Origin of the sequence: Acidithiobacillus sp., from assembly GCF_023229925.1 — a bacterium.
GTDB lineage: Bacteria > Pseudomonadota > Gammaproteobacteria > Acidithiobacillales > Acidithiobacillaceae > Acidithiobacillus.
On the sequence record NZ_JALNYM010000002.1, the window covers coordinates 113,426 to 170,609 of the forward strand.

Below are 57,184 nucleotides of genomic sequence, written 5' to 3' on the forward strand. Positions count from 1 at the left end.
CCGGTTGCCCTGCACGCAAATGCAGTAATTATGCGCAGTTTCGGCGCCGATCTCCAGCAGTGTTTCTACAGGCGAGATATCGGGGTTATTCAAGCTGGGCAGGCGCCAGTGCTTTGGGGTTGTCGTTGGGCTAAACTGGACGCATGAACGCCGCGAATAAGATCATCAACCTAAGGCAATGAACAAAGGGCACAATGATACAAACGGTCTTGCCACTAGAGATCCAGCAACTAGCTTGGCTGCAAGCTGGCCATCATTGATATGACCGATATAAGCGAGATTCTAGCATGTGATTGGGGAATAAATATATTTGGCGTGGCCAGCTTACTTGGAGCATGAAATATGTTGATAGCAATTTTTGCCATACTAGGCGGATGTGTAGGGTATCTTCTCCGTCCAGCAATCCCATTCATAGGGCAACTACCTTTCTATGATGTTATAACTGACGGACAAAATCTTCACGGTATTGAGCGTCTCGCACAATCTTATGCACAGCAATCATTAGAGTATTTGATCGCTGGCGTTGTCATTGGCGGTATGATCGGACTCATTGCTTCATACCTCTATTCTCTGACCAAAGACCATAAGTATGATGATGACAAGCCTCATCGCACTCCACCAAGGCCATGATGCATTGTATACGATAAAGAAGGTATCGTGACACATGGACTGATAGGCTTCCCACTGTTCTTCTCGCTCCACAAACTGGCGGATCGCTTCTTTCATCATCCAGTGCATGGAACGGTGGCGCGCGTTTCGCAGATGCTTGATTCGCCCTTGCATCTCCGGATCCATAGAGCCAAGGCGTCATCAAGCTTCTTCGCCGACCAACGCGGCATGCCGAATACGCAACTGCAATGTAGTCGTATCCCGGAACGTATTCACATCCAGCTCATAAGCCATGCGTACCGTTTGTCCGACCGCGATCGGGCAGATGCCATTTTCCACGGCGCCGAACCAGATGGCGTCGTAATCCGTCGAGTCCATTTTCACGACCAGTTTCAGATGCCTGCCGTCACCCACCGGGCGGAGCTGTTCAATCCGGCCGTGGCTTCTGAAAACCGGGTGCTCCCATTGGCGACCAAAGGGTTCTAAAGCAGCCAGTTCTTCAACAACGGCGAAGCTGGGTGGTGCCGCAAGTTCGCCATCGGTGACGACCTCCGGACCGAGACTATGATCATCCAACGCGCGCGCTGCAATACTGGCCCACGCTTCTGCAAAGCGCTGCAGCCCATCGCGCTTCAAGGTCACCCCGCCAGCACCCGCATGGCCACCCCAAGCGGTAAAATCATCGGGATAACGGTCGGCTATCTCCGCCAGGGCATTCCGCACATGAAAACCGTGCACGGTCCTGAGCGATGCCGTGAGATGTTCCGCGTCATTTTTGGGCGAGAAATAAGCGACCGGCCTGCCGAAAGATTCCGCCAGTCTTGCGGCGCAAATACCGTGGACACCCGCATGGCCTTCCGGGTCGAATATCGTAATGGCCGCGGCGCCATCCCGAACCTGTTGTGCGGCCTGTGCGGTGCTTCTGTGCAACATGTACGACTGGACCGCTTTCCGTTCGGTGTTATGTTCCACGAAATGCTGCGCCAGTTCTTCCGCCACTGGGACGCTATCACTCATGAGCAAATCCACACTGCCCAGAGCGGAATCCAGACGCCCGCGGGCGTTGACAACCGGCGCAAAATGAAAAGCCAGGGTGGTAGCGGTAATGGGGCCTCGGCAGTTCGTGGCTATGTACAATGCCTGCCAGGCGGGCCGTCGCACTGGCGAGTTCATGATCGCCAGGCCGCGGGCGATAATCGCCTTGTTATTGGTCGATCGCGCCAGATCGACACAATCGGCCATGGTGCCCAGGGCGACGAGATCCAAAAGACCACCGAGCTTTGGCGCGCTGGCGGGAAGGTCGCCGACCTGAATCAGTCGCTGACGAACCGCACAGCACAGCAGCCACGCCACATGCACGCCAGCGATGTATGGATCGGGAAACGCGGAATCTTCGCGCACCGGATTGACACAAGCCACGGCGGCGGGGGGCGGCCCGGATGCAGGCACGCCGTGATGGTCCGTGACGACGACGATAAAGCCGCGATCCCGCAGCCGGGCGATCCGCGCATGGTCGGTGCTCCCCTGATCCGCAGTAATGATCAGGGCGGGACATGGCGCTTCCGCAATAATACGGTCCGTCAGCGTTTCGGTGACGCCGTAACCGTCCCGCAGACGATGGCCGATATAGCTGTGAATCCGCTGTTCCGGAACGCCGAAATAATCCCGGAACGCAAACTTCAGCACCGCATGGGCCGAGGCGCCATCCGCGTCGAAGTCGGAAATCAGGAGGATGGGCAACCCTTGTTTTATGGCGGAGACGACGCATTCAGAAGCGATGCCGATATCGGGGAGCAAATCGGGCGGGGTGAGGCCACCCAACTGCAGGCTCAACAATGCCGGCAGCTTCGCCAGATCGGCCTCACTCAATCGGCCAGCAATGATCCGGGCCTGGAGGGGGGTGTATCCGAGGCTCAAAGCCGCGCGCGATATCGCCGCTGCCACAGGACGGTCGACAATACGAACGGCTTTGGACACCTACCAGACGCCCGGCAGTGCATGGCCCGGCCGGGCCGGTCTGCGCCAGAAGCGCCAGCGATTTGCACGGCGAAGCGTAAGGCGCTCTATACCACCGCTGGCGAGCACACCCGTCAAACACTCCAGCCGCCCGCCGCTCCGCCACAAGGCCTGAAGGGCTGGGTCCAGCGCCGCAAAAGACCTTGCCGTATCCGGGTAGAGCCAAGCGCCGGACCAGACCCAGAGCAGGTTATCGGGCAGATCCGTCGCCGCCTGCAGCGCTTTGCGAGAGGACAGAGTCAGGCCGAGCCAGCGGGCCGCGGCCTGCAGATAGTCCGCCTCCGCCGCCACGGTCTGCCACTTCGGAATGGGCTGCATAGAGGGCAATCGCCCTTCCCCCCAGGCCCAGAACAGACACCAGGGCTCCTGACCGCTCGCATCGACATCCTGATTGACGGGATGCGCGGCGAGGAGCATCTGCAACTCATTGAGGAAGGCATTCCAGCGCCGGACATCGGCACCGCTGGCTTGCAGCGCCAGCGGTTCGCGGCCCCAGACTTGTTCGGGATCGGGACAGTGCAGGTCGGGCGTGTCGGTGGCGAGCACATACCAGCGCCGGGCGCCGCGCCGCAGCACCCAGGGCGTATCCGCCATATGCGCCACCGCCGCCGCATAGAGCGCCGCTGCCGAGTCCTCATCCAGACCCGGCAGGGGCTGTAACACCGCCCGCCCCGCCTGTCCGCGAAACGCCACCGGCTCCAGGGCAATGACCCAGTGCCCTTCGGTCACTATACCCTCAGACTCCGCCAGCAATGCCGCGGCGGGCAACAACCCCTCGAAACCCAGCAAACGCCCTGCCACTTCCAGCGAGGAATCCACCGATAGACACTCACTGCGCCCACGACCCCAGTAACGCGGCAACACCGCTCCCAGGTCCTCCTCCGGCACGCCGCGCAACCCCGACAACCAGAGGCAGAGATCGGCCATCAGCGGTCCAGGATGGCGCGCTGCACGGCCTCCAGATTGGCATCCACCGTCAGCACTTCGCCACCCTGTGCGATGGCGGTATCGGGATCTTTGAGGCCATGTCCGGTGAGGGTACAGACCACCGTCGCGCCCGCTTCAATTTTTCCGGCGCGAGCCGCAGCCACCACCCCCGCCACCGAAGTCGCCGAGGCCGGTTCGCAGAAAACACCCTCGTGTTGCGCCAGCCAGCGCTGCGCCTCCAGAATCTCGGCATCGCTATGACCGCCAAACCAGCCGCCGCTTTCCGTCTGCACCTTGTGCGCCTGATCCCAGGACATGGGATGACCGATACGGATGGCCGTGGCGATGGTCTCGGGGTCTTTCACATAGTGGCCAACGATGAAGGGGGCACTGCCTGCCGCCTGAAAACCCAGCATCTTCGGTCGTTTGCCCGCCTTACCGTGACCATAGGTGCAGGTGCCATCGCAGAATTTGCAGGAAGCGGTCAGCGATTGGGATTTGTCGGTCCGCCCATCAGTGGCTTCACAATAGCCCATCCAGTGGGCGGTGATATTGCCGGCATTACCCACGGGCAGGGCGTGATAATCGGGCGCCTCACCCAGTGCTTCGATAATCTCGAAGGCCGCCGTCTTCTGGCCCTGCAAGCGATAGGGATTAACCGAGTTCACCAAAGTGATGGGCGCATTGGCGGCGACATCCTGGACGATCTGCATGCCCGCATCGAAGTTGCCGCGAATCTGCAACACCATGGCACCATGCATCATCGCCTGAGAGAGTTTGCCGAGAGCAATCTTGCCTTCCGGGATTACCACGAAAGCGCGCATCCCCGCCCGCGCCGCGTAGGCCGCCGCTGCCGCGGAAGTGTTGCCGGTGGAGGCGCAGATCACCATCTCGCTGCCTTCTTCCTTGGCCTTGGTCACCGCCATGGTCATACCACGGTCCTTGAAAGAACCGGTGGGATTCAGGCCTTCAAATTTGAGGAAAAGGCGGATATCGAGGCCGAGCTGGCGGGGTAGATTGACGCATTCGATCAGCGGCGTATTGCCCTCACCCAGGCTCACCGCCGGAGTCTCGGGAGCCAAAGGCAGGAAGGCGCGGTAATGGTCGATAATGCCGGTATAACGAGTCATGAAGTTATCCTGATTTAAGATGAAATGCCAAAATTCAGTGTGGCTGCCGGATCACCCTGCCGCCAAACTCTCGACACGCAGACGCAATACGGGCTGAACGACCACTGGCAGGGCTTCAATGCGGGCGATGGCTTGCTCCAGGTCACCTTCCCGGCAGCGATGCAGCAGCAGGACGATGGGCACGCTGTCTGCCTCCGGCGTCTCTTTCTGCACCAGCGCTTCGATCGAAATCGCATATTCCGCCAGCGTCGTCGCCACCTGTGCCAGCACACCGGGGCGGTTGTGGGCGTGGATGCGCAGATAGTAAGCACTCTCCACCTCGGCCATGGGCAGCAGCGGCAAGGCGCTCATGGCATCGGGCTGGAAGGCGAGATGGGGCACCCGGTTGCTGGGATCGGCAGTCATGGTCCGCGCCACGTCCACCAAATCGGCCACCACGGCGCTGGCCGTGGGATCGCCGCCCGCGCCGCGCCCATAATACAGGCTCTGGCCCGCCGCATCGCTCTCCACCAGAATCGCGTTGAAGGGTCCCTCCACATTGGCCAGCAGATGGCTATGGGGAATCAGGGTCGGATGGACCCGCAACTCGACGCCATCCGCGCGACGCCGCGCAATCCCCAGCAACTTGATGCGATAACCCAGCTCCGCGGCATAGACCACATCGGTCTGTTCCAGCGCACGGATGCCTTCCACATGACAATGGGCGAAATCCACCGGAATGCCGAAAGCAATAGACGCCATCAGGGTAATCTTGTGCGCGGCATCGCCGCCATCCACATCCAGCCCCGGATCGGCCTCGGCATAACCCAGGCGCTGCGCCTCAGCCAGGGCCTGCTGAAAATCCCAACCCGCGCGGAACATCTGGGAGAGAATATAGTTGCTGGTGCCGTTGATGATACCCGCCAGCCACTGAATCCGGTTGCCCGCCAGCCCCTCGCGGATCGCCTTGATGATGGGAATGGCACCCGCCACCGCCGCCTCGAAGGCGACCATCACCCCCTGGGCCTGCGCCGCCGCGAAAATTTCGTTGCCATGCTCGGCCAGCAGCGCCTTGTTAGCGGTCACCACATGTTTACCCGCCGCGATTGCCGCCATCAGCAAGTCCAGGGCGGGTTCCTGGCCACCCATCACCTCGACGACCACGTCCACCTCGGGATCGCACACCACTGCCCAGGGATCGCTGCTGATCCGCGCATTCAGCCCCAGTCCTTCCAGACGCGCCGGATTACGCACCGCCGCATGGACCACCCGTAGCTCCCGCCCGACCCGACGGGTGATCTCTTCCGCATTGCGCTCCAGCACCCGCACCGTCCCCTGACCGACGGTACCCATGCCAATCATACCGATCCGTACCGGCGCCATATCGTCCGCCATTACAGATCCTCACGAAACATATGTTTTATGCCGCGGATAGCCTGACGGGTGCGGTGCTCATTCTCCACCAGCCCGAAACGCACATATTCGTCGCCCAACTCGCCAAAGCCGATGCCTGGGCTCACCGCCACCTTGGCGCGGTCCAGTACCAGTTTGGAGAACTCCAGCGAGCCCATCTTGCGCAAGGCTTCGGGAATCTTTGCCCAGACAAACATGGTCGCCTTGGGCTTGTCGACCACCCAGCCCGCCGCGTCCAGCCCCTCGCAGAGCACGTCGCGGCGCTGCTCATACATCAGCCGGATATCTTCCACGCAATCCTGCGGCCCTTCCAGCGCGGTGATGGCCGCCACCTGAATGGGGGTAAAGGTGCCGTAATCCAGATAGCTCTTCATTCGCGCCAGGGCGCCCACCAGCTTCGGGTTCCCCACCGCAAAGCCCACCCGCCAGCCGGGCATGTTGTAGCTTTTGGAAAGGGTGAAAAATTCGACGCCCACATCCTTGGCGCCCGGCACCTGCAAAAAGCTCGGCGCTTTATAGCCATCGAAGACGATATCTGCATAGGCCAGATCATGCACCACCCAAATATGGTGCTCCTTGGCAAACGCGACAATCCGCTCGAAAAAGTCCAGCTCCACGACCGCCGCCGTCGGGTTGTGGGGGAAGTTGATCACCAGCATCTTCGGCTTCGGCCAAGCGGCCTTGACGGCCTTTTCCAGTTCCTCGAAAAAATCCACCCCCGGCAGCATCGGTACGTGACGGACGTCGGCGCCTGAGATGACAAAGCCGTAGGGATGGATGGGATAAGTCGGGCTCGGCACCAACACCGTATCGCCGGGACCCATGGTCGCCAGCGCCAGATGGGCAATGCCCTCTTTCGAGCCGATGGTGACAATGGCTTCAGACTCAGGATCGAGCGGCACGCCGTAGCGGCGCTCATACCAGGTCGTGATGGCGCGACGCAGGCGGGGGATGCCGCGCGACACGCTGTAGCGATGGGTATCGCCGCGCTGGGCCGTTTCACAGAGTTTGTCAACAATATACTGGGGCGTGGGCTGATCAGGATTACCCATGCCAAAGTCGATGATATCCTCACCCCGCTTACGGGCCTGATTCTTCAGGTCCGTAACGATGTTAAAGACATAAGGAGGGAGACGACGGATACGTTCAAAGTCGCTGTTCATGTGGCGCGGGCCTTCAGGGTTGTAGCGAATGCCGAAATCGAAGAACAATAGAGAGGCAAAGCGGGCCTGTCAATCCGCATGAGGGACATTCAACATGAAATTACACCTGCAACACGGCGGTCACCGCAATGTCGTCCACGCCTACGGGCCGCAGGGCATCATCATTCACGGCAAGAGCCACACGCAGGGCCTGCTGGTCGGTGCCGACTGGCTGCACAGCCCCTGGGGGCCGGAGCACGCCAACGCGCTCCAGCTCTCGCACTTTGCCGAGGTGTTGGCGCGCAAACCCGATATCGTGCTGCTGGGCACCGGCAAGCGTCAGCATTTCCCTCTCGAACTCATGCGAGCCCTGGGCGCCGCTGAACTCGCGGTAGAGGTGATGGACACCAGCGCTGCCTGCCGCACCTACAACATTCTGCTGGCCGAAGATCGCGTGGTCGTCGCCGCCCTGCTGCCACCCGAGGCCTGACCTACCGGCACCCGCCGTCAGCCGAAGAGGCTCTCTGGCGTCAGCCCTTCCCTTTCAAGGCGACGGCGCAACACCAGCAATGCCTCTACCTGAATCTGCCGCACCCGCTCGCGGGTAACTCCAAGGCGGGAGCCGACTTCTTCCAGCGTCGCCCCATCGGTACCATCCAGACCGAAACGCCAGAGTAGTACCAGCCGGTGTTTCTCGGTCATCGTCGCAATCCATTGCTGCATCTGCTGGGAAAGATTCCGGTCGGCCAAGCCGTCTTCCAAGCTCACCGCATCAGCATCGGCAACAATATCCGCAAGAGGGCGATCCGACTCCCGGCCATGGGGCACATCCAGGCTCGTCACCCGGCCATCCATTTCCAGACAATCGCGCACTCCTTCTACCGGGCGGTCCAAAGCTTCTGCCACCTCTTCCGGCGTCGGCTCCCGCTGCAGGGTTTGCCCGAGACAGCGAACCGCGCGCAGCACGGTACTGAGTTCCTTCATCACGTGAATAGGCAAGCGGATGGTGCGGGTCTGATTCATCAGCGCCCGCTCGATATTCTGGCGAATCCACCAAGTCGCATAGGTAGAGAAGCGAAAGCCGCGCTCCGGATCAAATTTCTCCACCGCTCGGATCAGCCCGAGATTGCCTTCTTCGATCAGGTCCAGGAGCGGCAACCCCCGGTTGATATAGCGCCGCGCCACCTTTACGACCAGGCGCAGATTACTCTCTATCATGGTGCAGCGTGCCGCCTGGTCTCCGGCCTGAACCTGGCGCCCCAGAATGACCTCCTGTTCTGCCGTCAATAGCGGACTATGACCGATCTCTCGAAGATAACAGCGGGTGGCGTCCCAGTCGTGCGTCTCACCAAAATCTTCTGCCCCATCGGCTTTTTCCGGGACATCATCCTCTTCCTTTTCTGAGGCCCCAGCCTGAACGTCCTCTTCCTCGTCTCTGCTCGCGCTTTTCATTCGACACACTCTCCAGAGGTCACCGAAACCGTTCCCGTCAGCAAGGGGACAAAATGGCAGGTGCCCAGCGGAATCACCTGGGCCGCGCTGCCATCCCAATGACTGACTTGCAAATGCTGCCTGCCACCTTCTTCCACCGGCATCACCAGACGTCCCCCGGCCCGCAACTGGCGATAAAGAGGGGCCAAGGCGCAAGGTACGGCAGCCGTAATGACAATTGCATCAAAGGGCGCTTTTTCCGGCCACCCGCCACTACCATCGCCGTGATACAGGTGCACCTGTCGATAACCCAGCCGCTCCAGCAACGCCTCCGCCATCTCTTGCAGCGGACCGATACGCTCAATGCTGAAGACCTCCGCCCCCAACTCTGCCCACACTGCCGTTTGGTAGGCAGAACCGGTACCAATCTCCAACACCCGCTGCGGCATTCCCCTGTCCTCCAGGATTGCCTCCGTCATCCGCGCCACGGTCCAGGGCTGGGAGATGGTCTGTCCATAACCGATAGGCAGAGACACCGGCTCATAGGCCCGTCCAGCCAGCGCCTGCGCGACAAAGCGATGACGCGGAACCCGGTTCATCGCGTCCAGCACCCGCTCGTCACAGATACCTTCCGCGCGCAGACGGAGCACCATCCGCCCCCTGGTGCGCGGGGAAATCATGCCAACTTCAGGACTCAAGGCTAGCAACGAAGCAGCCATTGACTCAAACCATCCAGAAAATTGTAGCGGGTCATATCCAGATCGAGCGGCGTAATGGAGACGTAACCGCGGCGCACCGCGTCAAAGTCGGTACCGGGGCCAGCATCTGCTTCCCGCCCGGAAGGGCCAATCCAGTACACGGGATCGCCGCGAGGATCAGCGGCCGGTATCACCATGTCGCTCTTGTGGCGACGCCCCAGACGCGTCACTTCAAATCCGCGGATTTCCTCGTAGGGCAAATCCGGTACGTTCACGTTGAGAATGGTATCGGCAGGCAGCGCATGACTCAGCACACCGGTCACCAACTTGGCTGCCACCCGCGCCGCGGTCGAAAAGTGGGTGGAATCGCGTCCTGCCAGGGAAACCGCGATGGCGGGCAAGCCGAGAAAGCGCCCCTCGGTAGCGGCGGCCACAGTGCCCGAGTAGAGCACATCGTCCCCCATGTTGGCCCCCCGATTGATACCGGAAACCACCATATCCGGCGTTTCCGCGAAGATGCCGGTGACGGCGAGGTGGACACAGTCCGTTGGCGTGCCGCCGACCAGATAGTGAAATCCATTGAGTCCGGTACGCATCCGCAACGGCCGGTCCAGGGTGAGAGAGTTGCTGGCGCCGCTACGATCCTGCTCTGGCGCCAGCACTTCCAAATCGCCTAAAGGTCTTATCGCTTCCGCAAGTGCCGCCAGCCCCGGTGCCAGATAACCATCATCGTTACTGAGCAAAAAACGCGGCATGAAATCTCCCAGAGGCGTGCAGTGGCTATCTTACGGTCTATGGTAAGCGACGAAGCGCCCCCGGGTCCATCCTCGGACCAGCGCCGCTCCCGGCAAACTAATGCGCCGCGCGCCCCGGAGTGGGACCCTCATTCTGCACCTGTTGGATCTGTCGCTGGAGCAAGAGCACGCGCAATTGTGCTGCATCCATCGCCTGTTTCAAGCCGTTTACGCGATCCAGATAGCGGGCATAATTGCGCTCGTTGCCAGTGCGTATAGCCTTGCCCTGCTCATAATTTCTGGTCGCCTGAATCAGCGCCAGACGTGCCGCGAGCAGTTCTGCCTGCATGCGCTTCAATGCCGGGTTAGCGGCAGGCTGGGTGGGCGCTGACGCCGGCTGCTCTGACGGCGGGGTGACACTGTCACTGGGCGCAGACACGGGCGTACTGATCGAGCCCTGCGGCGCCCCGGAGATCTGCTCGACATCCTTGGCGCCCGCGGGCGGGGTTTCTCCATAACTGACTACTCCACTGCTACCCACCCAGCGATAAATGGTTGATGCATCCACGGAAGCACTGATCAGAAAAACCGACAGAAAAATACATGCTCCTGCCGTTACTACATGCTTTGATTCACCTTCACTAAACATAAGAAGGAATTTCCTATACTTCATCAGCCTGTTCTCCTGACCAGCGCGGCATTTCTCTATATGGCCGCCAAGTCCTGTATTGTCAAGGCGGCGGCCACAAAAAAGCCCCGCGTAAAACGCGGGGCTGATGACGCGGGAAAAGCCCGCGACAGGCTTGTACCCAGTCTCAGAGGCTATAGTACATCTGGAACTCCACCGGATGGGTGGTCATGCGCAGGGTCTGCACCTCGGCCCACTTCACATCCAGGTAACCTTCGAGCCAGCTTTCGGAAAACACGCCCCCCTTCATGAGGAAGTCATGATCGGCTTCCAGGGCGCGCAGGGCCTCTTCCAGCGACGCCGCCACACCAGGGATATTGGCCTGCTCTTCCGCGGGCAGATCATAGAGATTCTTGTCCATGGCGTCGCCGGGATGGATTTTGTTCTGGATGCCGTCCAGGCCCGCCATCAGCATGGCGGAGAACGCCAGATAGGGGTTGGCAGTAGAGTCCGGGAAACGTATTTCGATGCGCCGGGCCTTGGGGCTGTTGACGAAGGGAATACGGATAGACGCCGAACGGTTCTTGGCGGAGTAAGCCAGCAGCACCGGTGCCTCATAATGCGGCACCAGACGCTTGTAGCTGTTGGTGCTGGGGTTGGTCAGCGCGTTGATCGCCTTGGCATGCTTGATAATGCCGCCAATGTAGTACAGCGCGACTTCCGACAGCCCACCATACAGATCACCCGCAAAGATGTTCTTGCCATCCTTGCCGAGGGACTGGTGGACGTGCATACCGCTGCCGTTGTCACCGACGATGGGCTTGGGCATGAAAGTGGCCGTCTGACCATAAGCCGCCGCTACGTTGTGGACGACATATTTGAGGATCTGCACCTCGTCCGCCTTGCGGGTCAGCGTATTAAAACCGACGCCGATTTCGTGCTGCCCAGCCGTGGCCACCTCATGGTGATGCACTTCCACCTTCAAACCCATCTCTTCCATGGCTAGGCACATGGCGGAGCGCAGGTCCTGAGCGGAGTCCACCGGCGGGACCGGAAAATAACCACCCTTCACACCAGGGCGATGGCCCATATTGCCGGATTCATATTCCTTGCCGGAATTCCAGGCGGCCTCTTCGGCATCCACCTTGTAAGCGCAGCCGCTCATGTCGATGTTCCAAGTCACGGAATCGAAAACGAAGAATTCATTTTCGGGACCAAAGTAGGACGTGTCGGCGATACCCGTGCTCTTCAGGTATATCTCGGCACGCTTGGCGACGGAGCGGGGATCGCGCTCATAACCCTGACCAGTGGCGGGCTCAATGACGTCGCAGCGGATAATGAGGGTGGTTTCATCCGTAAAAGGGTCGAGAACGGCAGAGTCGGCCTCGGGTAGGAGAATCATGTCGGATTCGTTGATGCCCTTCCAGCCGGTGATAGAGGAACCATCAAAAGCCTTGCCATCGACGAAGGTGTCTTTTTCGATGGTGTGGCCGGGGACCGAGACATGCTGTTCCTTACCCTTGGTATCGGTAAAGCGGAAATCGATAAACTTGATGTCTTTTTCTTTAATCAACTTGACCACATCACTGGGGCTATAACCCATTTGCTTCTCCTCCAATCAAGAAATATTCACGATCTTAAACGAGCGATGCCTACAAAATTCATACCAGGCCGAAACCACCCTACTGATGATAATCCAGACCCTAAGCGCACCAATATGGTGCCCATTTTTGGGGCACCCCAATAATATGCACCACTATAGGGCAGGCGGTATTTTTGGCAATCGCTCGGTCAATTGCCAAACCACATCCACCTGCTGTAGGCCCGGCACCCATCCCTGCAAGGCATCCTGAAGCTGTGCTTCCATATCCCGCAGGCTAGCGAATGTTTCCGCTGGCGGCAAGTGATAACGCATGCAGATCACGACGCCATCCTTGAGGTAATGCAGGGTTATCTGCTCCGCTAAAGGCAAGTTCCGCGCCAGCAGACGTTCGCACACCACCTTTTCAATCTCGCTGCGCGGCGGCAGGACCACGCCCCCATCCTCATCATTTTCGCTGTCGATGTGGATGGTGGCATCGGCCAGATCATCCACTTGCCGCAACAAGGTTATCCGCACCCGTTCGGCAATCTGGTGCCCCTCGGAGACACTCAGGGTCGACGCCACCTGCAGATGCACCTCGGCCAGAGCCTGGTGGCCGATCTTACGGGTCTTGAGAAGATGCAAATCGCGCACCCCTTCACAGCCGAGAATCACTTCGCGGATACCGGCCAACGCTTCATCACTGAGGCCACGATCCGCCAGCTCCTGCACCGCTTCCCAGCCCGTGACCAAGCCGATCCGCAGCACCATCAGGGCGATGATGAGCGCGACGACCGAATCCAGATAAGGCGCACCCAGCAAACTGCCGCCAATACCGATAAACACGATGACACTGGAAATGGCATCGGTGCGGTGGTCCCAGGCATTAACGCGCAACGCTGCGGAGCGGGTTCGCCGCGCTACGCGGATGGTGATCTGGTAAAGAGTTTCTTTGGCGACAATCGCGAAGGCGGCAATATAAAGGGTCCAGAAATCTGGCATGCCGTAATGGCCGATAATGAGCCGCTGGATCGCTTCATAGCCGATGCCGGCACCGTTGACAGCCAGCAGCGTACCCGTGGCCAGCGCCGCCAGCGTCTCAAAACGCTCATGACCGTAGGGGTGCTCCTGATCCGGCGGCTGGCTGCTGAAGCGCATGGCGAACACCAGCCCGAGATCAGACAGCAGGTCAGAAAGGGAATGGATGGCGTCCGCCACCAGCGCACTAGAGTGCCCGAAAACACCCCCCGCCAGCTTGACGAAAAACAGCACCACGTTGGTGCCCGCCCCCATCAGGGTCACCCGCATGTTCTGCTTGCCGCGCTCCGTGCGACTGATGCTTTCTGCCACTACTCAGGGCCTCTCAAGGTCTTGCGGTCATCCGTAAAGTCGGCAACCAGTGCGGGTTTAAACGAATCAGGGCGATCAGACAGACCCGGTGCAAACCGGGTCAGCAGAGCGCGCACTGCCGCCAGTGCAAATTTAGCTTTTATTACCCACCTGCAAACCGCCAAGAGCTGATAAGGCGCCGACTCATGACCGTGCTTCGGGTTATCTGTCTGAATAATTGGTCGGACAATCGTCAATTCGCCAGCGATTGTCAAGACAATGTCCACGGATAAAACTCACCGATCTGCGCAATTTCATCACCTACCACCACCCCGAGAACCGCCATGCTCGACAGGAAAGCGGGCGCTTCAAGTGCCATCGTTACGAAGACTTTGTCGCCCGCGACAAGACCAGTCTGGATATTTTTGGGCGGCGGGCTTACCGTAAAGCGGGGATATGCACAGTATATACACAGATGCCGTTTGATCCGCCAGGCATCCACACCGATTTACAGGACGAGGTGAACACTATGAATACCGAAGCGATTTTGCAGAAGGCGCAGGAACGGGCCAAGGCTGCCGGAAAACGCCATGCCGGGGACCTCACGCCGGAAGAAGCCCATGCCGTGTTACGCGAGCATCCTAAAGCGATTCTGGTGGATGTGCGCTCCCAGCCGGAGCTGGATTTCTCGGGTTTCGTGGAGGGCTGCTGCCATGTGCCGTGGCAACTGTATCCGGGTATGACCCCCAACGCCGACTTTGACGCAGAGCTGCGGAAAAAGGCCCAACCCGACGATTTACTGCTGCTGCTGTGCCGGACGGGTGGCCGCTCTCTGGCGGCCGCTGAGCATCTGGCCGACCTGGGTTATGGTCATTGCTACAACATCCTCGGTGGCCTTGAGGGCAAACCCGACACCCACGGTCAACGCGGCAAGGTAGAAGGCTGGAAAGCCAGCGGTTTACCCTGGAGGCATAAGTAGATTGCGGGCTTGATTAAGACTGGCAGGCCGGGCAGAGCAGCGCGCTTTTACCCCCCACCGAAAGGGTCTCCAGCGCGCCGCCGCAGCTCGGACAGTGCCCGTCCTCCCGATGGCGGGTGAGGAAGGTCTTGGGCAGCAGGTTGGTCTTTGCCTGACAGCGTACGGCACGATCCAGCACCTTGGGGATCTGCTCCAGGAAACGCTCGCGCTCTTCTTCGCTGAGGCTGGTCGCGGTGCGGTCCGGCCGCAGACGGGCCTGAAAAAGGATTTCGTCCGCCCAAATACCGCCGATGCCCGGCGCGAAGCTATCATCCAGCAGGATGTTACGCAGGGCGCTGCGGCGACGGCTCAGGGCTTCACGCAATACACCAAGCCCTTCCCCATGCACCATCAGTGGATCAGGGCCGAGCTTGGTCAGGAAGTCCACGTCGCTGTTTTCATCCAGCATGCGCAGGCGGTTACCCAACTGGGTCCCCTGAAAACGCAGGCGCTGCTGGCCATTGATCTGAATCTCCAGTGCCGCACGAGGCTCGTCCCCGCCTTCCGCATGAGCAGGGCCGCGTTCGAGTTCGCCGCTCAGCTCACCACCCAACTGCAGGGCGAGGATATTTTTGCGATCCAGTTCCAGGAAAAGGTATTGACCGTAGCGATGCAGGTCAGTGATGGCTTTGCCTTGGAGTGCGGCGTCTTCCATCCCGGCGCCATCTGTCAGCGGCTCGCCTTTGGCATTCTGCATCTGCATGATACCGACCCGCTTGTGCAGGATATTGCGCCTCAGCTTTTGTCTGAGCAGTTCTATTTCTGGCAACTCGGCCATGTTTTTCTCCGGAACAATGGGTTTAAGACCCGTGATAAGCACCCTAGTCTAACCTGTGGGCGCTGGCGCGCCAATGGCGGCAGAGGCTGGGAGGCAAACCCGTTTGATTATAAATCAGGCTTCTGGTACGGTATTTAGCCATTAAGCCAATGAATCAGGTGCCATCCTCCGATGTGAGTTTCAACCCCATCCTTTATTGTGGTCACTGTTGACCGCACTCTGGCGAGCTCTCGCCCTTCTCATTTTCGAACTCTACTGCTGCTTCCTGCTGCACTGCGGGCCTAAGCGCCCAACCCGGCAGGAGACGCATTTGCCTCAAGTGGAGCAGTCCGATGCAAAGCCTGTCCCGATTTGAAGAAAACAAGATCAATATCCTCAGCGGCATTACCGTGGCGCTGGCTCTGGTGCCGGAAGCCATCGCCTTCGCCTTTGTCGCCCATGTCTCGCCGTTAACCGGCTTGTACGCGGCGGTTATCCTGGTCTTTATCACCTCGCTCTGGGGTGGGCGACCAGGTATGGTATCCGGCGCCAGCGGTGCTACGGCAGTGGTGATGGTGGCGTTGGTGGTTTCCCACGGGACAGAATACCTGTTTGCTGCCGTCATCCTGATGGGCCTGCTGCAACTCTTCTTCGCGGCGGCGCGGCTGAGTAAATTCGTGCGACTGATTCCACACCCGGTCATGCTCGGTTTCATCAACGGCCTCGCTATCGTGATCTTCATGGCGCAACTGGAGCATTTCAAGGTCAAGGATGCCCAAGGCGCCATGGTCTGGATGCATGGTACGCCACTCTATATCATGATCGGGCTGGTCGCCCTGACCATGGTGGCTATTTATCTGACGCCGCGCGTCACCAAGGCGATCCCGGCAACGCTCGCGGGTGCGCTGCTGACCACCCTCCTCGTCGTCGTCTTCAAGATTCCTACGGTGACCGTCGGCGACGTGGCATCGCTGGCCGGAGGCCTGCCCATCTTTCATCTGCCGGAAGTGCCACTGACCTGGCACACGCTGGTCGTCATCTTCCCTTACGCCCTGGTTATGGCGGCCAACGGTTTGGTGGAAACCCTGCTGACCCTGAACCTGATCGACGAGATGACCGACACCCGCGGCAAGCCGAATCAGGAGTCCATGGCGCAGGGTCTTGCCAATGTGGTCAGCGGCTTTTTTGGCGCCATGGGCGGCTGCGCCATGCTGGGGGAGAGCATCATCAACGTCGGTAACGGCGCCATCAAGCGCCTTTCGGGCATTACCACGGCACTCTTTTTGCTGTCCTTTATTGTGCTGGCCTCACACTGGATTCAGCAGGTGCCCATTGCCGCACTGGTCGGCGTGATGTTCGTGGTGGTAGAAAAGACCTTTGAATGGAGCAGTCTGCGCTTTTTCGGCAGGGTGCCGCGCACCGACATAGTCATCGGCATTCTGGTCGCCGCCATTACGGTGCTGGTCAATATTACCCTGGCGGTAGTGGCGGGAGTCATCATCGCGGCGCTGGCCTTTGCCTGGCAGCACGCTAAGCAGATTGAAGTCAAAACCAGCCTCAATACGGAGGGGCATAAGATTTACACCCTGCAAGGAACGCTGTTTTTTGCCTCGGTGAGCGCCTTCCGTAATCTCTTTACCCCGGCGGAAGACCCGGACGTGGTCATCATCGACTTTGCCGGGGCACGGATTATCGATCATTCCGCCATCGAGGCCATTGATACGCTGGCCGAGCGCTACGAGAAGCGGTGCAAGAAGTTGTATTTGCGCCATTTGAGCGGTGACTGCCGGGATTTGCTGGAGAAGGCAAAGGATCTGGTCGTCTTTAACGTGGCAGAAGACCCGCGTTATCATGTGGCGGATGATTAAGATTAGCAAGATTAGCTGAGGACTCGTCCATACAGCGCATGCTCTGCGCCCACCGCGTGCGCCCACATCTGATCTCCGATGGAGAAGTGCCACCATTCTCCAACATGCTGCGCAAACCCCGCCTGGGTCATGACCAAGACCAGTAGCTCACGATTCTGATGATGGAGATACTCCGGCGTTCCCGGCAAGGCAGACGCGAAAAAATCCGGGATGGCACGGTCGGTAAAATCATCGACGGGACCGCCCATGGGTACATCCCGACCTGCTCCATCCACCAGTTTACAGTCTATGGCGGCACCCGTGCTGTGCGGTGGTGGACGGCACGGGTCCGGGTCGGGCATCCCCCAAAAGCGGTACACTTTGGGGGCGAGCAGGGCATAGATTTCGGGATCCAGGCGCTCCAGCGCATCCGGCCCGGCGCAGGACGCGAGCCGGGTGAGACAGCCCATCGCCTGCGCCTCGCGCCGGAAGGCATTCCAGACCATGAAGTACTGAACCGCCAGGGGGCGATAGGCGTCGAACAGCGCGATGCGCCATCCCGGACGTCGGCCCGACAACAAGGATTGCGCCCGATATAAGGCAGAAAGCGCCCCGGAGCGCAGCCGCCAGGGCGACCCGGTATAAGGCGCCCCCACTGCGCGGTAAGGATGCGGGGTCACCCGTGAGAAGGCGCTTTCAGGAATCTCTTGCAGCGGCTCACCGCAGTCCCGGATGGGTATGTTTAGATAATCCGTGCGCATCGCCTTGTCCCGGTCGCGTTGAAAAAATAGATAATCATTTGCCTAGGTGCAAGTCAAATGGGGGCGTTACGAATAGGGTCTGTCCGCATGAGGCGGTTAGTAGTAGCCATATATGCTCCCTCATGTTAGCCTACATTTATCCATGTTACACAGCACTATGGTTACGTTGGCTGCAAAAGATGAAGATGAGCATCGAATATAAAATCAACGCTCCAGTATCAACGGATCAATTCATTGAGTTACTGCGGGAATCGACACTTGGCGAACGCAGGCCCATTGAAGATCGTGAATGCATGGAAGGTATGGTCAAAAATAGCAATCTGATGGTTACTGCCTGGCATGGTGAAGAACTGGTAGGCATCGCACGTTCAATGACAGATTTTCATTATGCCTGCTACCTTTCTGATCTAGCAGTTCATAGGGAATATCAAAAAACTGGTGTTGGGAAAAAACTGCAAGTCATCACTCAAGGGAAATTGGGGCCGAAATGCAAATTAATTCTGGTTGCAGCTCCCACCGCCAACTCGTATTACGAGCATATTGGATTTACAAACAATCAAAGGTGCTGGGTACTTAATCGTGAGCAAAGTATCAGCGACTAACTCGGCATTCGTTCGAAACTGGCCTCAATAGTTTCGTTTTGACGCCACGATCAATGCCCAATCGCTCACCCTCGGTCGAGGTTGCATTAAGGCGCTGACGCTCGGCGCCAAGCCACGCTACGACACAATGCTCAAGCTACTTCATGCTCTCGGTGTAAGGCTCTCCGCGTCTCCCGTTCACTCATGAGCAACTTGCGGTTCCTCATCGCAAGGCCCAACTTGAACGTTGCGGGGCGCACTGCATCTTCATACGACTTTTTCACAACAAGCCTGACAGATGCGCCCGGTGTAGCCCTCGCATAGCCACTTGACAAACGTACGCGAACACGTACCATAAAGGCTTCTTTGAAGGAGCACGAAATGAACACGCTTACCGCCAGCGAAGCTCGCGCAAATCTGTACCGGCTCATTGATCAAACAGCAGAGTCTCATGAGCCAATCATCATTTCCGGAAAACGGAGCAGTGCCGTGCTGCTCTCCGCGGAAGATTGGAGCGCAATTCAAGAAACCTTGTACCTTCTGGCCGTGCCTGGCATGCGCGAGTCCATCAAGGCGGGTATGGCTGAGCCCCTCCCAAAAAGCTCGAAGGAGCTTGAGTGGTGAATTGGGACGTTGTTTATTCCAAGCATGCAATGAAGGATGCAAAGAAGCTTGCTGCAAGTGGCCTTAAATCAAAGGCGCAAGAACTGCTCGCGGTTCTTGCCAACGATCCATTTCAAAATCCACCACCCTTTGAAAAGTTGGTCGGCGATCTAGCTGGCGCATACGCTCGCCGCATCAATATTCAGCACCGTATCGTGTACGAAGTTTTCACGAAAGAGAAAATAGTTCGCGTCCTGCGGATGTGGACGCACTATGAATGATATGGAAGCCATTGCACGCGGTGAACAGGCGATCGCGGAAGGCCAGGTAGCCACCTACGCCCAAGCCAGAACCCGTCTTGCCCCTTGCCCGATGGCTGAAATAGCGCCGTAAACCATTGCGCCACCCCGGTGCCTATGGCAACCTTTGTGCCACATTTGGTATCCGGCTCAAGATAAATTTATGGAAACTCCCGCCTACTCCCCGCAAGAGCTCGAAGCCGCCGTGCAGCAGCGCTGGCACGATCAGCAGACCTTCAAGGCCGCCGCGACGCCCTCGGGAGACAAATTCTACGCCCTCGCCATGTTCCCCTACCCTTCGGGACAATTGCACATGGGGCACGTGCGCAACTACAGCATCGCCGATGCCATCGCCCGCTATCAGCGGATGCAGGGCAAGGAAGTCATGCAGCCCATGGGTTGGGATGCCTTCGGCCTACCTGCGGAGAATGCGGCCCTCAAGCATGGTTTGGCCCCGGCGCAGTGGACCATGGACAACATCGCCCACATGCGCGGACAGTTGCAACGACTGGGCCTGTCTTACGACTGGTCGCGGGAATTCGCCACCTGCACGCCGGATTACTATCGCTGGGAGCAGTGGCTGTTCGTGAAGCTCTGGGAGAAGGGGCTGGTCTATCAGAAGCTGAGCACCGTCAACTGGGACCCGGTGGACCAGACCGTCCTCGCCAACGAGCAGGTGGTGGACGGCTGTGGCTGGCGCTCCGGCGCGCCGGTCGAGCGCAAGGAGATCGTGCAGTATTTCCTGCGCATCACCGCCTACGCCGAAGAACTGCTGAGCGGCCTCGACACCCTGAGCGAGGGCTGGCCGGAGCAGGTACTGACCATGCAACGCAACTGGATCGGTCGCTCGGAAGGCGCAGAGATTCATTTCCCGCTGGCCGCTGGCGACGGTGTCATCAAGGTCTTCACCACCCGTCCCGACACCCTGATGGGGGCGACCTATCTGGCGGTGGCCCCGGAACATCCTCTGGCCGTTCAGGCGGCGGAAAACAGCGCTGAACTCGCGGCCTTCCTCGAACGCTGCCGCCATGGGTCCGTTTCCGAAGCCAGCATCGAAACCCAGGAGAAGGAGGGACATCCCCTCGGCCTGAACGTGCGGCATCCGCTTACCGGCGTGGAGCTACCCGTCTGGACCGCCAATTTCGTGCTCATGGGTTATGGCGAAGGCGCGGTGATGAGTGTGCCCGCCCATGATCAGCGGGACTTTGAGTTCGCGCGCAAATATGGCCTGCCCATTCGCGCAGTGATACAGGCCGAGGGTGTCGCCTCCGACGGCGAAGCCATGACGGAGGCCTACACTAGCAGCGGTACCTTATTCAACTCCGGGACTTTCGACGGCCTGGCCAATGAAGAGGCCAAGAGCCGCATCACCGCAGCCGTCGCCGCCAAGGGACTGGGGCGGAAGACGGTCAACTTCCGTCTGCGCGACTGGGGCATCTCCCGCCAGCGCTACTGGGGCACCCCCATCCCCATGATCCACTGCGCCCACTGCGGCGTCGTGCCGGTGCCGGAGCGGGATCTGCCGGTGATCCTGCCGACCCACTACCAGCTTAAAGACCCACGTTCGCCGCTGCTGGACGACCCCGAATTCACCCAGGTGGCCTGCCCGCAATGTGGTGCCGCAGCCCGGCGGGAAACCGACACCATGGACACCTTTGTCGAAAGCTCCTGGTATTACGCCCGTTTCGCCTGCCCCGATGCCGGGCAAATGCTTGACCAACGGGCCGCCGACTGGCTACCGGTGGATCAGTATGTGGGCGGTGTGGAGCACGCGGTGCTGCATCTGCTCTATGCCCGCTTCTTCAACCGCCTGCTTCGCGATGTCGGCCTGCTGCCCGCCGACGGCGCCCACGATGAGCCCTTCCGCCATCTACTGACCCAAGGCATGGTGCTCAAAGACGGCAGCAAGATGAGCAAATCCAAGGGCAATACGGTGGACCCGCAAGGCCTGATCGACCGCTATGGAGCCGATACCGCGCGCCTCTTTATCCTTTTCGCGGCACCGCCGGAACAGCATCTGGAGTGGTCGGACAGCGCCGTGGAAGGTGCTTACCGCTTCCTCAACCGCTTCTGGCGTTTGGTCCACGAGTATGGTGCGACGCCGCCGGCATTGTCCGCAGAGCTCTCTGCCGAGGCGGTGGGCCTGCGCCGCGCAGTGCATCAGTGCATTGATCGGGTCAGCCGCAACATGGACGGGCGTTATCATTTCAACGTTGCCATCGCCGCCATCATGGAGCTGACCAACAGCCTGATGAAAGTCCCTGCGGATGCCCCGGCCGACTTACAAGCGGTACTGGGTGAAGGACTGCGCGCCCTGACCCTGCTGTTGGCCCCCTTTGCGCCCCATATCGCCGAGGTGCTTTGGGAAAAACTGGGACAGCGCAGCGTGATCAGCCATGCGCCCTGGCCCGTCGCTGATGCCGGGGCACTGCGTTGCGATACCGTGACGCTGGTCATTCAGGTCAACGGCAAGTTGCGCGAACGCATGGATTTTCCCGCTGATGCGGACCATGCCAGCGTCGAACGCACGATACTGGCCAATCCGGCCATGCAGCGCCATCTGGAGGGTAAAAGCGTGCGTAAAGTGATCATCGTACCTGGCCGTCTGGTCAACGTGGTGGCGGGATGATCCGCACAGGGCAGTGGCGTCGCTGGTGGCTCGTGGCGGGGCTGGCCTTGGTGCTGGGTGGCTGCGGCTTTCATCTGCAAACCGGGGCCACCATTCCGCCCACGCTGACAGGATTACGCGTCATCGGTAGCGGCTCCGCCGGAGGCAGCCTGGCCGAGGCCGTCCATCGCGAACTGCAGCGGGACGGCAACAAGGCAACGCCTGATGGCCCCCAGCTTCAGATCGACAACGCGTACGTCAGCCAACGGATGATCAGCATCAGTCCGGGCAGCGGCGTCGCCCAGGAGTTTCTCAGCACCTTGCATGCTGAATTCAGCGTGATCGGTAGCGACCAAAAGGTGCTCCTCACTGCCCAGCCACTGCTGGTGGAGAACAGTTTCAGCTACAACAGCGCCACCCCGCTGGGTACCAACGAACAGCAGGTCGCCGTGCAGCGCCTGCTGATGGAGCAGGGCGCACGGCAGATTCTGCGACAGGTGCTCAACAGCCCCAGCTTCCGCCAGCAGGCACCCTGAGATGCGGCTGAAGCCAGCGCAATGGGCCAGCCATTTATGTGGTTCTCTGGCATCAGTATACGGTCTCTTTTCCGATGAGCCCCTGCTCTTGCAGGAAGCGGAAGACGCCCTGATCGCCGCTGCGGCGCAGTATGGTTTCGCCCAGAAACAGCGCCTCGGCCAGCCAGGCGGTACAGTCTGGGATACCTTGCGCGACGAACGGGATGCAGGTTCGCTTTTCGTTGAACAACGCCTGCTCCTGCTGCGCCTGGATAGTCCCAAAGTCCCCAAGGAAGGTAGCGCCGCCCTGCAGTACTGGCTGGCCTCGCCACCTCCCGACGCCCTGCTGATTCTCAGTGGCCCCCGCCCGGACGCCAGTACGCAGAAAACCGCCTGGTTCAAGGCCATCGAGACTCACGGCCACACGCTCCTGCTGTACCGCCCGGAGGGGCAGGACTGGTCGCGCTGGGTGGAGCAACGCCTGCGCGCTGCCGGGATGCAGGCCGATAGCGCCGCCGTCCAGTTGCTCACCGACCTCAGTGCCGGCAATCTCAGTGCCTGCCATCAGGCCATTCAGCGGCTGCAACAGGTCTATCCAGGACAGAGCATTGATGTCACCGCTATCCGCGCGGTACTGGCAGACAGTAGCCAGTTCACCATTTACGATCTCGCCGATGCGGTCCTGCGCGGCGAGACAGAACAAATCCTGCGCATTCTCGACCGCCTGCGCAGTGGTGACGGTGAACCGGCGTTGTGCCTGTGGGTCCTGCACAAGGACCTGCGCCTACTGGCTGAATTGCGGGGTGGCGGTGTGGATGCCGATGCATTCTTCCGCCAAAACCGGATTTTTCCGCCACGGCAGGGTTGGCTGCGCAATGCCGCCCGGCGCCTGACTCGCCCGGGACTGCGGGCGGGCATTGAGGACTGCCTCGCCATCGACGCCCGCATCAAGGGGCAGGACCCCACGCCGGTCTGGCCCGCATTGACCGATCTCTGCCTGAGAATGTGCAAGTGACAATGGACTTATTTAGTACACCGACTCGCGCCATAAAGGCGCTCCATAAGGTTTAGCACCCATGCGCCAGGCTCTGCCATTCACCGTTCTCGTTCTCGGGTTGGTCAGCTTTTTCAATGATCTGGCCTCGGAGATGGTGGTTCCTCTCATCCCCGTCCTCCTGGCCACTATACTCGCTGCGGGTCCGGTGGCCCTGGGCCTGGTAGAAGGGGTGGCGGATACCGTAGCGAGCTTTCTCAAACTCTGGTCCGGCCGGCATTCTGACCTCATCGGTGGGCGGCGCAAGGGGCTGACGGTGATCGGCTACACGGTTTCCAATCTGGCGCGGCCACTCATCGCTGTGGTGGGAAGCTGGCCCATGCTCTTGCTCGTGCGCAGCATCGACCGGATGGGAAAAGGTATTCGCACCGCACCAAGGGATGCCTTGCTGGCGGATTCCACGCCACCGCAACGCATCGGCTTTGCGTTTGGCTACCAAAGGGCCATGGACAATGGAGGCGCGGTGCTGGGGGCTCTGGTGGCAGCGGCCGTTTTGCATTTTTCCGGAATTCCCTTGGAGGATGTCATCCTCCTGTCAGCCATTCCCGGCGCCATCGCCATTTTGCTCCTCGGTGGCTGTGTGCGTGAGGCACCACGACCACTCAGTCACCCGACCCCAGTCCATATTTCCCTGAACCCGCACCACCTGTCACCTCACATCCGGCGTTATCTCCTTACGCTGAGCCTGTTCACCCTGGCCCGTGCCACCGAAACCTTCATTCTTCTGCGTGCTTATCAGCTCGGTATGGACGTCGTACAGGTACTCCTCCTCTGGGCTTCTATTCATGCGGCCAAGAGCAGCACCGGCATGGGCGGCGGAAGACTGGCCGATAAACTGGGGCGGCGGCCCGTTTTATTCATCGGCTGGTCGGCCTACGGCTGCAACTACGCCTTGTTCGCCATGGTGGAAAGCCTCCCGTTGTTGTGGGCGGTGGCTTTGTCCTATGGTTTGTTTTATGGCTTCAGCGAAGGGGCCGAACGGGCCCAGATCAATGATCTGACCACCGGCGACGAGCGCGGCACGGCCTTTGGCTGGTACAACCTGGCCACCGGCATCAGTGCAATCCCTGCGGGATTATTGTTCGGCTGGATATGGGAAGAGGTCGGCGCCCCTTATGCCTTCGGCTTTTCCGCCTGCATCGCCATCGCCGCCACCACACTCCTCGCCACCTGGGTCTACCGCGGCACCCCTTGGCGACCATCTTGAATGCCCGCCGTCGCTGCCTACGCTTCGCATCAAAATGTAGCCCTCAACCGCCAGACCTGATAGATTGCTACTTTGCTGCTGATTACGACTTTATGCGACTCAATCGAACGCCGTTTTCGGGATTTCGCCATGACTGAACCATGGGTTTCAGTCGAACAGATCACCGAGCATCTGGGAGTCACGCGCGACTCGATCTATCGGTGGATTGACCGCAAGGGATTGCCTGCACATCGGGTCGGGCGCCTATGGAAGTTCAAAATTTCCGAGGTGGACGAATGGGTTCGTGCGGGTGGTGCCGATGACGATTCAGGAGGCAAGAACCGATGAGAAGAACTGGGGGAGCCAGCATTGCCATTGCGCCGAGCGTCATGGCGATAGACGCGTATCGGGCGCAGGAGGAGCACGCATGACGCCGGAAACCAAGGCACGCCAGCAGATTGACCAGAAGCTGGAACAGGCCGGCTGGGTCATCCAAGACGTGAAGCAGCTCAATTTGGCGGCAGGCATGGGGGTGGCCGTGCGCGAATATCCCACCGACACCGGACCGGCCGACTACATGCTGTTCGTCAACCGTGTGGCCTGCGGCGTGATCGAGGCCAAGAAAGACACGGCGGGCGAGAACCTCACCGTGGCCGAGGCGCAGACCGCACGCTATGCCACCGCCGCCCTCAAATGGCGCAAGGACGACACCCCGCTGCGCTTTATGTTCGAGGCCACCGGCCAGATCATCCGCTTTACCGATGCTGCCGACCCCGCGCCGCGCTCGCGCGAGATCTTCCACTTTTTCACGCCCGCCACCCTCGCTGCATGGGCAGCCCAGCCCGACACCCTGCGCCGTCGCCTCGCAGAGCAACTGCCCGAATTACCAGAAAGGAACCTGCGCGATTGCCAGATCAGCGCCGTCACCGGGTTGGAGAAGTCTCTGGCGCAGAACAAACCCCGCGCGCTGGTGCACATGGCCACCGGCGCTGGCAAAACCTTCACCGCCATCACCGCCGTCTATCGCCTGCTCAAGTTTGGCGGTGCCAAGCGCATCTTGTTCTTGGTCGACACCCGCAACCTCGGCAAACAAGCCCATCAGGAATTCATGGCCTACACGCCGCCGGATGATGGCCGCAAATTTACCGAGCTCTACAACGTGCAGCGGCTGGCCTCACCCAACATCGACCCACACTCGCAGGTGTGCATCAGCACCATCCAGCGCATGTACGCCATTCTGAGTGGCGAACCGATTGATGAATCGGCCGAAGACGTGTCACTCAATGAGGTGCAGCAGACTGCCAAACAAGAAAAGCTGGTGCGCTACAACCCGGCCGTGCCGGTGGAAACCTTCGACTTCATCATCATCGACGAGTGCCACCGCAGCATCTACAACCTGTGGAAGCAGGTGCTCGACTACTTCGATGCCAGCCTTATCGGCCTCACCGCCACGCCCGACAAACGCACCTTCGGCTTCTTCAACGAAAACATCGTCGCCGAATATACCTACGAGCAGTCCGTGGCCGATGGCGTCAACGTCGGCTACGATGTCTACGAGATCGAGACCGAGATCACCCAGAAAGGTGCCGAGCTGAAGGCCAAGGAATGGGTAGACCATCGCGACCGCCAAACCCGCAAGAAGCGCTGGGGCGAAACCGAGGAAGATACCGCTTACACCGGCAAGGAGCTGGACCGCTCCGTGGTCAACATCAGCCAGATTCGCAAAGTGATCCAGGCCATGAAAACTGCCGTGGAAACGCAGATATTTCCCGCGCGCAGGTGCCGAACTCAAACCCTTCGCCGACGAAGTGGACAAGCGCTTTCAAGCCTGGATATTCCGCCACAACGCCCAGCGCGGCACCTCGTTCACGCCCGAGCAAACCGAGTGGCTGCGCCTGATGAAGGAGCATATCGCCAGCAGTTGCAGCATCAGCCGCGAAGACTTTGATTACGCTGAACTGGCTGACAAGGGCGGCTTGCAGAAGGCCTGGGGGCTGTTTGGCAAGGAGTTGGACACGCTGATGGGTGAGATGAATGAGGAGTTGGTGGCGTGAGTGAACGGTGCTGTTTTATGCACAATTTCATCAGAACGCAGACTGCGTTGGCGGTCGTCACAGGTGGCGCGGAGCATCCATGCGTTCGTGCAGCACCCGCACCACAATTACCGTCACCGCTTCGACCCGGTAGTACACGGCGTGGCGTTCCACCCCGTGCCGTCGGTAGCCTGACCGGATGTCGTCGCACGCTGGCGCCAAAAGTGGCGCGTGGGCCAGGTCTTCAAAACTGGCGTTCAGTGCATCCAGGTAACGTTCGGCCTGAGCCACGCCCCACTGCTGCGCCGTGTAACGCCAAATGTCTTCCAGATCATGCAAGGCCGCTGGCGTGAGGCGGAATTCAGCCATGCCCTGCGGCCATCCGCGCCTTGAACGCCTGCACGTCAAAGGGCTGCGGCGCGCCGCTGTTTTCGCCCTCGATCAGCGCCGCACGCAGCGCGTCCAACTGCGCCACGCGCTCCTGCTCACGGCGAATCAGATCACGGATGTATTCGCTGTCGTTGGTGTAATGCCCCGCCTGAATCTGGGCCTTGATCCAGCCATCTTGCTGGTCGGTGAGAGAGATGGTTTTGCGCACGGTGGCCATGACAGGCTCCAAATAGAGGATAATGAATCATACTATTGGTGCGAAAATGCGTCAAAGAGGCTGCTGGGCGAGCGCGGGGATGGGTTGATGGATGAGATGAACCGGGAGTTGGTGGCGTGAGTGAGCGTTTGCCAAACGGCTGGGTCGAGACGACGCTTGGCCGCGTCTTGGTCTCGGTCGTTGGCGGTGGCACACCATCTCGAAAAGTACCGGCCTATTTCGGTGGCCAAATACCGTGGTTCACTGTCAAAGACATGAAGGCATTGAAGCCAAATGATGCCGAAGAACATATTACCGAAGCAGCAATTGCCGACAGTGCGACGAACCTCATTCCCGCAAACACCTTGATCGTGGCGACGCGCATCGCGCTTGGTAAAGCCATACGCCCGACGGTGGTGTGTGCAATCAACCAAGACTTGAAAGCGCTTGTACTCGGCAGCGGCATTAATTCAGATTTCCTGCTCCACTGGGTTGAAGCCAATCATCGAGTGATACAGGATTTAGGTTCTGGTACGACCGTGAGCGGCATCCGTCTTGAGGCATTGCATGGTTTGCCCTTGCTGCTTCCGCCCTCCGCCGAACAAACCCGCATCGTCGCCAAACTCGAAGAACTGCTCTCCGATCTCGATGCTGGCGTGGCCGAACTCAAGGCCGCGCAGAAAAAATTGGCGCAATACCGCCAGTCCCTGCTGAAAGCCGCCGTGGAAGGCGCGCTCACCTCCGAATGGCGCGCCACGCACACGCCCCTTGAGACCGGCGCCCAACTCCGGCAACGCATCCTCACCGAACGCCGCGCCCGCTGGGAAGCCAAACAACTCGCCAAGTTCCAGCAACAAGGCAAAGCCCCGCCCAAAGACTGGCAAAAGAAATACCCCGAACCCGTGCAGCCCGATACCAGCGATTTGCCGGAATTGCCGCAGGGGTGGGTGTGGGCGAGCCTCGACATGCTTGGTGAGATTGCATCAGGTGTGGCCAAGGGCACTAAACGTGATGACGCAGTCGAAGTTCGTGGAGTGCCGTATTTGCGCGTTGCCAATGTTCAGCGTGGGTTTCTCGATTTATCCGAAGTCAAGACCATCTTGGCAACCGAACGTGACATTGCTGAATTGACACTTCAGGCGGGCGACATCCTGTTCAATGAAGGCGGGGATCGCGACAAGCTGGGGCGTGGCTGGGTTTGGCGCAATGAGGTTGAAAGCTGCATCCATCAAAACCACGTTTTCCGCATGCGGCTTTACCTTCCAGAAGTGCTGCCAGAGCTGATTTCGCACCATGGCAATACCTTTGGGAAGACGTGGTTCCAGAGTGCGGGCAAGCAAACGACCAATCTAGCGTCAATCAACATGACCATGCTTCGCGTGTTCCCAGTTCCTCTCGGGCCTGCGGATGAACAACGTGAATTGCTCAATCAGCTAGACGTGCAGATCGAACAACTGGATCGCCAGGAAAACGCGGTCGAGCATGCTCTCAAACAATCCACCGCCCAACGCCAGAACATCCTGCGCGCCGCCTTCGCCGGCCAACTGGTGCCGCAAGACCCCAACGACGAACCGGCCAGCGTGCTGTTGGAACGCATCCGCGCCGAGCGGGTAGAACGAGAAAAAATGCCCAAGATCCGTAAGATCAGACAAAAAAAGGAGGCCGCCGCCATGGCAAGCAAACTGAGAGACGTGCTCGCTGAGGCGGGCGACTGGGTGCCGGCGCAAGAGGCATTCCGCCGCTGCGGTGTGGCCGATGGCGCGCAGACGGAGCGCATCGAAGAGCTGTATGCCGAGCTGCGTAAGCTGGATAAGTCGGACCTCCTGGCCGTGGAGGCGATCACCGATGAGCAGGGCCGCAAGCTATATGACCGTCTCAAGCTGTTGGAGGGCTGAGCATGCGTTTGAACAAACTCACGATCGGCAGCGCCAAGGACAGCCAGACGCACCAATTCAAGAACCTGAAGAACGTCACCATCGACTTCGATCAGGATCACTGGGTGACGGTGGTGATCGGCTGGAACGGCACTGGCAAGTCCAACGTGCTGGAGGCGCTGGCCATTATCTTCCGCGATCTGATCACCAAGAAGCGCACACCTGCATTTGCCTTTCAGCTGCTCTATCGCATGGGCATTGGTGAGAATCTGCGGCACATTCATATCGATGCCGACCCGGATCGTGAAAAAGAGCCTTACACGATTCATGTTGCGACGGATGCTCAAGCCTATGGTGAAGGCACCCTGACTCCATTCATCGAGGGCGCAGAGCTGGCGTCGGCCCCGCGTGGCAAGGCCATTAAGCTCACGGCGTTCTTGAAGGCCGATGTCGAGTACCTGCCACGCTACGTGTTCAGCTACTACTCGGGCGAGAGCCCGCGCATGCACGAGGTATTTCGCCCCTACCTCGAAAGCTACGACAGCAAGCTGCGTAATGGCGAAGACCCCGGCTTGAAGCGGCTGTTCTATGCCATGCCGGTGCACAGCCAGTTCGTATTGCTGGCGTTCTTGATTCAGCAGTCTGACGTGGTGCGGGCGTTTCTCGATGACCACCTCGGCCTTGACCCCAACGAAGGCATTGAGTCGGTGCTGTTCGTGCTGCGGCAACCGCCGTGGAAGTCCAAGGCAGCCGATGGCGACCCGCGCTTCTGGAATGCGCGTGGCGTGGTCCAGCATTTTTTGTCCCGCCTGTACGACATAGCTTTGGCACCCATTGAGATCAGCCGCCGTGTCTCGACCTCAATTTGGAACAAGGAAACGCTCCAATTTAAATATCTGTATGTGAAGGATATCGCCGCATTGCGGCGCTTGGTAGGAAGCCAAGTACCCGCGCAATTCTTCCGTGATCTGGAGAGCACCTACGTCTCCGAGTTGATCGAGGAGGTGCGCATCCGCGTGCGCCTCAAGAAAAACGATGGCAGCGTCACTTTTCGAGAGCTCAGCGAGGGTGAACAACAGTTGCTGACAGTGTTGGGCTTGTTGCGCTTTACCGCTGAGGATGAAAGCCTGTTCTTGCTGGATGAGCCGGACACGCATTTGAATCCGCGCTGGTGTGTGGACTACCTGAACTACCTGAAGTCCTTTGTCGGGCAGAACAGTGAGGGCCAGGACAACAGTCACATCGTGCTGACGACCCACAACCCCTTGGCCATTGCAGAGCTGGTGAAGGAGCAGGTTCAGATTCTGTACCGCGAATCCGCCAGCCGCACCGTGCGCGCCGAAAACCCAGCCGTCGACCCGAAGGGCATGGGCTTCGCCGGCATCGTGACCAGCGATATGTTTGGTTTAGGCACCAGCCTGGACAAAGCCACGAATGACGATCTGCTGGCGTTGCATCAGCTCTCCACTCAGCAGACGGCGCTCGGTGACGCTGACCGGGCAAGGCTGGTGGAAATCCGTCAGCGCCTTGAGGGCTTGGATTTCAATTTCGCCTCGCGAGATCGCTTGGAGCAGGAGTATCTGCGTGCCAGGTTTGATCTGGCTGCAGATAGCACCATCGATGGTGCCATCGTCACTCCGGAAAACAAGCAAAAGGCGCTGGATGCCTTGGTGCAAAGCCTGCTGCGCAATTTGCAGGAGGGCCAAGCTTGAGGTTCATCCTGATTCCGTTACCACCTCATTTGCCCGCGCGCTGGCCCAAGATCTACTCAGGAAGGATTACGAAGGTTGGATCGTTCGCCACGCACGATCTTCGTTCCGCCTACATCAAGAAGAACGGTAGTTGGGGCCTGCTCAAGAAGTGGCTCGCAAATGTCAGCGGGCAAAAGTGCTGGTACTGCGAAGCGAAGAGCACACGCGCCCCCTTTGATGTCGATCACTTTCGGCCCAAGCTGGGCATCACGGTGGACGGCGTCAAGCTGGCGGGCCATGACGGGTACTACTGGTTGGCTTATGAGTGGTGGAATTTCCGCCTTTCTTGCCAACGGTGCAATCGACCAGAAAAGGACGATGGCGACACCTTACATGGCAAGGCGAACGAGTTCCCGATTTGGGATGAGACGCAGCGTTGCTCCCAGCCCGCGGATTCACTGACCACTGAGTTGCCGAGGCTTTTGGACCCTGGCGTACAAGCCGATTGCGAATTGTTAGCCCACGGCATTGACGGAGAGGTCAAGCCAGTGGCCCCGACTGGCACGTGGGAGTACCAACGAGCGGACTACACGATCAAGCGCCTCGGCTTCAACGAATGGAACACGCCTGAGAGCAAGCGTAGCCAGTGGCAAACACTGGCCACGTTGCTGGCCGTCGTGGGTAATAACGCTAATCCTGCGGTTATTGCTGAACTCAACAAACACCTATCCCACGATCACGAATATTCGAGCTTTTTCCGATCTGCCATTGGCACGCATCGCGACAAGGCTTGGGTGGATGCACTCTTATGAACGCAAGCACACTGATCCAGAAAGTCTGGAATTTCTGCCATACCCTGCGCGATGACGGCGTGGGTTATGGCGATTACCTCGAACAGCTCACCTACCTGCTGTTCTTGAAGTTGGCGCACGAATACGCTCAGGAGCCGTACAACCGCGACACCCATATTCCCAAGGGCTATGACTGGCCCAGCCTGACCGCCAAGGCGGGTGAGCCGCTGGAGGCGCATTACCTGGCGACGCTGCACAAACTGGGACAGGAATCCGGCATGCTGGGCGCCATCTTCTTCAAGGCGCAGAACAAGATCCAGGACCCGGCCAAGCTGTCGCGCCTGGTGCAGATGATCGACGCGGAAAACTGGATCAGCCTGGACACCGACACCAAGGGCGATCTGTACGAAGGGCTGCTGCAGAAAAACGCGGAAGACACCAAGAGCGGTGCTGGCCAGTATTTCACGCCGCGCGCGCTGATCGAGGCGATGGTGGCCTGCGTTCGGCCCGAACCGATGAAGACCATTGCCGACCCGGCCTGCGGCACCGGCGGGTTTTTTCTGGGCGCCTACAACTGGCTGACGCGCCCGGGCGCACAACTGAACAAGGCGCAAAAAGAGTTTCTGCGCGATCAGACCTTCCACGGCAACGAGATCGTGCCCAACACGCGCCGCATGTGCCTGATGAACCTGTTTTTGCACAGCATTGGCGAGCTGGATGGCGAGCCGCTGGTGGCGCGCTCCGATGCGCTGATCACCGAGCCGAGCGCCAAGGTGGATTACGTGCTGGCCAACCCGCCATTCGGCAAGAAGAGCAGCATGACCATCACCAACGAGGAGGGCGAGGAGGACCGCGACGCGCTGACCTACGAGCGTCAAGACTTCTGGGAAACCACCTCGAACAAGCAGCTCAACTTTTTGCAGCACATCGTCAGCATGCTGAAGCTGGACGGCAAGGCCGCCGTGGTGCTGCCCGACAACGTGCTGTTCGAGGGCGGCGCCGGCGAGAAGATTCGCCGCAAGCTGCTGGAGAACTGTGACGTGCACACCGTGCTGCGGCTGCCGACCGGAATCTTCTATGCGCAGGGTGTGAAGGCGAACGTGGTGTTCTTTGACGCCAAGCCCAAGGACGGGCAGATTCACACCAAGGGGGTCTGGTTCTACGATCTGCGTACCAACAAGCATTTCACCCTGAAAACCCGCACTCTCAAGCTGGACGACTTGCAGGATTTCATCACCTGCTACAACCCGGAAAATCGCCACGAGCGCGTTGCTACAGAACGATTTAAGTTTTTTACCTACGAAGAACTGATGGCCCGCGACAAGGCCAGTCTCGACATCTTCTGGCTTAAGGACGACAGCCTGGACAAGCTCGACGATCTACCGCCTCCAGACGTTTTGCAGCAAGAGATCATTGACCATTTGGAAGCCGCATTGGCTTCATTCCGGGATGTCGCTGCCGGATTGCAGGGGAAATGATCCACGGTGCTGGCGGCAGCCCGCAGCAACCAGCGCCAGAGCTCAATGGTGAAATGCTGGTCGCTGCCTGCGGATTGCCGGAATGGCTCCGGAACGGCACAATACCAACAATACCCGCGTGGGTTAGGCCACGCGGGCTGCCGTTTCCCGGCACGGATCAGCGGCGGGCTTTCCGTTGCCCTCACGTCCGGCCCGAGCCCAACACAGGAGGCTCCATCTTGGATTTACGTAGCGAACTGGAAAAAATCGGTGAACGCGCCCGCAGCGCCCAGCGGCGGTTGCAAAGCGCGGACAGCGCCGCCAAAGACAGCGCCTTGCGCTCCATGGCGGAATTTTTGCGCCGCGACGCCGACAATCTGCAACGCGCTAACCGCAAAGATTTACGCAGCGCCGAAGAAGCGGGTAAAGATGATGCTTTCATCGACCGCTTGCGTCTGGACGAAGCCCGTATCGAAGCCATGGCCAAAGGCCTCGAAGAAATTGCCGCCCTGCCCGACCCCGTGGGCGAAATCACCGACCTGCGTTACCGCCCCAGCGGCATCCAGGTAGGTCGTATGCGCGCGCCCCTGGGCGTGATCGCCATGATCTATGAATCGCGCCCCAACGTCACCGCCGATGCCGCCGGCCTCTGCGTCAAATCGGGTAACGCCGTCATCCTGCGTGGTGGTTCTGAGTCCCTGCACAGCAACCTGGCCATCGCCGAGCGCCTACGCGCTGCCCTCGGCAAGGCCAACCTGCCCCTGGATCTGGTGCAGTACGTCAACACCGCTGAACGCGAAGCCGTGGGTATCCTGATCAGCATGGACCGCCATGTGGATGTGGTGATTCCCCGCGGCGGCAAGGGCCTTATCGCCCGCATCAAGGCCGAAGCCACCGTGCCCGTGATCATGCACCTGCACGGCAACTGCCATGTGTATGTGGACGCCGACGCCGATCCCCGCAAGGCGCTCAAAGTGGTCGTCAATTCCAAAACCCAGCGGTTGGGCACCTGCAATACGGCAGAGAGTCTGCTCATTCATCAGGAACGGATGGATGACCTGCTCGGCCCCATCGCCACGGCTTTGCAGGAGAAGGGGATCGAGATTCGCGCCTGCGAACGCAGCCTGCCCCGCATCCCCGGTGCCATCGCCGCCACCGCAGAGGACTACGCCACCGAGTACCTGGGGCCGATCATTTCCGTCAAGGTGGTGGACGATCTCGACGCCGCGATGGAGCACATCAACCGTTACGGCTCCCAGCATACCGAGTCCATCATCACCGAAAATTACACCCACGCCCGTCGCTTTCTACGCGAGGTGGATGCCAGTTCCGTCATGGTCAATGCCTCCACCCGCTTTGCCGATGGCTTTGAATACGGTCTGGGTGCAGAGATCGGCATCTCCACCAACCGCCTGCATGTGCGCGGGCCGGTAGGGCTGGAAGGCCTGACCCTGCAGAAATGGATCGTCCTGGGAGATGGCCATATCCGCTCCTGACGCGCCGTCGACGGCATTACAGCGCTTATTGACGGCGGTGGCCGATGGATTGCCCCATGCCTGGCCTGCCGATAATCCCGATGAACAGATCGCGGAAGCCGTCGAATGGGGCTTCCCCCTGTATGCGCGGGATGGCGGCGTGCACCTGGAATATCCCGCCGCGCCCCTCTCCGCCCAGGAAATTGCCGACATCGGCGGCATCGACCCGGCGCATATCCACCTGCCACTGTGCTGCGCCTCGACCAACACCGAAGTGTTGCAGGATACCTGCGTCGACGTCTGCCTGACCGAGAGCCAGTGGGCCGGGCGCGGGCGGCGCGGGCGCCAGTGGTCTTCACCTTTCGGGCGCCACCTCTACCTGAGTTATGGCTGGACTCAGCACAGCCCGATCCATGCGGCACTAACCATCGTTGCCGCCCTGTCCGTGTTCACTCTACTGCAGGCGCGCCTGCCCGATCTCTGGGTCAAGTGGCCCAATGATCTTTGGGTGGGTGGGCGCAAGCTGGGGGGCATTCTGGTCGAAGCCCGCCCGCGCCGCCACGGAGAGACCCGGCTGGTGGTGGGTTTGGGACTCAACATCCACGATGATCCCGGTCTGCCCGCCACTGCAGTGAGCCTTGCCGATCTCGACATCAGGGTCACCCGCAGCACCCTCGCCGGTGCTATTCTCCGCCAATGGCGGGAAGACTTCGCGCGCTTTGCGGGGGAGGGCTTCACGCCCTTCCTGCCCCTGTGGAAGAAGGCGGATCGCCTGACCCGTCAGTCCGTTCAGATCAGTGACGCGCAGGGCATGCGTGTGGCCCGGGTGCTGGGCCTCGGCCCCGACGGGCGCCTGCAGGTATCCTGTGCGGATACCGGTACAGTCTGGCTGAGTGCCGGTGACGTCAGCCTGCGGCCCCAACATCCATGATCCTCATCTCCGTCGGCAATACCCGCACCCTGCTGGCGCGTACTCGCGATGGCAGGCATTTCGACAGCGTCAGCGTGACCACTGCACTGCCACCCGCGGAAATCCTGCAGCAGCCCGGCTTAGCATGGCTCAGCGCGCCTCACCAGGAACCCGTCGCACTGGGCGGCGTCGTACCTGCGGCGCTTACCGCCTGGCGGGAAGCATTGGCCACGGCAGAGGTCCGCGAGCCGGACCCCGGCTTTTTTCGCCGCGCCGTGCCCCACCGCTACCATCCGCCAGAAAGCCTTGGCTTTGACCGCCGCTGCTGCCTGCTCGCCGCCGCCATGGACTTCCCCGGCCAAGACAGCATCGTCATCGACATGGGCACTGCCATTACTATCGACCTGATGGCTGGCGGACATTTCAGGGGCGGACGTATTCTGCCGGGTATCGCCATGAGCCTGCGCGGTCTGCATGAAGGTACCGCACTCCTCCCCGAAGTCGTCCTGCACACCCCAGCGGAAATACTGGGCAACGACACTGCCAGCGCCATTCAGGCCGGGGTCATCCACCTCTTTGCCGATGCCCTGCGCGGCGCCATTACCGACTATCGCCAGTACGGCCCCCAGGCACAGATACTGATCACCGGTGGCGATGCCGGACGTTGGCAGCCCGGCATCGCTGGTAGCTTGTACCAGCCCCATCTGCTTCTGCGCGGCTTTTATCTGTGGATACAAGGTGGCGCTTAACCCTAAGATCGAAATTACGCAAAAACGACCGCAACCCCTTGGCGCCGGCCCCGCCCCCATGTAGGCTATTCCCATGGCCAAACCCTTCCAGCGTGTCCTGCTCGTCAGCAAATACCGTGACCCCTCGGTTCTCCCCGGATTGCAACGGCTGCGGGATTTTTTGCTGGCACAAGACATCCCCACTTTTCTGGAAACCCAGTGTGCCACGGACATTGGCGACAGCCTGGGGCTGCCGTTGCTCCCGTTCGCGGAAGCGAATGCAGATGCCGACCTCGTCATCGCCCTCGGCGGCGATGGTACCCTGCTGGGGACGGCGCGGCAGACCGCACAAAGCGGTATTCCCATCCTCGGCATCAATCAGGGGCGGCTCGGCTTTCTTGCAGACCTTTCCATCGATCAGGTCAGCGAAGCCCTGCCGCCCATTCTGGAAGGCCACTATCAGCAGGACCTGCGCAGCGTCCTCTATGCCGAACTGTGGCGTGGCGAGGAGCGTTTCCATGCCGGCCTCGCCATCAACGAAGTGCTCATCCACAAGGGCGGCGGTGAAAGCATGATTGAACTGCAAGTGCAGATAGACGGCCGTTTCGTCTATACCCAGCGCGCCGACGGACTCATCATCGCCACACCCACCGGCTCTACCGCCTACGCCATGTCGGCGGGCGGCCCCATCCTCACACCCACCCTCGCAGCGCTTCTCCTCGTCCTCATCTGCCCACATACCCTCACCGCACGCCCCCTGGCAGTGGCCGACACCGTAGAAGTCCGCGCCCGCCTCACCGCGAGCCGCCAGTCAGCCGCGCTCAGTCTGGACAGCCACTACAGCGTCCCCCTGGAGATCGGCGACGAAATCGTCATCCGGCGTGCGCCCTGCTCCGCCCGTTTCATCCATCCCGAAGAGGAAAACTTCTTCCAGATTCTGCGCGGCAAACTGCACTGGGCCGAATCCCCCGGAGAAGACTGATGCTCCTCAACCTGCAAGTGCGCGACTTCGCCCTGATCGATGCCGTCAGCGTCGATTTTGCGGCAGGACTGACGGTGCTCACCGGCGAAACCGGCGCGGGCAAGTCCATTCTGGTGGACGCCATCGCCCTGCTCCTCGGCGACAAAGGCCATACCGAAGACATCCGCCATGGTGCCGAGCAAGCGGAAATCAGTGCCGAATATGGTCTCAGCCCCGAACACCCCGCGCGTCAGTGGCTGCGCGAACAGGAAATCGAGGATGAGGATGTCTGCCTTTTGCGCCGCATCATTCAGCGCAACGGCCGCAGCCGTGCCTTCATCAATGGTCGCAGTGTCAGCAACGGCCAACTCAAGGAATTCGGTGAAACTCTGGTCGAACTCCTCGGCCAGCATGCCCACCAAAATCTGCTTCAGCCGGAGCGCCAACTGTTTCTGCTGGATCGTTTCGCCGGATTGGAGACCACTCTGAACGCCGTTGCCGACCGCTACCGGCAGTGGCGCCAGGCCGCCCAGCGCTGCGCCGCGTTACAGGAACAACAGGGCAGGCAACACCAGCAGGAAGACTGGCAGCGCTTTCTGCTCGCCGAGCTGGAAGCTGCCGACTTGCAGCCCGATGAATGGGAAAACCTGCGCGCTGAAGAACAGCGCCTCGGTGCCGTGGAAAAACTGCGGGAGAACGTCCTGGCCGCCCTCGCCAGGCTGGATGGGGAAGACCGCGCTGCCGGCCGCGCCATCGCCGAAGCGCAACGCCATGTGAGTGCCGCCCGCGCCCACGATCCCCGCCTCGCGGACTGCGATGAACTGCTCAATTCGGCCATGATTCAGACCGAAGAGGCCATTACCGGCCTGCGCGCCTACGCCACTGACCTGGAGGCCGACCCGGAGCGGCTCGAAAGTATCGCCCAGCGCCTGCAACGCCTGCAGGATCTGCAACGCAAACACCACTGCGACATGGCCGGTTTGCTCGCCACACGCGAATCTTTGCGCCGGGAGTTGCTGGGCAACGAAGACCTTGCGGCGGCCCGCGGCGCCGCCGAACGCGAGTTGGTCCAGGCGCGTGCGGCCTACGTTGGGGACTGCACCGCCCTCAGCAACGCGCGCCAACAACGGCAGGACGCACTGGCCCAGGCCATCATCGCGCAGATCCAGCAACTGGGCATGCCCCACGCCGCTATCGAGCTACGCCTATGCAGCCACTCTGAAGCCGAAGAACAATGGCGTGATACGGGCTGGGATCAGGTGGCAATCTGGATTACCGCGAACCCAGGCCATCCCGCCCAACCCCTGGCCAAGGTCGCCTCCGGCGGCGAGCTGTCACGCATCGGCCTCGCGCTGCAGGTCATCCTCGCCGCACCAGAACACATCGACACCCTGATTTTCGACGAAGTGGATGTGGGCATCGGCGGTGCCGTCGCCGAAAGGGTCGGCCGCCTGCTGCGCCGTCTCGGCGGCCGTCAGCAAGTCCTCTGCGTCACTCATCTGGCACAGGTAGCCGCCCAGGGACACCAGCATCTGCGGGTGGAAAAACAAGTCATCAACGGTCAGACCCTCAGTGAGGTCCGCGCACTGAACAGCACCGGGCGCCAACAGGAAATTGCCCGCATGCTGGGCGGCATCGAAATTAGCGAGGCTGCCACTCAGGCGGCAGCCGCCTTACTGGCCAGCGCTGAATCCGGAGTATGACGGCCAGGGTCGACACAAAGCGAAATCAATCCTTGCATAGGGATATTTCAGCGTAGCCAATAGTCTACACTAGGCCTTGATGCCTGGGTCGCTTACACTCTGGCTAATGAGGGGATATTCTGGGCATGCCAATGCATGTCCAGTGTCAAAGACCCGGAGAACCGATGGCGGCCGATTTAATGGAAGGATATAGCACAGAGCCCGCGTCAGCCGTCCCGACACGCGGAGAGCATCACAGAGCCGACTCCATCCCACGGCGGGTACTGGTAGCCGCTTTGGCGATACTGCTATTGGTAGGCGGTGTCGTCTACGTCGCGGTTCGCTCCATTCACATTCTCGGCAACAGCAGCGACACTCTCGTTCAAGTCGGGTTACCCCTGCAAAAACAACTGCTAAAAATTAAAGACACCCAGCGTCAGGCAGAATTTTTTCGTCAGCTTGCCCAAGTGCTGCCGCAGGCGGGTTATGAAAAGACCTTCGCCCAACTGATAACCAGCGAAGAGCACGACCTGCAAACACTACAACGTGCTACCCGCGATCACCCCGCTCTCACGGTGGCCATGCAACAGCTGCAGAGCAGCCTGGCCATGTATGCGCAGACCACTGGCGACGGCACGACCGAGGAGGCCAGCAAGGCCACCGTCGAAGAAAAATTTCGGGCCGTACATCTGGCAGTGGCGACACTCCTTGCCCGGCAAGGTGCTGCGGCCGCTGCGGCGCGGACTCGTGCCATCCAGATCCTCTATGCACTGGTATTCATCACCGCTTTGCTCAGCATACTCATCCCCTGGCGGGTAGCCACCGCCCTGACCCGGCCCCTCAAGGATTTTCGTCGTGCCGTGGAGGATATTGGCGCGGGTAAACTGACGAATGTCGCCAGTGAAGGCCCCCAGGAACTCCGCGATCTCGCCCGCAGCATTGAAAGCATGCAGGCGCGGCTGCGGGAAGAAGAACGTTTGCGACACGAATTCCTCAGCCAGGTGTCTCACGAGTTGATAACCCCGTTAGCCTCGGCACGATCTGGCAGCGAGCTCCTGCTCAGTGAGCGCATCGGCCCACTGTTACCGCGGCAGCACGAAGTGCTCGAAATCATCGTCCGTCAGGTCAAGGAGTTATACGCCGCCATTCAGGAAATGCTGGACATGCACGCCCTGCAAGCGCGTTCCCTGGATTTTTCACCGCAGGATATCCCTATTACCGAAGTGCTGGTCGACCTGCAAAAACGTATGCAACCGCTGACCGATAAAAAAAATCAGATATTGGATTGTAACGGAGTAAAGGAACTCAGCGTCTATGCAGACCCCCAGAGACTGCGCCAGATTCTGACCAATCTGGTCAGTAACGCCCATAAATACAGCCCGGCAGGCGGGCGGATCGAGGTTCGCGCAACGGCACAACAAGGGGGCATTCTCTTTAGCGTGGGCGACAACGGTCCCGGCATCCCAGAAGCCTTGCTGGAACGGGTCTTTGAACGCTTTTATCAGGTGCCGGTCAGCAACAGTCTGCCCCGCGGCACGGGTCTGGGCCTTGCGATTACCCGCGAGCTGGTGGGCGCTCAAGGTGGCTGGATCCGGATGCACAATCGCCCCAGCGGTGGTCTCTACGCCGAAATCTGGTTGCCCGCTGCGCGCAACGCCGGAGCCATTTGATGCGCTGGATCGCTCACGTCTTTCCGATCTTCGCCGCACTCGGTCTCACCGCGACGCTGGGTGCCTGCGCACGACTCACGCCACAAACAGCCCCACCGCCCCCTCTGCCCAACGCAGCACGCAACATATTGCTCAGTGATCTTGCCCACTGTGGCGTGCCCACATCCGCCGCTTGCGCGCGCATCCATGTGGCGTTAGCCCATAGGTATCTGAGTGGCGGGCCGCTGAATGGCACGGCCTTGGGGAATGCGGCGAGAGAGTTGGGGCTCGCGGCCCAGAATAACCAAGTGGCGGCCGAGACCCTCCCTCTGCGTCGCGTCGTCCATGCGCTGCGAGAGCACACCACCACCAAGGACGCCTGTATAACCGAACTCAGACTGGCCCAGACACGATCCGCGACCGCACAAGCACAATCCGCTGCCGCGCAAGCACGCCTGAATCGCCTGGAAAAGCTCCTCCGCGAACATGCCGCAAAATCTCTTGACCACCACGTTCTCAAACAGCCCTAAGATGCCCCAACCTACCCCCACGATACTCACCGTTGACGACGATCCCGACTTTCTACGCCTGCTCGGCCTCTGGCTGGAAAGCGAGGGATACCACGTCCTGGCCAGCAGTGATCCCACACAAGGCATGCACATTTTGCACAAGGACAGGCCCGATTTGGTCATCACCGACCTGCGCATGCCGGGCATGGATGGAATGGCCGTGCTAGAGGCTGTGCAAGCCCTTGACCCCGATCTCCCCGTCATTCTACTCACCGCCCATGGCAGCATTCCCAACGCGGTGGCAGCCATGCGTGCACAGGCGTTCGGGTATCTCAGCAAGCCTTTCAGTAATGAAGAGCTGCAGGAGTTGACCAAGGCCGCACTCGCGCAGCGCCACGCCGGGCAGGAAACCCGCAAGCTGCGGGCTGCATTGCGCGAACAAGCCGGACAAAGCATCCTCCACCGCAGTTCCGTCATGGCCGCACTGGTGGATGAGCTGGCGCGTATCGCCAGCTCGAAGGCCAGCGTTTTCCTTTCCGGGGAAAGTGGCTCCGGCAAGGAACGTGTCGCCCGCGCCATCCACGACGCCAGCCCGCGCCGTGACGGTCCATTCGTTGCGGTCAATTGCGGTGCCATTCCCGCCGAACTGGCGGAGAGCGAACTCTTCGGTCATGTCAAAGGTGCCTTCACCGGCGCCACTCAAGACCATGCCGGATTAATCCGCAGCGCCAGCGGCGGCACCCTCTTTCTCGATGAAATCGCCGACCTGCCTCTCACCCTGCAGGTCAAGTTGCTCCGCGTCCTTCAGGAAGGCACTCTGCGTCCCGTCGGCGCAAAAATGGAGACGACTGTCGACCTGCGGGTCATCAGCGCCACCCATCAGGATATTCACGCCCTTACCGCCGACGGTGCCTTCCGCGAGGATCTTTACTATCGTCTGCATGTCATCCCGCTGCGAGTCCCCAGCCTGAGTGAAAGGGCGGAAGACATCCTGCTGCTGGCCCAGTATTTTCTAGATCGGGAAAGTCAGCGCATGAACCGCGATATTCTGGGCTTCAGTCCCGAAGCCCTCGACAAGTTGATGCAGCGGTCCTGGCCCGGCAATGTCCGGGAGCTAGAGAATGCCGTCACCTTTGCCGCGGCGGTCACCGAAAAGGGCTGGGTCGCTGCCGATGCTATCCCCGACACCAATCGCCAAGGCGGCCAAAGCGCCTTCCCCCGGTTGCAGGACGCCAAGACCGCCTTTGAGCGCACCTATCTGGAAAATCTGCTGCGCGCCACGGATGGCAACATCTCCCGTGCCGCACGCATAGCTGGCCGACACCGGACTGATCTTTACAAACTGATGCGTAAACACAGCCTGGCTCCACAACTTTTCAAGGGCCAGGAGGGGCGGGATGAAGAATAGCGATGGGCTGGTGCTTTGCCCCCCTCGCCGATCTTGCTATGCTGAACCTACTTTGACTCCGTCAACGGCCCGATGACACTACCCGTTCCAATCGCTCAGAAATCGTTCTTCCAGCGTATCCACCTCCGCCGCTGGTTCGTTCAGGGTTTGCTCATTTCGCTACCCATTGGGCTGACGGTTTACGTGGTGTTGTGGATAGGCGGCTGGCTGAACAACCTATTTGAGGCACCGATCAGGGCACTTTTTGGCGTCGACATCCCTGGCCTGGGCTTGTTGCTGACCCTGATGATTATTCTTGGCGTCGGTTTCCTCGCCTCCCATGTCCTGACCGCCTGGATTTTTGAGAGGCTGAACGCCGTACTCGGACGCATTCCCGTACTGCACAGCCTCTACAGCACCATTCACGAAACGGTGGGCTTGCTGTTTGGCGGGACGGACCGTGGTTTCCGTAGTGCCGTACTAGTTCGCCAGGGCGGCGACATGGGTTATCTCATCGGCCTGATCACGCGCGACACCCTCAGCGAACTTCCCCGCTTGCCCGAGGAGTGTATCGCAGTGTTTATCCCCATGAGCTACGGCATCGGCGGCTTCACCTGCCTCGTGCCACGCGACAAAGTCGTCCCCCTGCCCGACCTCACCCCGCAACAAGCGCTGCGCTTCGCCATGGCGGGCGGAGTGGGGGGAGGGAAGGCCATTCGTGATAAGCTGGGTGCCGGTACTGAATCAGGTAGAGAGGCTGCACCGAGTCCTTCTGACCCAAACCGGTGATAACTCCATTCCGTGGGCGCTTTGCGGCAAGCCCACAGTCTTCGTTATACTCACGTCACAACATAAGGAGATGAAGCATGGCTGAAGTCCGCAAGGCAGTCTTCCCCGTAGCCGGTCTGGGCACTCGTTTTCTCCCGGCCACCAAGGCCAGCGCCAAGGAAATGATGCCGGTCGTGGACAAGCCACTCATTCAGTATGCTGTGGAGGAAGCCATCGCCGCAGGCTGCGACCAACTCATTTTCATCAGCGGACGCGGCAAGCGTGCCATCGAAGACCACTTCGACGTTTCTTACGAACTGGAAATTGAGCTGGAAAAACGCGGCAAGGAGGCCCTGCTGGAACAAGTGCGGAGCATCCTGCCCAGCCATGTCAGCACCATTTTTCTGCGCCAGCCCTACCCTCTTGGACTCGGGCATGCCGTGCTTATGGCCCGCCCGGTGGTGGGTGACGAACCCTTCGCCGTGTTGCTGGCCGACGACCTCATGCTCGGCGAACCACCCGTGCTCGCGCAAATGGTGGAACAGTACCACCGTTATCAGGCGGGCATTCTCGGCGTCGAAGAAATTGTGCGGGAGCATTCCACCCGCTACGGCGTAGTCGACGCGCGGCCCTGGGATGATCGTATTTACCAGGTTAGCGATATCGTCGAAAAGCCCAAGCCCGAGAACGCGCCTTCGAATCTGGGCGTGGTGGGGCGCTACATCCTCCCTGCGCAGGTGTTTCACTTTCTGGAACAAACTCAACAAGGCGCGGGTGGTGAGATTCAACTGACGGATGCCATCGCCCACCTGCTGAAAGAGCGGCAGGTGCTGGCCTATCTTTTTTCCGGGCAGCGCTTTGATTGCGGCGACAAGCTTGGCTACCTGAAGGCGACCATCGCCTTTGGCAAGTTACACCCCGAGGTAGGTGCCGATTTCACCCGATACATGGACAGCCTCTGCGAACCCCAGGCCCCGGTTGAGGCATTTCCGTGACCCCCTTCATTCCCTCCGAACGGGGCGCTATCATCGCCCGTTTCCCCGAGGAGCACAGGCATCCATGATCATCATCGACGGAGTTACCGAAAGCGGTGGCAAATTCCGCCCGTCCGCCTGGGCGGAGATGCTCATTGAAGGAGTCGGCCTCGCCCATTTCGGCGCCGACCACAAGATTCATTACCTGCCCCTCATTGAACCCGCCACCATCAATGGCAACGCCGCCATTATCATAGACGAGAGCCTGGAAGAGATTCGCCCGGAGGCCTTTGCTGAAATCATGCGCTTCGCCGCCGAAAATCGCCTGCAGGTGCGGCATGAAGAAGGCAGCATCGCCGATCGCCGGGTACAGCAGCCCACCCGCCGCCGCCACCAGACCCAACGCCCACGTTCCTGATGGCAGAACGTCCCTCCGCCTCCGCCCGTCTGCGTTTTGCCTGGATACTCGGCATCGTCATTATTGCCTATGGCGCCCTGGCCATTGCCCTGAGCGTCCACGTCATTGACCAGCAAAGCGGCGTACGTGCGGACCTCTATGTCGCCTTGCAAACGCTGGACCAACTGCATCGGGAAGCGATGTCCCAGGCGACCGGTGCGCAGGAACGCCAAACCATAGAAACCGCTTGGCGCAACGAACGCGCCTTCGCCGCAGCCTCATCGCAACAAGCCCAACACGTCGCAGGGACGCTGATATCGCGTCTGAATCAGGAATATCCCACCAATGCCTGCGGCCGCCGTGGTCCCTCTTTCATCGCCGCCAATGCGCTCCCCGCTCAGCATGCCTGTATGGTCGCCATCGGGAGCAAAGGCAATGTCGTTCAGGCCACGGGCTATGACACGCAAGGCATTGCCATGGACAACTTTTATGAATACCTCTATGCCCCCACCGGTCGCTCAGACTGAGGGCACAACACCGCCCCCATCCTGCGTACCACCTGGGTCCACCGTAATAGTTCGGTATTGGTTGAATGTGCAGCATGCCGTCACCTGGCCATCGCTTGCGCGCTGAAATGGGGCCTCACGATCAGAGGTCATGAACCTTGGCATGGCTTGGCAAATCGACTCAACGACTGCCACAGACTGGAAGCGGTCATCCATGAATGATGGTCATATGACAGCATCCGACCCTAATACGTCATTCGGCGCGACCGGTAGTGGTTTATCCTGAAACAAAAGGCGGGCGGGTGATCTACCAAAGAGGACTTCGTTATGTTTACCCGTGACCCTCCGGGGCAAAAGTGTCAGAGATGTCTCTATGAGTATACAGTCGCCTGTCAAGAAACCCCGTAAACCAGCCTATTCTGACGGGTTTTGTGAGGATGTTCTGACGTCAGGTTGGGGTATGGCGTTACCTGTCATATCGGGGTCCACTATAGTGATCGCGGTCACCTGCATAGGGTTCAGCCCTCATGAAACTGCCTCAAAAAACGTATCGACTGGAATTCCTCCGGAATCAACCACGCCTTCCGCCCAGACGGAGGGAGTGGTTGTTGGAAAGTGTTGCGCATGGCCCTGTGGTATAGCAACCCAGCTGTTTTCGCGGTGACCATCGGGGGGGGCGGCTTCTTTCAGCGGCAGTCCATCCCATCGCCACGCCTTCGGATGCCCGCGTGAGTCGTCGCTTACCAGTGTAGCTGTCCAAGACATCGAAAGGTCGGTGTCAGCAGAAATATCAGCAAGTCTAATCATCAAGAAGCGCATCAACATACTCCAGAATTTTTTAGTGGTGGCCCAAAATGCCGTGCCATTAACACGTTACTAACACCGAGACCGTTACTAACCGTTCGTCTACGGCTAGCGCTACACGCACTACCGAGAAATCCTGCATTGTCATGCAGTCCATTTATAACAAGCAACGGCGTTGCCACGCAACAGACACGGCGGTTTCCCTGCGCACCATCCGCTTCGCCAAATCTGGCGTAGCATGACGTGGAGATTCAAGTGGAAAATGAAAAGATGATCTGGAGTACCCGCCAGAATCAGAATACGTGAAAGTAAATCATTTCTCCCACGCCCTCGCCGTCGTCGCAGACAAGCAATATTTCAGTGCTATCTTCATTTTTGAAGATACTTAGCGGATATTCAGTATTGTCTTCATAACAATCGGCGCGGAATGTGGTGCTTCCTTGGTTGATGTTGTGCGTAATTACAAGCTCAAAACGCAAAGCACCGGCCTGGCCAAGTGCAACGAGAGTCGCCCTACAAGCCTCGATCTCGTTCCCATCAGTATTCACGGCATCTATTTTGCCAGAATAGAATCCGTCTAATTCTCCAAGACCATTTCCCAACTTACGGACCCAAGTTGCTCTGATTTCGCTTTTTCCTTCAAACATAGTGCCTCTTTCTTCAAATTTTAGTCCCACTACCCACTGAATCTAGTTTGCAGCGGAACGTCCGGCGGACCTGGATTATCTGGTATTTTTTGTCCCAAGTGACCGGATCAGTGAAACTGTGCCGCCGAGAAAAAGGATAGCAGGGAAGAGGTACTGGAATATTTCGGTGAAGATGGCCCCCACTTATACGGGTGCCCTGGAGAGGGCGGTATGGACGGCCACGTTGACGCCATCCATGGGATTTGCCAGTTTCGGGGGTGGTGTGGGCTGTGCGTAGAGATGGACCTGATAGGCCAGTTCGGTATGCCAGAGATGGAGGCCCACGTAGGACACTACGATCAGAATCAGATCGATCCACCAGGGAATCCGACTGGAGAGAGTGAGTAAATCTTCCATGGTGGAAGTATGCCTGCGGTTTTGTTGCGGTCTGGGCATCATTGGGAATAGTTCCTCTCTATTTTAGATAACCAGTCAGGCTCTCGATCCATCAAGATAATGGCCCATTATAGGCCAAATAGCAGGGGATGATAGGGCCCTCCTCTAGTCGAGAGTAGCCCTTCCCATGCCGCCTGTGAAGGTCCGCTACCGCTGCATTGCCCTCGCCATCCTATCGTCAGCACCAGATGCTTGCGCATGTCCCATATCGGGACTAGACTTCATGTCATGCGAGTTATTGCCGTGTCCACGCTCCGGGACTTCTGGCAGCTCCACCCCAGTGCCGAGCTGCCTCTCAGGGCTTGGTACGAGGAGGTTGCGAATGCGACATGGACTCAACCCGCCGATATCAAGGCACAGTATCGTAGTGCCAGCGTGCTGAAGAACCGCCGGGTTGTTTTCAACATCAAAGGCAATGATTATCGGCTGATCGTCGCTGTGTCATACAAGTTACAGATTGTCTATGTAAAGTTTGTCGGCACTCACAAAGACTATGACGCAGTGGACGCGGATACCGTTGACATATCCTGATCAGGAAAGGAGGGAAACATGGACATTCGCCCCATTCACACCGAAGCAGACTACGCTGTCACCCTCAAGGAAATATCTACCTTGATGGATTCCGACCCTGATCTGGGCACGCCGGAGGGGGATCGCCTAGATATCCTGGCCACGCTAGTGCAGGCCTACGAGGCCAAGCATGTACCCATCCTTGCGCCCGATCCAGTGGAAGCCATCAAATTCCGAATGGAACAGAGCAATCTGTCTGTTAAAGATCTGGAGCCGATCATCGGTAGGAGGAACCGGGTATACGAAGTCCTGAATCGCAAGCGCCCGTTGACGCTGCCTATGATCCGTAGATTACATAAAAGCATGGGAATTCCCGCCGATGTGCTGATTACGGAGAGTTTGGGCTAAGTCAACGAACTGCCGCCGTAATAGCTCACCCCAGTGTTGCTTGCATCAGTCCCCAGGTAGCAGTAACTCATTTAGCGTCTGGCTAGGTGTTTACGCGATGCGTGTCGCCTGTAGACTGGTAGCGGACGTAGGACTCGGCTAGAATGGCCGAACTCGTGTCCGGCCTAAAAATGGAGAAATTCACTGTTTTGTCTGATGGTTGGTCGCAAACGGAAACAAATAAAAAACAATAGGATAGGATCGTGTTGGCAACATGAACATGAGACACAATGATACCTTCTGTCTTGTAGAAAGAAAACTGCGCATGAGTCGAAAAAACAAGCTAACATATCACTAACTATTGCCTTAAAATATAAGCCAGTTTTGATGCCTAAAGCTGTTTCTCAGAGTTGCAATACGCGAGTAGCAGAAAAGGTGTTATATTTTCTGGCTTAAATAGAGCTTAACCCCTAAGATTCTTTACGTTTTATGGGTCGACTATACATAGATAGGCCAGTGATGCCGACAAGAACTACCAAACCAACGCCACCATCAATAATAAAAAGTATTGGCATTGATGCTTTATAATACATAAATATTGCGGCAATCCATGGTGCAACCAACATTGCAGAATTACGAAATGAGCCTAGCTTGGCTGTTATTTCTCCAGCATTTCTTGAAAACTCTTGCACGACCACGACATTAGCACGAATCGACTCGGTTGCAGAAAATATTCCTGTACAAAAGAAAAGCATAGTTGCCGCATACGACGCAATTGATAATGGCAACATAAATGCACAACCTAACGCTACAAAACATAGAGCAATAATAATTACAGATACAATCGTTGCTTGCATCGGATTCATAGTACCAAGAGATTTAGAACAACTTCTTCGCGAAAGATAGCTTGCGGCTAAAATTCCACCAGCACCAGAAGACGTTACGAGCACACCAAGTAGAATCATATTGTAACCTGAGCTTCGCAAAAGAACTGGTAACTGATTATTTATAAAAAATACCATAAATGAGTAAGTGGTAACCGTCAAGAGCAATTGCTTTAGGAGGAGATCACTTGCCTTCTCAGTTTTTATTGGACATGTATTTTCTTTTTTATGAGTTTTATCTTTATATGTCTCGTTTGGTTTAAATTTATAAAATGAATAAAAAATAACTATAGCTGCTGCTAGTGTCATTCCAATGGAAATTTCAATAGCAAGCGACTCACCATAACTGGATGCAATGAGAACGCCCAAGGTCGGCGCACCGATTTTTGATGCACTTCTCAGCAGGCCCAACAAACTAAAATAATGGGATATATCACCGTGCGGTATAATGCGGGCGGAAATGACGTTACTTGCTGGGTTTTCTGGTAGCGCTATCACGGATCTAAAAAACACGATCAAGCAAAAAAATGGAAACAATGGCTTGAATAAAAGAAGCATTGTGATGCTACTTCTTAGAACTAGCGACAAGATTAAAACCAAAAAATGATTATTAAGTGTATCCACTAGTCGTCCAACACGCGGAGCAAGAAAAACCGATGGGCCGAGTATCAAAGCACTTATCAAGGCCATAAGAAAAGCATTGGCATGATATATATAAGACGTCAAAGTGAGAATCACGAGGAAATCTATCCAAACACTAAAACTTGACAAAGCAGAACCTATTAATAATCCTATTGTCAACCTATTCCACATTTTATCCATGGGCGACTTCCTTAACAAATAAATTTCTCATCTAATTGTATGTTCGGTATTAATCTCTTCTGTTCTAATTCCCTTGCATACAATGGGAGTTCTACATAATCAGCTTCAGTTAGAAAATTATTGCGTGGCACCAAACGAGAACCAAGTCGGATATATGCTTTATCGTTATCGATGTCTACCTGGCATAGAGATTCTGAATTGAACATAAACCATGAATCTTTAGACACTAGAGACTCTAGAGATGCATTATTAATATCGTTATCATTGACCGACGGAGGCGGCATTAACTGAACTGATAAATGATTTTATTGCGTAATTAGTATCAATTCTTTCTAGTGAAGATGCAATATCGATGAGGGCGATTTTCAGTTTCGATTCTGTATGCTCATCAACCGCGCTCGGGAATAAATGTTGTCGCATTGTTTCGCTCGTAGGAGCAAGAAGAGTGTTGATAATATATTCAGCAACTTGATTAGCACGCCACGGCGCCAATCCAATAGTTATATGTGTGGAATGCTTATTAGTGCAATTAGCACTATGCAGTGTACCTGCAGGCAGGTACAGAACATCACCAGGTTCTAGCAAGTACTCGGCCAGAGTATCGCCAACCTCTTCTTCAGATACCTTACGTCCTTGTATGGCTGTTGGCATTACTACAAGTTGTGGGAACACTTTCCAATTTTTTGTACCGTCGAGTTGTATTGCAAACATATCAATTGCATCAAAATGGACACTATTGAAACTATTACAAAATCTTATAGATATCCATTGAAGGTTGTTAAAAGTTGATCTATGTTGCTTACTGAAATTTTTTAATACAACTCGTGCTTTTATAAAAGCTGTGTTTTTTTCCAAGGGTGTTTTTAATAAAGTGGTCGCGACTTATCCCTGATAATATTGTTTCGGAGAACATTTCTACCTCTTAGAGTAAACCAGGCATTATTTGGCCTGGTTTAACAAGCTTGCACCTAATTAAAAAAGTTCTAGCTGAATGCTCAGATATATGCCAGAATTGAGTCTAACAATTTTGATATCACTAATATTCAATTTCATCTGCATTCTCCTAAAATCACCGCAAACCATTATGAACGGTCAAGTAAAGACAAAGATCTTTGCTGTGAAACATGAGCGACCAAGATATCAACGCATATAACGTGCCACCTTTTGTTTTCAGGCGAACATATTATTATAATAATAATAAAATCAGCATGTTATAAAATATAAAAACCGCTTTGCTTTAACTATAAACATATCGTTGCACGCACAATATTGGTGCGCCGGTCTAAATTTGCACCAATTTACGGCATTAACCGTTACACTTAACGCTTGACCATGGCAATGGTACTTTAGTGTAGATTGTGTAGGATTTTTTGCTACATCGTTCTTGATTCCACTGAAGACCTTGCTGGCTGCTGTACTATTGATTGTCTCAGAATTCGGATAAAAGCACGCTAAATCAGTTTCCGAAAAAAATATATTGATACATATAATCATAATGTTACCATATTTATGGCTATCAAAGGTTGCTGTTTCCAGGCTCCAGAAACGACCGTTTTCAAGAGTCTTCAGATGGCGGTGATTGTTGCACGGTAAAATCAAAGGGTTGCAATTATCGAAAATCATTTTCAAAAGACTGCCAGGGTTTACAGTCATGGTGACGAGTTTCGAGAACATGATGGTCAGTCCGCTGGACGACTGCTTTCGCTGCGTACTTGCCATTGGAAAGTTCACCCGGAGACAGAGAATCCGCGAGAAGCCAGGATGATACTTTTTGCCTGGGAAAGCCGCTAGGAAAATTACGCTATAACGATCCAAGATAACACATTAATTTTTCTGTAAAATGCAGTGAGCATTAAATCACTTGGTTACGATGTTTTTAAGATGATACTATTTTGTCCGCGAACAGTCGCGGCAATCAGAGAAATTCTGCTCGAAAGCAGCGGCAGGCCAATGACGAAACCAATGATGTCCACCCGTCGCCGGTAGAGATTGCCCTTCACCCACAGCTCGCGCACGCAACGAAATTCGCTGTTTTCCGGCGCATCGAAATCGAAGCCCCCCAGCCGCTGCTCCAGGTAGTCGGCGGTGATCTGCTGGACAAGGGTATCTTCGGCATAGAATCCTTGGGTCAGATGCTCGCGCAGCACTCGCGTGGCCCACTGGCGAAAGCGGGTGGCTTGGGTGGAGTTGACGCGGTAGCCGACCGAGATGATGGCGTCCAGGTTGAAATACTCCACCTGCCGGACCACCTTCCGCTCGCCCTCCCTTTGAACTGTTGCATTTTTTGCAACAGCTCGTTCTCGTTCTAATTCATTGGTCTCAAATATGTTTTTCAGGTGGCGAGAAATGACGGATTTGTCCCGGCCAAAGAGATCGGCCAACTGCTGCAAGCTGAGCCATAGGGTTTCCCCCTCAAACCGCACCTCCACCTGCTGGCTATCAGCCTCAAAGATCACGATGTCATTCATGACACCTCCTTTTCGAACCTCAATCGAACTGCGCCTTGGACCGCAGCAGGTTGTCAGCGGCACTCCAGAGGCGTTTTTCGATGGCTTCGATGTATTCGAGTTGCGACATTAATTTTTAGCCTTGCGTATGCCTCTACAATATTATCATTGGATTAAACGGCCTGTTGGCCATTATCTATGACGAATTGTAAAGTGCATGCGCCAAGATCGAAAGATTATGTCCCGCTACGTTAAACCGCATACCACATTGGCACACTCAGCCCGGCAGGCTGCCGTAAAGCGCTGTCACTCCGTCTCCCCGGCCTGATAGGCTGCAATGGGGGCATTCCGCTTTTGTGCATAAGCCTTCAGATAAGCCACCTCCTTGTGCCAGGCCTTTACCCCCTTGGTGGCAATCCATTCCTGCTTCATCTGCTCAGGACCCGGCACCTTGAGCAAGGTCGTGGGCGCGTAGGCTTCCCCCTTACCCGGAGGCGGTAATCCAGCACCACGCTGCGTCTGACGAGCCTTATACCAGGCATACCATTTTGAATTCGGGTGCAACGGATGTCCTAAAGCCCCGGCCTCGCGGCGCATCAGGGTGTAGTCATCACATTGGCCTACATTGAACGCAACCGGCACCTGCATCGGGAGAAGCCTGGTCTCGGCGTAATCCGGGTGATCCGTCCACATGCCGGAGAATACACTGGCATTTTCGTCCCATTGCGACATCGGCGGCAGACCAAAAATCGCTTCCGTAGTCTTCAAAATATTCACTTGCGAGTAGAGCTTGGTGTCCAAATACCCTTTCTTCACCCAGGGTCCCATAGCCAGCGCGAAGGTCCGGTGTGCATTGATATGGTCGGCGCCGGACTGGGCATCGTCTTCGGTCAGAAATACGACCATGTGTTTCCATTCCGGTGTGGTGGACAAATAGTGAATAAACCCGGCCGTCGCATAGTCATTGTTGGCCACGTAGTAGTTTGGGGTGTAATAGCACGGCGAACGACCTGCCGTATGATCGTCCGGCAACCAGATATAAATAAAATGCGGGAATTGGGCACCCGGATGAGCTTCCAGCCAGTGTACCGCCATTTTCTCCCGGTAGGTGTCGAGCATCATCCGGTCCCAGCCGGGGAAACCGGTGGCCAGATGTTTTTTCATCACCGTGGAGATATTGCCCGCCTGAGACCGCGAGACAAATTCGCCGAAGTCCTCAAAGGAGACCTTGTGATCGAGCAGGTCATTAAAGAGAAAAAGTCGCTGCGGATAGCTGATCCACGGATTAGACCACTTGCCCAGTACCGAGAGATTTTCATAAATCGCATAAGGGTTATCCACACCGAGCGGCATACCACCCGTCCCCGCTGCACCACCGGGTACCAAAGATTGCGTCCAGCCCGGATTGGGGACTAGCCCCCGCCCGGAGTAATACTCCGGCCACATGCGCTGCACAAAGTCTGAGTCTGAAGCCGCCGTCGTCCATTGATGGCCCTGTGCAGTCACTTCGCCATCGGCCATGAAGCTCGCAAACAAGGTGTTATGACGGGCGAGATGATAGAGGTTGGGCAAATCCTTGGGCCCATATAGGTCAAGATGCGGCTCCGCCCAAGCCCCGGCGCGTTTATAATCGCCCAGGTCTTCGTCGAAGGTCTTGTTTTCGCGCAAAATGAAGACCACGTAGTGGATGTGTTTGCGCAGAAAGACGGTGGTTTTGACGTTTTCCAGATGACGGGCTTCGCGCTGGGCATCAGTAAAACCATCATTGCGCAGGCTTTGCCGGGTCCAAGCCGGGAGATGGGTCGAAAGTTCATTCAGATCAACCTTCTGAATGAGTCCGTCCATCATGTCGCCCACCCACTGGTGTTCGACATTGGGGCCGGAGCCCAGGCCTTTGGCGGCCACCACGTAGAGGGCGTTGTCCGCATGGCTGATTGCCGTCGGATACCAGCCCGTCGGGATGAGGCCGAGGCCTTTGCCAGTCTGATCGTTATAGACGGCGACATCGTTGTTGCCCGCATTGGCCACAAAGAGTTTACCGCCAGCAATGGTCAGGCCGTCGGGATAGCTGCCTGGCGGGGCGTCGGGATAGGGGCTGTCATCGAGGAAGCCTTTGACGCGGAGACCGACGGTGTCCACTTCGGCGACACGGTCGACATTGGCGAGGGCTACAAAAACATCCGGGGAATGCGGGACAGCGACCAATGCCGCGGGGTGGACACCGGCAGCGGTCTTGTCGGGACCGGTAGAAGGACCGACGCGCACCGTACCCAATAACTGCATGGATGCGGGGTCAACCACTGCTACGGCGTTACCGCCCCAGAGGCTGATTACCAGCTTCTGGCCGCCATCGGCAAAAGCGACCGCATAGGGGTAGGGTCCAACATTGAGGTAATCGGTCTGCCCACTCTGAATATCGACTCGCGCCAGGCTGTTGGACAACATACCCGCCACATAGAGATATTTACCGTGGGGACCTACCGCCACGGCATCGGGGTAAAACAGCCTCGGCTGATTCACATAGTGTCCCTGATATGCGTAGGGATACTGGTCCTTGGGGAAGGGCTGCCAAATCAGTGGGTAGCGGCGCGAGAGCGTGAGCTCGCCGCCTTTTAGCGTGAACGCAGCAATATCACCACTGTCTCCGCCCGCGGCGTAGAGGGTTTGGTCAGGTCCAACCGCCATACCCTGAAAAAAACTCTGATGACCAATGACATCACCATGCAGATCGGTGACATCGGTAGAGTTTGGGGTCGCTTTCCCGGCATCTTTTTTGTAGGCAGCAATCTCTGCCACGCGATCCAGGCTCTTCTGATCATAGAGGGTGATGGTTTGCGCACGGGTCGCGCCATTCGCCATAGCGGCGACATGATTCCCTACCCGCACCACGTCAGTCGCGAAGTTGGGGGCACCGTTGACTAGGCCAACCGGCCTAATGGTACGCCCGGTAGGCAGGACGTGGGTCACCCAGCCTTTGTATTCTGGAGTGCTGTGCGTCGGGCCATTGCTGATGCGGGTAATGACCGGAGACGCGGCGTCAGACCACGCATAGCCAGAGAAAAACAGGTTCAACAGCAGCGTCACCACGCACACCGTCTGATTCCGACGCCTTTTTTCCATTACTTTTACTCCTTCGTACAACCGTACGACAATGCATGGTCAACACCACCAACAAACGGCGTTAGCCGCGTTTAACCCCATATTTTTTTGTCCATACCTGCACGAACGCAGGTGGGACCGCCGCTTTCACGAAGGTATCCGCCTGCCAGGGATCGCGGAACCCCCCGGAGAACGGAATGTAGCGATATGGTTCACCAGCAAGATAGTGAATCATCTGCAACGCAATTTTATTGGATCGCAGTTGCGCAAATACCGAACACTGGTGAAAGTACGCGTTCATTTTCGTCGGCACGTTCATAGCGGCATCAGAAATAGTGTGGATCTCTACAAACGGTACCTTATTTAAGGTCGATATCAGCGCGATTGGATAATTACCAGCCTCGTCCGCCTCATGGAATATGCGGGTACTCTGGCGGATTTGTTGAACATTGCGCAACCAGGCCGCACCAGAACCCTGAGTACCGTAGGTCATAATCCACGGCTTACGCCCCATTGGGGCCGAAAGGATTTTTCCCGGAGTATCCGGGCACTCACTTGCGGCGCGCTCCGCCAGCTTGACCAGAACAGGATCGGCATAAATATATTCGGGATTGGGATTCCCTATGGTGTACCCCTCGTCATCTGCCACCAAAGCACTAAACTGACCTGGTACGATGGCGCCATTTTCCTTGGTCATGTAGTTACTAAAATTAACCACCCTTGCGCCGATCACGACATCGCCCATCGACAGTTGTGACAGATGGGATCCCGCAGTGCCCGGATCAATCATAATACCAGGCCTAAAAATGCGCTCCAACAAATAGGTGTCGATTGCCGTCAGGCTGAAACTACCAATCGGCGGCGGTGAGGACAACACGATATGTACACCATCAATGTCTCCCGTCGTAAATTGAAACATGCCTTCGTGATACTGCTTCTTATGCGTCATGACAGACGTGTATTGTCGATATGTATCGGGACTGGCTGGCAACATAATACCCACCGTCAGTCCTGTTGCGGCAGGTTTCGCCTGAGGAAGCGCAATGTCTTTTCCTGCTCTATCCGCGCCATGAGCAATAGAACCATACACGTTCAATATCGCGCCGAAGCATCCACATGCCAATATACTAAAAAACCGCATTATTTTACCCCCCAGTACCTGTGCGTAAAATGGTATTCACTTGACCAACAACAATACGGGCACTGCATCGGCCTAAATGCCCCCTATGCAGTGCCCCAGAAGGCAACCAGATTAACTGTGAGCGCTTACTGGAAGCGGAAGCTCACGTTGCTCCCAACAAACACCGGCGCGCCAACCTGTCCCCGGTAATAGGAGAACGGTTTCAGTACTTGCTCTGCATAGACCAGATAGTTATTGTCAAGAATGTTGTCGGCATAAAGACTGAACTTAACCGACTTCACGTAGGTCGATTTGATCGGCATCTCGTAGGACGTTGTAAAATCGAGCGTCTCATATGCCGGTAAAGTGCTACCTATCGTTTCGCCCTTGTTGGTCGCCATATATTGACGTCCGACAAAATGGCCGGTCAGCGCCGCGTACAGGCCGCCGTGCTCGTAGCGGACACCTGTCGTTGCCGTGTACATCGGGATGTAAGGCCGGTATTCTCCGGGATAGGCCGTGCCATTCACACCAGTAGATAGGCTGCTGTATTTAGCGCTGGTGTAGTTGTATGACCCGAAAAATGACACATGGTATTTAATGGGCACATCCAAACCAAGAGTAACCCCCTGATACAGGGCATTGCCATTATTGTACTCATAAGTCTGACCTTGGGATGGATCATAATACTGGCTGAAAATATTGCTGAAGTTACGCCTGAATACGGATAAATTACCCGATACTACATTGCTCGTGTAACGCACGCCGGCATCGTAGCTGATGTCACTCTCCGGCTGAACGGTA

The 57,184-nt window shown here is 57.7% G+C and carries 58 protein-coding genes and 1 pseudogene (2 of these 59 cut by a window edge); 33 read left to right on the forward strand and 26 right to left on the reverse strand.

Features of this window, described 5'->3' with window-relative positions; genetic code table 11:
* Positions 1-93, reverse strand: partial view of a hypothetical protein gene (locus M0P56_RS07130; protein WP_291509875.1) — the 5' portion only. The gene continues 126 nt to the left of window position 1, outside the view; 93 of the gene's 219 nt are visible here — the first part of the coding sequence; it begins with the start codon at positions 91-93; the stop codon falls past the left edge of the window.
* 249 nt (positions 94-342) lie between these two features.
* Here M0P56_RS07130 and M0P56_RS07135 point away from each other — a divergent pair, with 249 nt between their 5' ends.
* A complete protein-coding gene (locus M0P56_RS07135; protein WP_291509363.1) occupies positions 343-630 on the forward strand; it encodes a hypothetical protein in 288 nt (95 codons plus the stop codon).
* On the opposite strand, the gene M0P56_RS12380 is transcribed toward M0P56_RS07135, so the two are convergent.
* From M0P56_RS12380 to alaC, 6 genes are read right to left on the reverse strand one after another with little or no spacing between them, the layout of a single operon-like run.
* The gene (locus M0P56_RS12380; RefSeq protein ID WP_366110316.1) at positions 556-795 is read right to left on the reverse strand and encodes a ribbon-helix-helix domain-containing protein; all 240 of its coding nucleotides are present in this window, start codon (positions 793-795) and stop codon (positions 556-558) included. The two genes, M0P56_RS07135 and M0P56_RS12380, sit on opposite strands and share 75 nt — an antisense overlap.
* Before the next feature lie 15 nt (positions 796-810).
* Positions 811-2,586, reverse strand: coding sequence for a DHHA1 domain-containing protein (locus M0P56_RS07140; protein ID WP_291509364.1), 1,776 nt, complete (start codon positions 2,584-2,586; stop codon positions 811-813).
* Positions 2,587-3,552: a hypothetical protein gene (locus M0P56_RS07145; RefSeq protein ID WP_291509365.1), complete on the reverse strand. Its 966-nt coding sequence runs from the start codon at positions 3,550-3,552 to the stop codon at positions 2,587-2,589. It abuts the gene before it with no gap.
* Positions 3,552-4,682, reverse strand: coding sequence for a threonine synthase (gene thrC, locus M0P56_RS07150; RefSeq protein ID WP_291509366.1), 1,131 nt, complete (start codon positions 4,680-4,682; stop codon positions 3,552-3,554). Before thrC ends, M0P56_RS07145 begins: the two co-directional genes overlap by 1 nt.
* Before the next feature lie 51 nt (positions 4,683-4,733).
* A complete protein-coding gene (locus M0P56_RS07155) occupies positions 4,734-6,056 on the reverse strand; it encodes a homoserine dehydrogenase (RefSeq protein WP_291509367.1) in 1,323 nt (440 codons plus the stop codon).
* A complete protein-coding gene (gene alaC, locus M0P56_RS07160) occupies positions 6,056-7,237 on the reverse strand; it encodes an alanine transaminase (RefSeq protein ID WP_291509368.1) in 1,182 nt (393 codons plus the stop codon). Before alaC ends, M0P56_RS07155 begins: the two co-directional genes overlap by 1 nt.
* Before the next feature lie 94 nt (positions 7,238-7,331).
* On the opposite strand from alaC, the gene M0P56_RS07165 reads away from it, so the two are divergent.
* Complete coding sequence (locus tag M0P56_RS07165) at positions 7,332-7,706, forward strand: MTH938/NDUFAF3 family protein (protein ID WP_291509369.1); 375 nt, start codon at positions 7,332-7,334, stop codon at positions 7,704-7,706.
* 17 nt (positions 7,707-7,723) lie between these two features.
* Here the strand turns inward: M0P56_RS07165 and rpoS are convergent, their stop codons facing one another.
* The 6 genes from rpoS to M0P56_RS07195 form a co-directional block, all read right to left on the reverse strand.
* Entirely contained in the window at positions 7,724-8,668 is a 945-nt protein-coding gene (gene rpoS, locus M0P56_RS07170; RefSeq protein WP_291509370.1) for an RNA polymerase sigma factor RpoS, read from the reverse strand.
* Complete coding sequence (locus M0P56_RS07175) at positions 8,665-9,327, reverse strand: protein-L-isoaspartate(D-aspartate) O-methyltransferase (protein WP_291509371.1); 663 nt, start codon at positions 9,325-9,327, stop codon at positions 8,665-8,667. The genes rpoS and M0P56_RS07175 overlap by 4 nt, the downstream gene beginning before the upstream one ends.
* A gap of 20 nt (positions 9,328-9,347) precedes the next feature.
* On the reverse strand, positions 9,348-10,100 hold the full coding sequence (surE, locus tag M0P56_RS07180) for a 5'/3'-nucleotidase SurE (RefSeq protein WP_291509372.1): 753 nt from the start codon (positions 10,098-10,100) through the stop codon (positions 9,348-9,350).
* A 97-nt stretch (positions 10,101-10,197) separates the two neighbouring features.
* Positions 10,198-10,752 (reverse strand): DUF4124 domain-containing protein, encoded by a 555-nt coding sequence (locus M0P56_RS07185; RefSeq protein WP_291509373.1) that lies wholly within the window; start codon positions 10,750-10,752, stop codon positions 10,198-10,200.
* A 142-nt stretch (positions 10,753-10,894) separates the two neighbouring features.
* Positions 10,895-12,310: a glutamate--ammonia ligase gene (gene glnA, locus M0P56_RS07190; protein ID WP_291509374.1), complete on the reverse strand. Its 1,416-nt coding sequence runs from the start codon at positions 12,308-12,310 to the stop codon at positions 10,895-10,897.
* Positions 12,311-12,463: 153 nt separating this feature from the next.
* Positions 12,464-13,639 (reverse strand): cation diffusion facilitator family transporter, encoded by a 1,176-nt coding sequence (locus M0P56_RS07195; protein ID WP_291509375.1) that lies wholly within the window; start codon positions 13,637-13,639, stop codon positions 12,464-12,466.
* Positions 13,640-13,886: 247 nt separating this feature from the next.
* On the opposite strand from M0P56_RS07195, the gene M0P56_RS07200 reads away from it, so the two are divergent.
* On the forward strand, positions 13,887-14,597 hold the full coding sequence (locus M0P56_RS07200; RefSeq protein ID WP_291509376.1) for a rhodanese-like domain-containing protein: 711 nt from the start codon (positions 13,887-13,889) through the stop codon (positions 14,595-14,597).
* Between the two features lie 13 nt (positions 14,598-14,610).
* Here M0P56_RS07200 and M0P56_RS07205 read toward each other — a convergent pair whose 3' ends face one another.
* A complete protein-coding gene (locus tag M0P56_RS07205; protein WP_291509377.1) occupies positions 14,611-15,414 on the reverse strand; it encodes a DNA-formamidopyrimidine glycosylase family protein in 804 nt (267 codons plus the stop codon).
* 332 nt (positions 15,415-15,746) lie between these two features.
* Between M0P56_RS07205 and M0P56_RS07210 the strand changes: the two genes are divergently transcribed.
* Positions 15,747-17,261 (forward strand): SulP family inorganic anion transporter, encoded by a 1,515-nt coding sequence (locus M0P56_RS07210; protein WP_291509378.1) that lies wholly within the window; start codon positions 15,747-15,749, stop codon positions 17,259-17,261.
* A gap of 11 nt (positions 17,262-17,272) precedes the next feature.
* Here the strand turns inward: M0P56_RS07210 and M0P56_RS07215 are convergent, their stop codons facing one another.
* The gene (locus M0P56_RS07215) at positions 17,273-18,001 is read right to left on the reverse strand and encodes a M15 family metallopeptidase (RefSeq protein WP_291509379.1); all 729 of its coding nucleotides are present in this window, start codon (positions 17,999-18,001) and stop codon (positions 17,273-17,275) included.
* Between the two features lie 185 nt (positions 18,002-18,186).
* Between M0P56_RS07215 and M0P56_RS07220 the strand changes: the two genes are divergently transcribed.
* The 11 genes and pseudogenes from M0P56_RS07220 to M0P56_RS07265 all read left to right on the forward strand — a co-directional run bounded on the left by M0P56_RS07220 (position 18,187) and on the right by M0P56_RS07265 (position 26,901).
* A complete protein-coding gene (locus M0P56_RS07220; RefSeq protein WP_291509380.1) occupies positions 18,187-18,603 on the forward strand; it encodes a GNAT family N-acetyltransferase in 417 nt (138 codons plus the stop codon).
* Positions 18,604-18,652: 49 nt separating this feature from the next.
* Positions 18,653-18,790, forward strand: coding sequence for a hypothetical protein (locus M0P56_RS12385; protein ID WP_366110333.1), 138 nt, complete (start codon positions 18,653-18,655; stop codon positions 18,788-18,790).
* 173 nt (positions 18,791-18,963) lie between these two features.
* Positions 18,964-19,206 carry a type II toxin-antitoxin system Phd/YefM family antitoxin gene (locus M0P56_RS07225; protein ID WP_163095659.1) on the forward strand — a complete coding sequence of 81 codons (243 nt, stop codon included), beginning with the start codon at positions 18,964-18,966 and terminating at the stop codon, positions 19,204-19,206.
* On the forward strand, positions 19,203-19,466 hold the full coding sequence (locus M0P56_RS07230; protein WP_035192076.1) for a Txe/YoeB family addiction module toxin: 264 nt from the start codon (positions 19,203-19,205) through the stop codon (positions 19,464-19,466). Before M0P56_RS07225 ends, M0P56_RS07230 begins: the two co-directional genes overlap by 4 nt.
* Before the next feature lie 181 nt (positions 19,467-19,647).
* Positions 19,648-22,113: a leucine--tRNA ligase gene (gene leuS, locus M0P56_RS07235; protein ID WP_291509381.1), complete on the forward strand. Its 2,466-nt coding sequence runs from the start codon at positions 19,648-19,650 to the stop codon at positions 22,111-22,113.
* On the forward strand, positions 22,110-22,628 hold the full coding sequence (gene lptE, locus M0P56_RS07240) for an LPS assembly lipoprotein LptE (protein ID WP_291509382.1): 519 nt from the start codon (positions 22,110-22,112) through the stop codon (positions 22,626-22,628). The genes leuS and lptE overlap by 4 nt, the downstream gene beginning before the upstream one ends.
* 1 nt (position 22,629) lies before the next feature.
* Entirely contained in the window at positions 22,630-23,622 is a 993-nt protein-coding gene (holA, locus tag M0P56_RS07245) for a DNA polymerase III subunit delta (protein WP_291509383.1), read from the forward strand.
* Positions 23,623-23,683: 61 nt separating this feature from the next.
* Entirely contained in the window at positions 23,684-24,868 is a 1,185-nt protein-coding gene (locus tag M0P56_RS07250) for an MFS transporter (protein ID WP_291509384.1), read from the forward strand.
* Between the two features lie 129 nt (positions 24,869-24,997).
* Complete coding sequence (locus M0P56_RS07255; protein ID WP_014028289.1) at positions 24,998-25,195, forward strand: helix-turn-helix domain-containing protein; 198 nt, start codon at positions 24,998-25,000, stop codon at positions 25,193-25,195.
* A gap of 376 nt (positions 25,196-25,571) precedes the next feature.
* A pseudogene (locus tag M0P56_RS07260) lies at positions 25,572-26,411 on the forward strand (DEAD/DEAH box helicase family protein); the annotation flags it as partial.
* A gap of 244 nt (positions 26,412-26,655) precedes the next feature.
* The gene (locus M0P56_RS07265) at positions 26,656-26,901 is read left to right on the forward strand and encodes a type I restriction-modification enzyme R subunit C-terminal domain-containing protein (RefSeq protein WP_291509385.1); all 246 of its coding nucleotides are present in this window, start codon (positions 26,656-26,658) and stop codon (positions 26,899-26,901) included.
* Positions 26,902-26,958: 57 nt separating this feature from the next.
* Here the strand turns inward: M0P56_RS07265 and M0P56_RS07270 are convergent, their stop codons facing one another.
* A complete protein-coding gene (locus M0P56_RS07270; protein WP_291509386.1) occupies positions 26,959-27,249 on the reverse strand; it encodes a type II toxin-antitoxin system RelE/ParE family toxin in 291 nt (96 codons plus the stop codon).
* Positions 27,242-27,487: a type II toxin-antitoxin system ParD family antitoxin gene (locus M0P56_RS07275; RefSeq protein ID WP_291509387.1), complete on the reverse strand. Its 246-nt coding sequence runs from the start codon at positions 27,485-27,487 to the stop codon at positions 27,242-27,244. The genes M0P56_RS07270 and M0P56_RS07275 overlap by 8 nt, the downstream gene beginning before the upstream one ends.
* Positions 27,488-27,603: 116 nt before the next feature.
* Here M0P56_RS07275 and M0P56_RS07280 point away from each other — a divergent pair, with 116 nt between their 5' ends.
* The 16 genes from M0P56_RS07280 (at position 27,604) to M0P56_RS07355 (ending at position 45,246) form a co-directional block, all read left to right on the forward strand.
* The gene (locus tag M0P56_RS07280) at positions 27,604-29,361 is read left to right on the forward strand and encodes a restriction endonuclease subunit S (RefSeq protein ID WP_291509388.1); all 1,758 of its coding nucleotides are present in this window, start codon (positions 27,604-27,606) and stop codon (positions 29,359-29,361) included.
* A 2-nt stretch (positions 29,362-29,363) separates the two neighbouring features.
* Complete coding sequence (locus M0P56_RS07285; RefSeq protein ID WP_291509389.1) at positions 29,364-31,052, forward strand: AAA family ATPase; 1,689 nt, start codon at positions 29,364-29,366, stop codon at positions 31,050-31,052.
* Positions 31,049-31,843: an HNH endonuclease signature motif containing protein gene (locus tag M0P56_RS07290; protein WP_291509390.1), complete on the forward strand. Its 795-nt coding sequence runs from the start codon at positions 31,049-31,051 to the stop codon at positions 31,841-31,843. Before M0P56_RS07285 ends, M0P56_RS07290 begins: the two co-directional genes overlap by 4 nt.
* Positions 31,840-33,300, forward strand: a complete 1,461-nt coding sequence (locus M0P56_RS07295; RefSeq protein WP_291509391.1) for a class I SAM-dependent DNA methyltransferase — start codon at positions 31,840-31,842, stop codon at positions 33,298-33,300. The genes M0P56_RS07290 and M0P56_RS07295 overlap by 4 nt, the downstream gene beginning before the upstream one ends.
* Positions 33,301-33,518: 218 nt before the next feature.
* Positions 33,519-34,775 (forward strand): glutamate-5-semialdehyde dehydrogenase, encoded by a 1,257-nt coding sequence (locus M0P56_RS07300; protein ID WP_291509392.1) that lies wholly within the window; start codon positions 33,519-33,521, stop codon positions 34,773-34,775.
* Entirely contained in the window at positions 34,756-35,685 is a 930-nt protein-coding gene (locus M0P56_RS07305; protein WP_291509393.1) for a biotin--[acetyl-CoA-carboxylase] ligase, read from the forward strand. The genes M0P56_RS07300 and M0P56_RS07305 overlap by 20 nt, the downstream gene beginning before the upstream one ends.
* Entirely contained in the window at positions 35,682-36,413 is a 732-nt protein-coding gene (locus M0P56_RS07310; protein ID WP_291509394.1) for a type III pantothenate kinase, read from the forward strand. The genes M0P56_RS07305 and M0P56_RS07310 overlap by 4 nt, the downstream gene beginning before the upstream one ends.
* Positions 36,414-36,486: 73 nt before the next feature.
* The gene (locus M0P56_RS07315) at positions 36,487-37,374 is read left to right on the forward strand and encodes an NAD(+)/NADH kinase (protein ID WP_291509395.1); all 888 of its coding nucleotides are present in this window, start codon (positions 36,487-36,489) and stop codon (positions 37,372-37,374) included.
* Complete coding sequence (recN, locus tag M0P56_RS07320; protein WP_291509396.1) at positions 37,374-39,056, forward strand: DNA repair protein RecN; 1,683 nt, start codon at positions 37,374-37,376, stop codon at positions 39,054-39,056. The genes M0P56_RS07315 and recN overlap by 1 nt, the downstream gene beginning before the upstream one ends.
* 164 nt (positions 39,057-39,220) lie before the next feature.
* Positions 39,221-40,705 carry a HAMP domain-containing sensor histidine kinase gene (locus M0P56_RS07325; protein ID WP_291509397.1) on the forward strand — a complete coding sequence of 495 codons (1,485 nt, stop codon included), beginning with the start codon at positions 39,221-39,223 and terminating at the stop codon, positions 40,703-40,705.
* Complete coding sequence (locus M0P56_RS07330; RefSeq protein ID WP_291509398.1) at positions 40,705-41,214, forward strand: hypothetical protein; 510 nt, start codon at positions 40,705-40,707, stop codon at positions 41,212-41,214. Before M0P56_RS07325 ends, M0P56_RS07330 begins: the two co-directional genes overlap by 1 nt.
* A 1-nt stretch (position 41,215) precedes the next feature.
* On the forward strand, positions 41,216-42,601 hold the full coding sequence (locus tag M0P56_RS07335) for a sigma-54 dependent transcriptional regulator (RefSeq protein WP_291509399.1): 1,386 nt from the start codon (positions 41,216-41,218) through the stop codon (positions 42,599-42,601).
* Between the two features lie 72 nt (positions 42,602-42,673).
* Entirely contained in the window at positions 42,674-43,369 is a 696-nt protein-coding gene (locus M0P56_RS07340) for a DUF502 domain-containing protein (protein WP_291509400.1), read from the forward strand.
* Between the two features lie 77 nt (positions 43,370-43,446).
* Positions 43,447-44,343 carry a UTP--glucose-1-phosphate uridylyltransferase GalU gene (gene galU, locus M0P56_RS07345; protein WP_291509401.1) on the forward strand — a complete coding sequence of 299 codons (897 nt, stop codon included), beginning with the start codon at positions 43,447-43,449 and terminating at the stop codon, positions 44,341-44,343.
* 64 nt (positions 44,344-44,407) lie between these two features.
* A complete protein-coding gene (locus tag M0P56_RS07350) occupies positions 44,408-44,740 on the forward strand; it encodes a DUF3579 domain-containing protein (protein ID WP_291509402.1) in 333 nt (110 codons plus the stop codon).
* Entirely contained in the window at positions 44,740-45,246 is a 507-nt protein-coding gene (locus M0P56_RS07355) for a hypothetical protein (protein WP_291509403.1), read from the forward strand. Before M0P56_RS07350 ends, M0P56_RS07355 begins: the two co-directional genes overlap by 1 nt.
* 504 nt (positions 45,247-45,750) lie before the next feature.
* Here M0P56_RS07355 and M0P56_RS07360 read toward each other — a convergent pair.
* The 3 genes from M0P56_RS07360 to M0P56_RS07370 all read right to left on the reverse strand — a co-directional run bounded on the left by M0P56_RS07360 (position 45,751) and on the right by M0P56_RS07370 (position 47,072).
* Positions 45,751-46,044 carry a hypothetical protein gene (locus M0P56_RS07360; protein WP_291509404.1) on the reverse strand — a complete coding sequence of 98 codons (294 nt, stop codon included), beginning with the start codon at positions 46,042-46,044 and terminating at the stop codon, positions 45,751-45,753.
* A gap of 278 nt (positions 46,045-46,322) precedes the next feature.
* Entirely contained in the window at positions 46,323-46,676 is a 354-nt protein-coding gene (locus M0P56_RS07365) for a hypothetical protein (protein ID WP_291509405.1), read from the reverse strand.
* A 183-nt stretch (positions 46,677-46,859) separates the two neighbouring features.
* Positions 46,860-47,072, reverse strand: a complete 213-nt coding sequence (locus M0P56_RS07370; protein WP_291509406.1) for a hypothetical protein — start codon at positions 47,070-47,072, stop codon at positions 46,860-46,862.
* Positions 47,073-47,354: 282 nt separating this feature from the next.
* Here M0P56_RS07370 and M0P56_RS07375 point away from each other — a divergent pair, with 282 nt between their 5' ends.
* Together M0P56_RS07375 and M0P56_RS07380 are read left to right on the forward strand one after the other, a co-directional pair.
* Positions 47,355-47,642 carry a type II toxin-antitoxin system HigB family toxin gene (locus tag M0P56_RS07375; RefSeq protein ID WP_291509407.1) on the forward strand — a complete coding sequence of 96 codons (288 nt, stop codon included), beginning with the start codon at positions 47,355-47,357 and terminating at the stop codon, positions 47,640-47,642.
* Between the two features lie 18 nt (positions 47,643-47,660).
* The gene (locus M0P56_RS07380) at positions 47,661-48,029 is read left to right on the forward strand and encodes a transcriptional regulator (RefSeq protein ID WP_291509408.1); all 369 of its coding nucleotides are present in this window, start codon (positions 47,661-47,663) and stop codon (positions 48,027-48,029) included.
* A 449-nt stretch (positions 48,030-48,478) separates the two neighbouring features.
* Here M0P56_RS07380 and M0P56_RS07385 read toward each other — a convergent pair whose 3' ends face one another.
* The 6 genes from M0P56_RS07385 to M0P56_RS07410 form a co-directional block, all read right to left on the reverse strand.
* Positions 48,479-49,714, reverse strand: a complete 1,236-nt coding sequence (locus tag M0P56_RS07385; RefSeq protein WP_291509409.1) for an MFS transporter — start codon at positions 49,712-49,714, stop codon at positions 48,479-48,481.
* Between the two features lie 261 nt (positions 49,715-49,975).
* Positions 49,976-50,569 (reverse strand): cupin domain-containing protein, encoded by a 594-nt coding sequence (locus tag M0P56_RS07390; RefSeq protein WP_291509410.1) that lies wholly within the window; start codon positions 50,567-50,569, stop codon positions 49,976-49,978.
* A gap of 1,010 nt (positions 50,570-51,579) precedes the next feature.
* Positions 51,580-52,182 (reverse strand): RhuM family protein, encoded by a 603-nt coding sequence (rhuM, locus tag M0P56_RS07395; protein WP_291509411.1) that lies wholly within the window; start codon positions 52,180-52,182, stop codon positions 51,580-51,582.
* Positions 52,183-52,467: 285 nt separating this feature from the next.
* A complete protein-coding gene (locus M0P56_RS07400) occupies positions 52,468-55,281 on the reverse strand; it encodes an alkaline phosphatase family protein (protein ID WP_291509412.1) in 2,814 nt (937 codons plus the stop codon).
* Positions 55,282-55,342: 61 nt separating this feature from the next.
* Positions 55,343-56,401 carry a hypothetical protein gene (locus M0P56_RS07405; RefSeq protein WP_291509413.1) on the reverse strand — a complete coding sequence of 353 codons (1,059 nt, stop codon included), beginning with the start codon at positions 56,399-56,401 and terminating at the stop codon, positions 55,343-55,345.
* Between the two features lie 125 nt (positions 56,402-56,526).
* Positions 56,527-57,184 carry the final stretch of a TonB-dependent receptor gene (locus M0P56_RS07410; protein WP_291509414.1) on the reverse strand. The gene runs 1,706 nt beyond the window's last position, so the window shows 658 of its 2,364 coding nt (coding positions 1,707-2,364); its start codon lies beyond the right edge, outside the window; the stop codon is at positions 56,527-56,529.

What these genes read in the sequence shown, in the direction of transcription:
- M0P56_RS07135 (WP_291509363.1), top strand. Translation starts at nt 343, where the DNA reads ATGTTGATAGCAATTTTTGCCATACTAGGCGGATGTGTAGGGTATCTT.
- M0P56_RS12380 (WP_366110316.1), bottom strand. Translation starts at nt 795, where the DNA reads ATGGATCCGGAGATGCAAGGGCGAATCAAGCATCTGCGAAACGCGCGC.
- M0P56_RS07145 (WP_291509365.1), bottom strand. Translation starts at nt 3,552, where the DNA reads ATGGCCGATCTCTGCCTCTGGTTGTCGGGGTTGCGCGGCGTGCCGGAG.
- thrC (WP_291509366.1), bottom strand. Translation starts at nt 4,682, where the DNA reads ATGACTCGTTATACCGGCATTATCGACCATTACCGCGCCTTCCTGCCT.
- M0P56_RS07155 (WP_291509367.1), bottom strand. Translation starts at nt 6,056, where the DNA reads ATGGCGGACGATATGGCGCCGGTACGGATCGGTATGATTGGCATGGGT.
- alaC (WP_291509368.1), bottom strand. Translation starts at nt 7,237, where the DNA reads ATGAACAGCGACTTTGAACGTATCCGTCGTCTCCCTCCTTATGTCTTT.
- M0P56_RS07165 (WP_291509369.1), top strand. Translation starts at nt 7,332, where the DNA reads ATGAAATTACACCTGCAACACGGCGGTCACCGCAATGTCGTCCACGCC.
- rpoS (WP_291509370.1), bottom strand. Translation starts at nt 8,668, where the DNA reads ATGAAAAGCGCGAGCAGAGACGAGGAAGAGGACGTTCAGGCTGGGGCC.
- M0P56_RS07175 (WP_291509371.1), bottom strand. Translation starts at nt 9,327, where the DNA reads ATGATTTCCCCGCGCACCAGGGGGCGGATGGTGCTCCGTCTGCGCGCG.
- surE (WP_291509372.1), bottom strand. Translation starts at nt 10,100, where the DNA reads ATGCCGCGTTTTTTGCTCAGTAACGATGATGGTTATCTGGCACCGGGG.
- M0P56_RS07185 (WP_291509373.1), bottom strand. Translation starts at nt 10,752, where the DNA reads ATGAAGTATAGGAAATTCCTTCTTATGTTTAGTGAAGGTGAATCAAAG.
- glnA (WP_291509374.1), bottom strand. Translation starts at nt 12,310, where the DNA reads ATGGGTTATAGCCCCAGTGATGTGGTCAAGTTGATTAAAGAAAAAGAC.
- M0P56_RS07205 (WP_291509377.1), bottom strand. Translation starts at nt 15,414, where the DNA reads ATGGCCGAGTTGCCAGAAATAGAACTGCTCAGACAAAAGCTGAGGCGC.
- M0P56_RS07210 (WP_291509378.1), top strand. Translation starts at nt 15,747, where the DNA reads ATGCAAAGCCTGTCCCGATTTGAAGAAAACAAGATCAATATCCTCAGC.
- M0P56_RS07215 (WP_291509379.1), bottom strand. Translation starts at nt 18,001, where the DNA reads ATGCGCACGGATTATCTAAACATACCCATCCGGGACTGCGGTGAGCCG.
- M0P56_RS07220 (WP_291509380.1), top strand. Translation starts at nt 18,187, where the DNA reads ATGAGCATCGAATATAAAATCAACGCTCCAGTATCAACGGATCAATTC.
- M0P56_RS07225 (WP_163095659.1), top strand. Translation starts at nt 18,964, where the DNA reads ATGAACACGCTTACCGCCAGCGAAGCTCGCGCAAATCTGTACCGGCTC.
- leuS (WP_291509381.1), top strand. Translation starts at nt 19,648, where the DNA reads ATGGAAACTCCCGCCTACTCCCCGCAAGAGCTCGAAGCCGCCGTGCAG.
- lptE (WP_291509382.1), top strand. Translation starts at nt 22,110, where the DNA reads ATGATCCGCACAGGGCAGTGGCGTCGCTGGTGGCTCGTGGCGGGGCTG.
- holA (WP_291509383.1), top strand. Translation starts at nt 22,630, where the DNA reads ATGCGGCTGAAGCCAGCGCAATGGGCCAGCCATTTATGTGGTTCTCTG.
- M0P56_RS07250 (WP_291509384.1), top strand. Translation starts at nt 23,684, where the DNA reads ATGCGCCAGGCTCTGCCATTCACCGTTCTCGTTCTCGGGTTGGTCAGC.
- M0P56_RS07255 (WP_014028289.1), top strand. Translation starts at nt 24,998, where the DNA reads ATGACTGAACCATGGGTTTCAGTCGAACAGATCACCGAGCATCTGGGA.
- M0P56_RS07270 (WP_291509386.1), bottom strand. Translation starts at nt 27,249, where the DNA reads ATGGCTGAATTCCGCCTCACGCCAGCGGCCTTGCATGATCTGGAAGAC.
- M0P56_RS07275 (WP_291509387.1), bottom strand. Translation starts at nt 27,487, where the DNA reads ATGGCCACCGTGCGCAAAACCATCTCTCTCACCGACCAGCAAGATGGC.
- M0P56_RS07285 (WP_291509389.1), top strand. Translation starts at nt 29,364, where the DNA reads ATGCGTTTGAACAAACTCACGATCGGCAGCGCCAAGGACAGCCAGACG.
- M0P56_RS07295 (WP_291509391.1), top strand. Translation starts at nt 31,840, where the DNA reads ATGAACGCAAGCACACTGATCCAGAAAGTCTGGAATTTCTGCCATACC.
- M0P56_RS07305 (WP_291509393.1), top strand. Translation starts at nt 34,756, where the DNA reads ATGGCCATATCCGCTCCTGACGCGCCGTCGACGGCATTACAGCGCTTA.
- M0P56_RS07310 (WP_291509394.1), top strand. Translation starts at nt 35,682, where the DNA reads ATGATCCTCATCTCCGTCGGCAATACCCGCACCCTGCTGGCGCGTACT.
- M0P56_RS07315 (WP_291509395.1), top strand. Translation starts at nt 36,487, where the DNA reads ATGGCCAAACCCTTCCAGCGTGTCCTGCTCGTCAGCAAATACCGTGAC.
- recN (WP_291509396.1), top strand. Translation starts at nt 37,374, where the DNA reads ATGCTCCTCAACCTGCAAGTGCGCGACTTCGCCCTGATCGATGCCGTC.
- M0P56_RS07325 (WP_291509397.1), top strand. Translation starts at nt 39,221, where the DNA reads ATGGCGGCCGATTTAATGGAAGGATATAGCACAGAGCCCGCGTCAGCC.
- M0P56_RS07330 (WP_291509398.1), top strand. Translation starts at nt 40,705, where the DNA reads ATGCGCTGGATCGCTCACGTCTTTCCGATCTTCGCCGCACTCGGTCTC.
- M0P56_RS07335 (WP_291509399.1), top strand. Translation starts at nt 41,216, where the DNA reads ATGCCCCAACCTACCCCCACGATACTCACCGTTGACGACGATCCCGAC.
- M0P56_RS07340 (WP_291509400.1), top strand. Translation starts at nt 42,674, where the DNA reads ATGACACTACCCGTTCCAATCGCTCAGAAATCGTTCTTCCAGCGTATC.
- galU (WP_291509401.1), top strand. Translation starts at nt 43,447, where the DNA reads ATGGCTGAAGTCCGCAAGGCAGTCTTCCCCGTAGCCGGTCTGGGCACT.
- M0P56_RS07350 (WP_291509402.1), top strand. Translation starts at nt 44,408, where the DNA reads ATGATCATCATCGACGGAGTTACCGAAAGCGGTGGCAAATTCCGCCCG.
- M0P56_RS07355 (WP_291509403.1), top strand. Translation starts at nt 44,740, where the DNA reads ATGGCAGAACGTCCCTCCGCCTCCGCCCGTCTGCGTTTTGCCTGGATA.
- M0P56_RS07360 (WP_291509404.1), bottom strand. Translation starts at nt 46,044, where the DNA reads ATGCGCTTCTTGATGATTAGACTTGCTGATATTTCTGCTGACACCGAC.
- M0P56_RS07365 (WP_291509405.1), bottom strand. Translation starts at nt 46,676, where the DNA reads ATGTTTGAAGGAAAAAGCGAAATCAGAGCAACTTGGGTCCGTAAGTTG.
- M0P56_RS07370 (WP_291509406.1), bottom strand. Translation starts at nt 47,072, where the DNA reads ATGGAAGATTTACTCACTCTCTCCAGTCGGATTCCCTGGTGGATCGAT.
- M0P56_RS07380 (WP_291509408.1), top strand. Translation starts at nt 47,661, where the DNA reads ATGGACATTCGCCCCATTCACACCGAAGCAGACTACGCTGTCACCCTC.
- M0P56_RS07385 (WP_291509409.1), bottom strand. Translation starts at nt 49,714, where the DNA reads ATGGATAAAATGTGGAATAGGTTGACAATAGGATTATTAATAGGTTCT.
- rhuM (WP_291509411.1), bottom strand. Translation starts at nt 52,182, where the DNA reads ATGAATGACATCGTGATCTTTGAGGCTGATAGCCAGCAGGTGGAGGTG.
- M0P56_RS07400 (WP_291509412.1), bottom strand. Translation starts at nt 55,281, where the DNA reads ATGGAAAAAAGGCGTCGGAATCAGACGGTGTGCGTGGTGACGCTGCTG.
- M0P56_RS07405 (WP_291509413.1), bottom strand. Translation starts at nt 56,401, where the DNA reads ATGCGGTTTTTTAGTATATTGGCATGTGGATGCTTCGGCGCGATATTG.